Source organism: Pseudomonas bananamidigenes (assembly GCF_001679645.1).
Taxonomy (GTDB): Bacteria; Pseudomonadota; Gammaproteobacteria; order Pseudomonadales; family Pseudomonadaceae; genus Aquipseudomonas; species Aquipseudomonas bananamidigenes.
Genome location: NZ_LRUN01000008.1, coordinates 1 through 54050, shown reverse-complemented (window position 1 = coordinate 54050; position 54050 = coordinate 1). Strand labels below are relative to the sequence as shown.

The 54050-nt window shown below is 60.0% G+C and carries 60 protein-coding genes, 2 tRNA genes and 2 pseudogenes (1 of these 64 running past the window's edge); 37 read left to right on the top strand and 27 right to left on the bottom strand.

Features of this window, described 5'->3' with window-relative positions; translation table 11 throughout:
• A protein-coding gene (locus BBF94_RS03985; RefSeq protein ID WP_065257752.1) for a terminase large subunit domain-containing protein crosses the window boundary here: on the bottom strand, positions 1-983 show its 5' portion. It extends 1060 nt beyond the left edge of the window; the window shows 983 of its 2043 coding nt (coding positions 1-983); it begins with the start codon at positions 981-983; the stop codon falls past the left edge of the window.
• A gap of 162 nt (positions 984-1145) precedes the next feature.
• Here BBF94_RS03985 and BBF94_RS03980 point away from each other — a divergent pair, with 162 nt between their 5' ends.
• From BBF94_RS03980 to BBF94_RS03870, 24 genes and pseudogenes are all read left to right on the top strand, one after another.
• Positions 1146-2069 (top strand): GPO family capsid scaffolding protein, encoded by a 924-nt coding sequence (locus BBF94_RS03980; protein ID WP_065257751.1) that lies wholly within the window; start codon positions 1146-1148, stop codon positions 2067-2069.
• A gap of 2 nt (positions 2070-2071) precedes the next feature.
• A complete protein-coding gene (locus BBF94_RS03975; protein ID WP_065257750.1) occupies positions 2072-3094 on the top strand; it encodes a phage major capsid protein, P2 family in 1023 nt (340 codons plus the stop codon).
• Positions 3091-3810 carry a phage terminase small subunit gene (gene gpM, locus BBF94_RS03970; RefSeq protein WP_065257749.1) on the top strand — a complete coding sequence of 240 codons (720 nt, stop codon included), beginning with the start codon at positions 3091-3093 and terminating at the stop codon, positions 3808-3810. The genes BBF94_RS03975 and gpM overlap by 4 nt, the downstream gene beginning before the upstream one ends.
• A gap of 98 nt (positions 3811-3908) precedes the next feature.
• Positions 3909-4370 carry a head completion/stabilization protein gene (locus tag BBF94_RS03965; RefSeq protein ID WP_065257748.1) on the top strand — a complete coding sequence of 154 codons (462 nt, stop codon included), beginning with the start codon at positions 3909-3911 and terminating at the stop codon, positions 4368-4370.
• On the top strand, positions 4367-4819 hold the full coding sequence (locus BBF94_RS03960) for a phage tail protein (protein WP_065257747.1): 453 nt from the start codon (positions 4367-4369) through the stop codon (positions 4817-4819). The genes BBF94_RS03965 and BBF94_RS03960 overlap by 4 nt, the downstream gene beginning before the upstream one ends.
• Positions 4806-5489, top strand: coding sequence for a phage virion morphogenesis protein (locus tag BBF94_RS03955; protein ID WP_065257746.1), 684 nt, complete (start codon positions 4806-4808; stop codon positions 5487-5489). Before BBF94_RS03960 ends, BBF94_RS03955 begins: the two co-directional genes overlap by 14 nt.
• A gap of 11 nt (positions 5490-5500) precedes the next feature.
• Positions 5501-6616 carry a DUF2586 domain-containing protein gene (locus BBF94_RS03950; RefSeq protein WP_065257745.1) on the top strand — a complete coding sequence of 372 codons (1116 nt, stop codon included), beginning with the start codon at positions 5501-5503 and terminating at the stop codon, positions 6614-6616.
• A gap of 6 nt (positions 6617-6622) precedes the next feature.
• Positions 6623-7075 carry a phage protein gene (locus BBF94_RS03945; protein ID WP_065257744.1) on the top strand — a complete coding sequence of 151 codons (453 nt, stop codon included), beginning with the start codon at positions 6623-6625 and terminating at the stop codon, positions 7073-7075.
• Positions 7075-7287, top strand: a complete 213-nt coding sequence (locus BBF94_RS03940) for a TraR/DksA family transcriptional regulator (protein ID WP_065257743.1) — start codon at positions 7075-7077, stop codon at positions 7285-7287. Before BBF94_RS03945 ends, BBF94_RS03940 begins: the two co-directional genes overlap by 1 nt.
• Positions 7284-7580 carry a hypothetical protein gene (locus BBF94_RS03935; RefSeq protein WP_065257742.1) on the top strand — a complete coding sequence of 99 codons (297 nt, stop codon included), beginning with the start codon at positions 7284-7286 and terminating at the stop codon, positions 7578-7580. Before BBF94_RS03940 ends, BBF94_RS03935 begins: the two co-directional genes overlap by 4 nt.
• Positions 7577-8110 carry a lysozyme gene (locus BBF94_RS03930; protein ID WP_065257741.1) on the top strand — a complete coding sequence of 178 codons (534 nt, stop codon included), beginning with the start codon at positions 7577-7579 and terminating at the stop codon, positions 8108-8110. Before BBF94_RS03935 ends, BBF94_RS03930 begins: the two co-directional genes overlap by 4 nt.
• Positions 8110-8625 carry a lysis protein gene (locus tag BBF94_RS03925; protein ID WP_065257740.1) on the top strand — a complete coding sequence of 172 codons (516 nt, stop codon included), beginning with the start codon at positions 8110-8112 and terminating at the stop codon, positions 8623-8625. The genes BBF94_RS03930 and BBF94_RS03925 overlap by 1 nt, the downstream gene beginning before the upstream one ends.
• Entirely contained in the window at positions 8622-8912 is a 291-nt protein-coding gene (locus BBF94_RS03920; RefSeq protein ID WP_065257739.1) for a putative phage tail assembly chaperone, read from the top strand. The genes BBF94_RS03925 and BBF94_RS03920 overlap by 4 nt, the downstream gene beginning before the upstream one ends.
• A 23-nt stretch (positions 8913-8935) precedes the next feature.
• On the top strand, positions 8936-9076 hold the full coding sequence (locus tag BBF94_RS27885) for a DUF6890 family protein (protein WP_039013052.1): 141 nt from the start codon (positions 8936-8938) through the stop codon (positions 9074-9076).
• A 5-nt stretch (positions 9077-9081) separates the two neighbouring features.
• A complete protein-coding gene (locus BBF94_RS03915; RefSeq protein WP_065257738.1) occupies positions 9082-11067 on the top strand; it encodes a phage tail tape measure protein in 1986 nt (661 codons plus the stop codon).
• Positions 11064-11381, top strand: coding sequence for a DUF2590 family protein (locus BBF94_RS03910; protein ID WP_065257737.1), 318 nt, complete (start codon positions 11064-11066; stop codon positions 11379-11381). Before BBF94_RS03915 ends, BBF94_RS03910 begins: the two co-directional genes overlap by 4 nt.
• Positions 11378-12550, top strand: coding sequence for a baseplate J/gp47 family protein (locus BBF94_RS03905; protein ID WP_065257736.1), 1173 nt, complete (start codon positions 11378-11380; stop codon positions 12548-12550). The genes BBF94_RS03910 and BBF94_RS03905 overlap by 4 nt, the downstream gene beginning before the upstream one ends.
• Entirely contained in the window at positions 12547-13071 is a 525-nt protein-coding gene (locus tag BBF94_RS03900) for a phage tail protein (protein ID WP_065257735.1), read from the top strand. The genes BBF94_RS03905 and BBF94_RS03900 overlap by 4 nt, the downstream gene beginning before the upstream one ends.
• Positions 13072-13080: 9 nt before the next feature.
• Positions 13081-14760 (top strand): phage tail-collar fiber domain-containing protein, encoded by a 1680-nt coding sequence (locus tag BBF94_RS03895; RefSeq protein ID WP_065257734.1) that lies wholly within the window; start codon positions 13081-13083, stop codon positions 14758-14760.
• Positions 14761-14768: 8 nt separating this feature from the next.
• The gene (locus tag BBF94_RS03890; RefSeq protein WP_065257733.1) at positions 14769-15476 is read left to right on the top strand and encodes a DUF4376 domain-containing protein; all 708 of its coding nucleotides are present in this window, start codon (positions 14769-14771) and stop codon (positions 15474-15476) included.
• A pseudogene (locus tag BBF94_RS03885) lies at positions 15473-16395 on the top strand (hypothetical protein). Before BBF94_RS03890 ends, BBF94_RS03885 begins: the two are co-directional and overlap by 4 nt.
• Entirely contained in the window at positions 16392-16943 is a 552-nt protein-coding gene (locus BBF94_RS03880; protein ID WP_065257732.1) for a baseplate complex protein, read from the top strand. Before BBF94_RS03885 ends, BBF94_RS03880 begins: the two are co-directional and overlap by 4 nt.
• Positions 16940-17644 carry a hypothetical protein gene (locus BBF94_RS03875; RefSeq protein WP_065257731.1) on the top strand — a complete coding sequence of 235 codons (705 nt, stop codon included), beginning with the start codon at positions 16940-16942 and terminating at the stop codon, positions 17642-17644. Before BBF94_RS03880 ends, BBF94_RS03875 begins: the two co-directional genes overlap by 4 nt.
• Positions 17617-18588 carry a hypothetical protein gene (locus tag BBF94_RS03870; protein WP_065257730.1) on the top strand — a complete coding sequence of 324 codons (972 nt, stop codon included), beginning with the start codon at positions 17617-17619 and terminating at the stop codon, positions 18586-18588. The genes BBF94_RS03875 and BBF94_RS03870 overlap by 28 nt, the downstream gene beginning before the upstream one ends.
• A 4-nt stretch (positions 18589-18592) precedes the next feature.
• On the opposite strand, the gene BBF94_RS28105 is transcribed toward BBF94_RS03870, so the two are convergent.
• From BBF94_RS28105 to BBF94_RS03820, 11 genes are all read right to left on the bottom strand, one after another.
• The gene (locus BBF94_RS28105; protein ID WP_225875037.1) at positions 18593-19387 is read right to left on the bottom strand and encodes a hypothetical protein; all 795 of its coding nucleotides are present in this window, start codon (positions 19385-19387) and stop codon (positions 18593-18595) included.
• Between the two features lie 419 nt (positions 19388-19806).
• Entirely contained in the window at positions 19807-20838 is a 1032-nt protein-coding gene (locus BBF94_RS03865) for a hypothetical protein (RefSeq protein ID WP_065257729.1), read from the bottom strand.
• 761 nt (positions 20839-21599) lie between these two features.
• The gene (locus tag BBF94_RS03860; RefSeq protein WP_065257728.1) at positions 21600-22022 is read right to left on the bottom strand and encodes a response regulator; all 423 of its coding nucleotides are present in this window, start codon (positions 22020-22022) and stop codon (positions 21600-21602) included.
• 47 nt (positions 22023-22069) lie between these two features.
• Entirely contained in the window at positions 22070-22474 is a 405-nt protein-coding gene (locus tag BBF94_RS03855) for a hypothetical protein (RefSeq protein WP_065257727.1), read from the bottom strand.
• Positions 22475-23070: 596 nt separating this feature from the next.
• Positions 23071-23146: transfer RNA gene (locus BBF94_RS03850), tRNA-Thr, on the bottom strand.
• Between the two features lie 75 nt (positions 23147-23221).
• Complete coding sequence (locus BBF94_RS03845) at positions 23222-24037, bottom strand: FkbM family methyltransferase (RefSeq protein WP_065257726.1); 816 nt, start codon at positions 24035-24037, stop codon at positions 23222-23224.
• Between the two features lie 344 nt (positions 24038-24381).
• On the bottom strand, positions 24382-25617 hold the full coding sequence (locus BBF94_RS03840) for a methyltransferase (RefSeq protein ID WP_065257725.1): 1236 nt from the start codon (positions 25615-25617) through the stop codon (positions 24382-24384).
• Positions 25598-26287: an ABC transporter permease gene (locus BBF94_RS03835; protein WP_065257724.1), complete on the bottom strand. Its 690-nt coding sequence runs from the start codon at positions 26285-26287 to the stop codon at positions 25598-25600. The genes BBF94_RS03840 and BBF94_RS03835 overlap by 20 nt, the downstream gene beginning before the upstream one ends.
• On the bottom strand, positions 26284-26979 hold the full coding sequence (locus tag BBF94_RS03830) for an ABC transporter permease (RefSeq protein ID WP_065257723.1): 696 nt from the start codon (positions 26977-26979) through the stop codon (positions 26284-26286). The genes BBF94_RS03835 and BBF94_RS03830 overlap by 4 nt, the downstream gene beginning before the upstream one ends.
• 78 nt (positions 26980-27057) lie before the next feature.
• Complete coding sequence (locus BBF94_RS03825) at positions 27058-27807, bottom strand: ABC transporter substrate-binding protein (protein WP_065257722.1); 750 nt, start codon at positions 27805-27807, stop codon at positions 27058-27060.
• 13 nt (positions 27808-27820) lie between these two features.
• Positions 27821-28594, bottom strand: a complete 774-nt coding sequence (locus BBF94_RS03820; RefSeq protein WP_065257721.1) for an ABC transporter ATP-binding protein — start codon at positions 28592-28594, stop codon at positions 27821-27823.
• Positions 28595-29146: 552 nt separating this feature from the next.
• Between BBF94_RS03820 and gabP the strand changes: the two genes are divergently transcribed.
• Positions 29147-30538: a GABA permease gene (gene gabP / locus BBF94_RS03815; protein ID WP_065257720.1), complete on the top strand. Its 1392-nt coding sequence runs from the start codon at positions 29147-29149 to the stop codon at positions 30536-30538.
• A gap of 70 nt (positions 30539-30608) precedes the next feature.
• On the opposite strand, the gene BBF94_RS03810 is transcribed toward gabP, so the two are convergent.
• The 4 genes from BBF94_RS03810 to BBF94_RS03795 form a co-directional block, all read right to left on the bottom strand.
• Positions 30609-31061, bottom strand: coding sequence for a hypothetical protein (locus tag BBF94_RS03810; protein WP_065257719.1), 453 nt, complete (start codon positions 31059-31061; stop codon positions 30609-30611).
• Between the two features lie 6 nt (positions 31062-31067).
• Positions 31068-31481: a hypothetical protein gene (locus BBF94_RS03805; protein WP_065257718.1), complete on the bottom strand. Its 414-nt coding sequence runs from the start codon at positions 31479-31481 to the stop codon at positions 31068-31070.
• A gap of 31 nt (positions 31482-31512) precedes the next feature.
• Positions 31513-32487: an alpha/beta hydrolase family protein gene (locus BBF94_RS03800; RefSeq protein WP_065257717.1), complete on the bottom strand. Its 975-nt coding sequence runs from the start codon at positions 32485-32487 to the stop codon at positions 31513-31515.
• Positions 32488-32556: 69 nt separating this feature from the next.
• Positions 32557-33615, bottom strand: coding sequence for a PDDEXK nuclease domain-containing protein (locus BBF94_RS03795; protein ID WP_065257716.1), 1059 nt, complete (start codon positions 33613-33615; stop codon positions 32557-32559).
• 261 nt (positions 33616-33876) lie between these two features.
• Here BBF94_RS03795 and BBF94_RS03790 point away from each other — a divergent pair, with 261 nt between their 5' ends.
• Positions 33877-34326 (top strand): hypothetical protein, encoded by a 450-nt coding sequence (locus tag BBF94_RS03790; RefSeq protein ID WP_065257715.1) that lies wholly within the window; start codon positions 33877-33879, stop codon positions 34324-34326.
• Between the two features lie 37 nt (positions 34327-34363).
• Here the strand turns inward: BBF94_RS03790 and BBF94_RS03785 are convergent, their stop codons facing one another.
• From BBF94_RS03785 to BBF94_RS03765, 5 genes and pseudogenes are all read right to left on the bottom strand, one after another.
• Positions 34364-34681, bottom strand: coding sequence for a hypothetical protein (locus tag BBF94_RS03785; RefSeq protein WP_065257714.1), 318 nt, complete (start codon positions 34679-34681; stop codon positions 34364-34366).
• Between the two features lie 135 nt (positions 34682-34816).
• Positions 34817-34892, bottom strand: a tRNA-Phe gene (locus BBF94_RS03780).
• A 103-nt stretch (positions 34893-34995) separates the two neighbouring features.
• Positions 34996-35267: pseudogene (locus tag BBF94_RS03775) on the bottom strand (oxidative damage protection protein).
• On the bottom strand, positions 35264-36331 hold the full coding sequence (mutY, locus tag BBF94_RS03770; protein ID WP_065257713.1) for an A/G-specific adenine glycosylase: 1068 nt from the start codon (positions 36329-36331) through the stop codon (positions 35264-35266). Before mutY ends, BBF94_RS03775 begins: the two are co-directional and overlap by 4 nt.
• On the bottom strand, positions 36328-38559 hold the full coding sequence (locus BBF94_RS03765) for an AsmA family protein (RefSeq protein ID WP_065257712.1): 2232 nt from the start codon (positions 38557-38559) through the stop codon (positions 36328-36330). Before BBF94_RS03765 ends, mutY begins: the two co-directional genes overlap by 4 nt.
• Positions 38560-38911: 352 nt before the next feature.
• Here BBF94_RS03765 and BBF94_RS03760 point away from each other — a divergent pair, with 352 nt between their 5' ends.
• From BBF94_RS03760 to BBF94_RS03730, 7 genes are all read left to right on the top strand, one after another.
• On the top strand, positions 38912-40576 hold the full coding sequence (locus BBF94_RS03760; RefSeq protein WP_065257711.1) for an OFA family MFS transporter: 1665 nt from the start codon (positions 38912-38914) through the stop codon (positions 40574-40576).
• Positions 40577-40867: 291 nt separating this feature from the next.
• The gene (gene hisB, locus BBF94_RS03755) at positions 40868-41461 is read left to right on the top strand and encodes an imidazoleglycerol-phosphate dehydratase HisB (RefSeq protein WP_039764670.1); all 594 of its coding nucleotides are present in this window, start codon (positions 40868-40870) and stop codon (positions 41459-41461) included.
• Positions 41461-42099 (top strand): imidazole glycerol phosphate synthase subunit HisH, encoded by a 639-nt coding sequence (hisH, locus tag BBF94_RS03750; RefSeq protein ID WP_065257710.1) that lies wholly within the window; start codon positions 41461-41463, stop codon positions 42097-42099. Before hisB ends, hisH begins: the two co-directional genes overlap by 1 nt.
• Positions 42100-42357, top strand: a complete 258-nt coding sequence (locus BBF94_RS03745; RefSeq protein WP_065257709.1) for a DUF2164 domain-containing protein — start codon at positions 42100-42102, stop codon at positions 42355-42357.
• A 42-nt stretch (positions 42358-42399) separates the two neighbouring features.
• The gene (hisA, locus tag BBF94_RS03740) at positions 42400-43137 is read left to right on the top strand and encodes a 1-(5-phosphoribosyl)-5-[(5-phosphoribosylamino)methylideneamino]imidazole-4-carboxamide isomerase (RefSeq protein WP_065257708.1); all 738 of its coding nucleotides are present in this window, start codon (positions 42400-42402) and stop codon (positions 43135-43137) included.
• A 9-nt stretch (positions 43138-43146) separates the two neighbouring features.
• Positions 43147-43917 carry an imidazole glycerol phosphate synthase subunit HisF gene (hisF, locus tag BBF94_RS03735; protein ID WP_007897430.1) on the top strand — a complete coding sequence of 257 codons (771 nt, stop codon included), beginning with the start codon at positions 43147-43149 and terminating at the stop codon, positions 43915-43917.
• Positions 43918-43993: 76 nt separating this feature from the next.
• A complete protein-coding gene (locus tag BBF94_RS03730) occupies positions 43994-44749 on the top strand; it encodes a substrate-binding periplasmic protein (protein WP_065257707.1) in 756 nt (251 codons plus the stop codon).
• Here the strand turns inward: BBF94_RS03730 and BBF94_RS03725 are convergent.
• The 5 genes from BBF94_RS03725 to gpmI all read right to left on the bottom strand — a co-directional run bounded on the left by BBF94_RS03725 (position 44730) and on the right by gpmI (position 51431).
• On the bottom strand, positions 44730-46109 hold the full coding sequence (locus BBF94_RS03725; RefSeq protein WP_065257706.1) for a Vps62-related protein: 1380 nt from the start codon (positions 46107-46109) through the stop codon (positions 44730-44732). The two genes, BBF94_RS03730 and BBF94_RS03725, sit on opposite strands and share 20 nt — an antisense overlap.
• Positions 46110-46216: 107 nt before the next feature.
• Entirely contained in the window at positions 46217-46993 is a 777-nt protein-coding gene (locus BBF94_RS03720) for a divergent polysaccharide deacetylase family protein (protein ID WP_065257705.1), read from the bottom strand.
• 2 nt (positions 46994-46995) lie between these two features.
• Positions 46996-48315 carry a S41 family peptidase gene (locus tag BBF94_RS03715; RefSeq protein ID WP_065257704.1) on the bottom strand — a complete coding sequence of 440 codons (1320 nt, stop codon included), beginning with the start codon at positions 48313-48315 and terminating at the stop codon, positions 46996-46998.
• 33 nt (positions 48316-48348) lie between these two features.
• The gene (locus BBF94_RS03710; protein WP_065257703.1) at positions 48349-49653 is read right to left on the bottom strand and encodes a murein hydrolase activator EnvC family protein; all 1305 of its coding nucleotides are present in this window, start codon (positions 49651-49653) and stop codon (positions 48349-48351) included.
• Between the two features lie 251 nt (positions 49654-49904).
• Positions 49905-51431: a 2,3-bisphosphoglycerate-independent phosphoglycerate mutase gene (gene gpmI / locus BBF94_RS03705; protein WP_065257702.1), complete on the bottom strand. Its 1527-nt coding sequence runs from the start codon at positions 51429-51431 to the stop codon at positions 49905-49907.
• A 152-nt stretch (positions 51432-51583) separates the two neighbouring features.
• On the opposite strand from gpmI, the gene BBF94_RS03700 reads away from it, so the two are divergent.
• Genes BBF94_RS03700 through secB form a run of 3 tightly spaced genes read left to right on the top strand, consistent with a single transcriptional unit; the run spans position 51584 to position 52792 of the window.
• Positions 51584-51997 carry a rhodanese-like domain-containing protein gene (locus tag BBF94_RS03700; protein WP_065257701.1) on the top strand — a complete coding sequence of 138 codons (414 nt, stop codon included), beginning with the start codon at positions 51584-51586 and terminating at the stop codon, positions 51995-51997.
• A 1-nt stretch (position 51998) separates the two neighbouring features.
• The gene (grxC, locus tag BBF94_RS03695) at positions 51999-52253 is read left to right on the top strand and encodes a glutaredoxin 3 (RefSeq protein ID WP_065257700.1); all 255 of its coding nucleotides are present in this window, start codon (positions 51999-52001) and stop codon (positions 52251-52253) included.
• Positions 52254-52306: 53 nt separating this feature from the next.
• Complete coding sequence (secB, locus tag BBF94_RS03690) at positions 52307-52792, top strand: protein-export chaperone SecB (protein ID WP_065257699.1); 486 nt, start codon at positions 52307-52309, stop codon at positions 52790-52792.
• Positions 52793-52915: 123 nt separating this feature from the next.
• On the opposite strand, the gene BBF94_RS03685 is transcribed toward secB, so the two are convergent.
• Positions 52916-53371 carry a tRNA (cytidine(34)-2'-O)-methyltransferase gene (locus BBF94_RS03685; RefSeq protein WP_065257698.1) on the bottom strand — a complete coding sequence of 152 codons (456 nt, stop codon included), beginning with the start codon at positions 53369-53371 and terminating at the stop codon, positions 52916-52918.
• On the opposite strand from BBF94_RS03685, the gene BBF94_RS03680 reads away from it, so the two are divergent.
• A complete protein-coding gene (locus BBF94_RS03680; protein WP_065257697.1) occupies positions 53370-53810 on the top strand; it encodes a hypothetical protein in 441 nt (146 codons plus the stop codon). The genes BBF94_RS03685 and BBF94_RS03680 overlap by 2 nt on opposite strands.
• The last annotated feature ends 240 nt before the right edge of the window (positions 53811-54050 follow it).

The following is a 54050-nucleotide window of genomic DNA, read 5'->3' as shown; positions in this document are numbered from 1 at the left end:
GCTTCGCTCGGCCATTCGCCGCCGGCCTTTTTGCCGCGTTTGCTGTTGCGGAACTCTTCACCCGACCAGAACGGGTACGCCTGGTGCGACACGGCGCTGGGCGTCGAGAAATAGGTTTTGCGCCATTTCTTGTGGGTGCCCATGGCACTGGCGACGGTGCTGAGCTTTTCGAAGTCGCGAATCCAGAAGTATTCGTCCACGTAGACATGGCCGTGATACCCCTGGGCGGTGCTGCTGTTGGTGCTGAGAAAGCGCAGCTCGGCACCGTTGCTCAGGGTGATCGGATTGCCCGTAAGCTCAATGCCGAACCACTGCTGGGCGAACTGGATGATGTAGCTTCGGAAGATTTCCGACTGCGATCGGCTTGCCGATAGGAACACCTGGTTGTCACCGCTCAACACGGCGTCCATGAACGCTTCGCCGGCGAAGTAGTAGGTCAGGCCGACCTGACGGCTTTTGAGGATGTTCCGGACACGGCGGGTCAGTGGATTCTGTTTCGCCTCGAACAGCTCTTTCTGGTAGCCGTACATTTTCGAGATGAACTTATCCAGGAAGTCCACTTCGGTCAGGCCGCTGACGTCGTTCTTTACCTTCTTTTCGCGCTTCTTGCCGCCGCCCTCGCGCCGCTCACGGCGTTGGCTTGACTGGCGTTCGTCAGGCTCGTCAGGACGGTCAGCAGGCGCTGCCGGCGCAGGTTTTGCCGCAAGCTTTTTCAGGCGCTCCAGCAGGCTTGTCAGGCGCTCCAGCTCTTTCAGCTCGGCGTCCGTCAGCGGATCGATCTTTTCCAGAATCAGGGTGATCCGCCGGCTGACTGCGCTCAACGGTTCTTCATCCGTCAGCATCTCGTCCCAGGCGCCTTGGCGGATCCAGTAGTAGACGATACGGATGTTGGGCAGCTTCAAATGCGCCTGAATTTCCTTCACCGAACAGCGGCGTAGGTAGAGACGTTTTGCGGCTTCTTTGACTTCGGTCGGGTAGTTCATGGGCCGCAGTCTATGCGGCGAAAACGCTGGAAACGCGGGGTTAAATCCCGGCATTCGCCTATATCCGGAAAATAGGAGAACGCCGAAAACCAACCGTTTGTTTGGGGCAAATCGGCTCCCTATCGTGGCGGCTCATTCAACGATTGAGCGCAGTCACCCACCATGCCCCGTTCCCTTGTCTCCTACTGGAAACGTGTTGCCACCAGCGGCCCGACCGTCGATGGCCGCGAGATCCTGCCCCAGGAACTGCGCGACATCGCCGAGACCTACACGCCTGCCAAATACACGGCGGTGATCTGGTGCGACCACGAACGCTGGCCGGGTTCCCACGGCACCGTTTTTGCCGTGCGTTTGGTTGAAGAGGGCGAGGATCTGGAGCCTGGCCAGATCGCGCTGGAAGCTCAGCTGAAACCGAACGATCGCCTTCTGTACCTCAACGACCAAGGCCAGAAGCTGTTCAGCAGCATTGAAATCACCCCGAATTTCGCCGGCAGCGGCAAGGCCTATCTGACTGGCCTGGCGGTGACTGATTCGCCGGCGAGCCTCGGCACGCAAGAGCTGTATTTCTCCAATCGCACCAGTCGCGCCGCGTACTACGCCGCCTCACAAGAACTCGGCCCCCTGCGCGAAACCGAGCCCCAGGGCGAGTTCGGGCGCCTGGCCGCCATGTTCACCCGCCTGTTCAAGCGTTTCGGCATTGAAGACACGCCCACCGAAACCACTCCGCAAACCCCAACCGAGAGCAAACCCCCAATGGATGAAGCTACCGCAACGGCCTTGAAAGCCCTGCTGGCCCAGCTGCTGGTCGTCGCTGCCGGCATTCAGGCCGTGATCGAGCCTGCAGCCGAAGACGCACCGGAACCCGATCAAACCCCGATCGATGATGTCAGCGCTGCAGTAGACGAAATCGTCACCACTGCCGAGGAAGAACGAGAGTTCAAGCGCAACGGCGGCGGCAACAAGGCCGTGATGGCGGCACTGACCAGCCTGCAGAAACAGTTTACTGAACTGAAAAACACTCCTGCTGGCCGTCATCTGCCACGCAACGCCGGCCCGGCTGGCAAGACCAAAGCGCGGGTACTCTGACCATGGCTGCTCATTCCCTGAGCGCCTATGGCGCGAAAATGTATGCCGAGCTGCAGCTTGCCCTCGCTGACACCTACGGCGTCGACCTGGCCAGCAAACAGTTCAGTGTCGAACCGTCGGTAGCCCAAGAGCTTAACGACGCCATCACGGCCAAATCGGACTTCCTCTCGCGTATCAACGTCATCGGCGTGAGCGAAATCAAGGGGCAAAAGGTTTTCCTGGGCGTGTCCGGCCCGGTGACTGGCCGCACCAACACCAAGACCACCGACCGCGAAGCAAAAGATGCGTCCGCGCTCGATGACAGCACCTACGAGCTGTCGTCGACCGAATCGGACGTGGGCCTGCCCTACGCGAAGATCGATGCCTGGGCCAAATTCCCGGACTTCCATCAACGCTACTCCGCCGCTGTGCAGAAACAGATCGCCCTGGATCGCATCATGGTCGGTTTCCACGGCACCCACGCGGCAGCGCAGACCGACATCGGCGCCTATCCGATGTTGCAGGACGTGAACAAAGGCTGGCTGCAGCAACTGCGCGAGCAGGCACCGCAGCAGGTGCTCAAGGAAGGCAAAACACCTGGCAAGGTCACCATGGGGCCGAGCGGCGATTACGCAAATCTCGACGCCCTGGTGCACGACACCAAGCAAATGGTGGACGAACGCCTGCGCGACGGCGGCGACCTGGTGGCGATCATCGGTTCCGACCTGTTGGCCGCTGACAAAGCCAAGCTGTACGCCAAGCAGGGCGACACCCCGACCGAGAAAGAGCGCATCGAGGACGCCCAGGTGATCGCCACCTACGGCGGTCTGCCGAGCTTTAGCGTTCCGTTCTTCCCGGTCAACGGCGTGCTGGTCACCAGTTGGGACAACCTGTCGATTTACTTCCAGGACTCCAGCTGGCGCAAGCAAACCGTGGACAACGCGAAGCGTTCCCGCGTCGAGGATTACAACAGCCGCAACGAGGGCTACGTGATCGAGCAGCTGGAGAAAATCGCGCTGACCGAGAACGTGGAGCTGGTGAAGTGAGCCTGGCCCTTGCCCACAAGCGCCGCATTTTGGCTCAGGGAACCGCTGCAGTGATCGCTGCTGCCGCGGCACCGCTGGCGTATTCGCCGGCGGAAGCCCTGAGCAGTCCAGCCAACGCGAAAAAGCACCTTCTGCTGATGGAAGCCTCGCTGAATGAAGACCTGAAGCGCTTGAGCGATTTAAAGAACTTGGCGAGCAAGCAAACGCTTAAGCGAACTGAGTTGCTGCCCAAGTATCAGGACTTCATCCAGCGCTACATGGATTCGGGCCTGGTCATGCAGAACCCCGTCCTGGTGCAGGTGATGGTCTGGCTGTTCGACACCGAGCAGTTCGAAGACGGCCTGGAACTGGCGGATTTTGCGATCAAGCAGGGCCAGGAAATGCCGGAGCGCTTCAAGCGCAACGTGCAGACCTTCGTGGCGGACGCGGTGATCGAATGGGCTTTCCGTGAATACAACGCCCAGCGCAGCCCGGAGCCGTACCTGTCCGACCTGCTGCCGTGTGTCGACGGTGAATGGGATCTGCCCGAACAGATCCCGAGCAAGTACCACAAGTTGATCGGCATGCGCGCCATGGAGGCCGAGCAGTGGGAGACGGCGCTCAAGCACCTGGAGCGATCTACCGAGTTGCACGCCAAGGCCGGCAACGAGACACGCATTGCGAAGTGCCGTAAGGCAATCGCCAAACAAACACCCGCCGTCACCGGCACCCAATAACCGACTACCCCCCCAGCGGGGAACTGTGGACGTGTGTCTGCCATTTATGGCCAGCCCCACGGAAAACAGTCTCCCCGCCCTAATTCGAGCGGTCAGCCATGAGCTTTTCCGGGAAACCCACCACCATCGTGGAACAGGCGATCGAGAACGACGGCTTCTGGCCGAACCTCTCCGTGGCCGAATTCCAGAAGGGCTACCGCCTGCCGGCGGAGTTCCTGGGCGACCTGCTGACCGACGCCCTGTTTATCGCTATGGCCGAGGTCAATACCGACCTGGCCAAGCTCAAAACCAGTTGGCTGGCAGCCGGCATCGTTACCGTGGAAACAGCCGATCCGATGCTGCTGTCTGAACGTGCATTCAAAGCCAAGCTGTACAAGCGCGCCGTGTATTGCCGCGCCAAGGCCAGCGCCCTGCAGCAGTTCGCCACTGTGACCCGCCGCGAGAGCGCAGAGAACACCGGCAAGGAAGCGCCGGAGCGTGAAGACACGTTTCTGGCATTCAGTCAGCAGGCTGTGCGCGCCCTGCAGGGCCGTGGCCGCATCACGGCGGCGCTGCTATGACCAAGCTGCAGGCGTTGACCGCCTACCTGCTGGAACGCCGCCTGGTCGAGCCTGAACAGCTCGACAGCTGGACGGAGCAGGTCAAGCTGTCGCTGATCTGGAAACCCGACGTCGACGGCATGCACTTTGCCGACATGCACTATCGCGCCGTGATTGTCCTGGAGCGTTTCGCCGCCAATCCGGCCCGCATGATGGCCCTGGTGGGCAGTTGGCTGGAGACCCACGACGCCGATCGCGACCGCCACGAACTGCCAGCGCCGGAATTCGCCGTGGAGCCGCTGGACAACGATCTGTTCGACGTGGAAGTCACGCTGGAATTCGTCGAGCCGCAGTATCTGTCCGAAGACCCGGACGGCGAGATCGAGGCCTTTGGCAAGACCTGGGCGTTCATTCCGTTTGATCTGTGGATTGCTGAGCGCGGCGAGGTGGCCACCGATGGCCGGGCGTAGCACCTTCGAACTCGACGTGCGCGGACGCTTGGGCGTGCGCGAGCAACTGGCGTTGCTGAGCCTGCCGCCGCAGTTGCGCCGGCGTTTGCTGAACCAGGTGACCAAGCGCGTGCGGACGATGAGCCGCAAGCGTGTGCGCGACCAGCAGAACCTGGACGGCACGCCGTTCGCCCCGCGCCGGGGCGATGGCAAAGGCAAAAAGAAGATGGAAGCCGGCCTGGCCAAGTTGATGGTGGTCACCCGCGTGTCCGCTGATGAAGCGGAACTGGGCTGGAAAAACGCCCTGACCCGATGGGTCGCCGCCCAGCAGCACTTCGGCGTCAGCGAGCGCCGCACCGCCGCGCAGATGCGCCGCTGGAACAAAACCCCGCCCGGCCTGGCCGCGACCGAGAAACAAGCCAAGCGCTTGCGTCGGTTGGGTTTCCGCGTGCGCCTGGCCGGCAAAAAGAGCCTGACCAGGCCGTCCGTGGCGTGGATTCAAGAGCATGTGAATTACGCCAAGGCGGGTCTGTTGATCCGCATCCTGGACGACCAGCGCAAGGAATCCACAGGCGCGCAAAGCTGGGAAATCACGCTGCCCAAACGACAGTTCATCGGCGCTGAAACCGAACGCGACACCAACCTGCTGATTAACCAGGTGTTGCAACAAATCCTAAATTCACCCCGCTAACGAGGCACTGCATGGCACTCGGTCAAGTCACCGTCGACAATCTCAATCTGGGCCAAGGGCCTGTGAGCGAGATTGAGCGTTACTTTCTTTTCATCGGCCCCGCCGGCAAGAACGTCGGCCAGTTCCTGCCGCTGAACACGGACAGCGATCTGGATGCTGCCTTGGGCGTTCCGGCCAGCGACCTGAAAACCCAAATCACCGCTGCCCGTCTCAACGGTGGCCAGCGTTGGGCATGCGTTGCCGCTCCGATCGGCGCCGAGGGCAATTGGGTCGATGCATTGGAGAAGGCCCAGCAACAGGGCTACTCCGTCGAGTCCGTGGTGATTACCAAACCGGTGTCCGCGCCTGCGGAAATCTCGGCCATGCATGACGCTGCAATCTCATTGAGCAACACCTATGGACGCCGCGTGTTCGTCATGGCGTCCGCGCCTGGCGTCACTGCCGACCAGACCTGGGCGCAGTACATGGGCGAGCGAAAAGCGCTGTTGGCCAACTTGGCCGCACCCCGTGTTCTGGTCGTTCCGCAACTGCACGGCAATGACCTGGGCGTTCTCGCCGGTCGCCTGGCCAACGCTTCGGTGAGCATTGCGGATAGTCCGATGCGTGTCGCCACTGGCCCCGTGCTGGGCCTTGGCCCTGTGCCGATTGACGGCGAAAAAATCCCACTGCCGTCGGCTGTGCGCAGCGAGCTGGATCGAGCGCGCTACTCGGTGTCGCAGACCTATCCGGACTACCCGGGCGTGTATTGGGGTGACGGCAACATGCTGGACACCCCCGGCAGTGACTTTCAGGTCGTGGAGTACCTGCGTGTCACCGACAAGGCCGCTCGCCTGATCCGGGCGCTGCTGATCCGCCGCGTGGCCGATCGCCGCTTGAACAACACGCCCAACAGCATGGCCGTCAACACCAACCAGTTGATGGCGCCGCTGCGCGCCATGGCCAAGTCCATCACCTTTGCTGGCCAGGTATTCCCCGGCGATATCGAGCCGCCAAAGGACGGCGACCTGGTGCTGACCTGGCTGAGCAAAACCAAGGTGGTCGCCTACTTCAAGCTTAAACCCCTCAACTGCCCGAAAGACCTGACCGCGAACATCGCCCTGGATCTTTCCACCGACAAAACGGAGTAACGCCCCATGGCAAAGATTGGCGGCAAGAACTTTGACGTGAACCTGGGCGACATCGCGCTGCACGTTGAAAGCTGCACCCTGGACATCACCGACAACTCGGCAGTGGCCCAAACCCGTGGTGTGCCGGACGGCTACGTGGACGGCGACGTCGCCGCCGCCGGCGAACTGGAACTGGACAGCACCAATTTCAACTTGCTGGTGGATGCCGCCCGCTCGGCGGGCAGTTTCCGCGAGCTGAAACCCTTTGACGCGGTGTTCTTTGCCAAGGCCGGCGAGGATGAAGAAATGCGCGTTGAAGCATTCGGTTGCCGGGTGAAGGTCTCCAGCCTGCTGTCGATCGATCCCAAGGGCGGCGAGAAGAGCAAACACAAGGTGCCGTTCGACGTCACCAGCCCGGATTTCATCCGCATCAACGGCGTGCCGTACCTGGCCGCTGCTGAAACCGAGGGGCTGCGCTGATGGTGGACTGGTTCGACCGTGCCCAGGAGCTGGAGCAACGCCAACGTGACCAGGCGATCAAGGCTCAGTTGAGCAAGCCCGTGCCGGTTGGGCCAAGCCTGACGCATTGCCAGGACTGCGACAAAGAAATCCCGCCGGCGCGCCAGGCGCTGGGCGGTATGACGCGGTGCGTCCCGTGCCAGACGGGCCATGAAAAGAGTAAACGCCGATGACCACTGAATCCGGGCGCCTCGCCGCGCTGGAACAGCGATTTGCCGTCTTTGAACACCGGTTGGGTGATCTGGAAGACCGCCATGAAACCGTGCCTACGCGAGTTTCCAAGCTGGAACAGCAGTTTGAACACCTGGCGAGCCAGTTGGTTGAACTGAACAAGGGCCAACAGAAACTGACGATCGCCGTGAACGTGATCGGCTCCAAGGTCGGGCGCTTGCTGACCATCCTGACGCTGGTTGGCGCCGTGCTGCAGATGGTGGTGCCGGCACTGTTGCGAGTGTGGTTCCCATGAGTCTGCGCGGCAGGATCATGGCCGGTGCGATCGCGCTGGCCAGTACCCCGTTGGTGATCTTCCTGGGCACCTGGGAAGGCAACGGCCAGAACACCGTTTACGCGGACAAGCTCGCCGGCGGACTGCCCACGGTCTGCAAAGGCATCACCCGGTTTACCAGCCCGTACCCGGTCGTCGTCGGCGACTACTGGTCGCCCGCCAAGTGCGCCGAGGTGGAGCAACTGGTGATCCGCAAAACGCAGCTGCAGCTGGCCGAGTGCATCACCAACCCGAACGTGGGACAGAACTCGTTCGACGCACTGACCAGTCACGGCCACAACTTCGGCGTGACCAGCACCTGTGCCAGTCGTGCGGTCGCGCTTATCAACGCCGGACGCATTGCAGAGGGCTGCAAAGCCCTGGCATGGGCGCCGGACGGCAAGACGCCGGTGTGGGCCTTTGTGACGGATGCCAACGGCCAGAAACGCTTTGTGCCGGGCCTGCACAACCGCCGGCTGGCCGAATCCCGCCTGTGTGCGGAGGGGCTGTAATGCTGCGCGAAGTTTTGTTCCTAGTCGTGTTGTGCCTGGTTGCCTGGATCGGTTTCGACACGCTCAAAGGCCAGCGCGACGAAGCCAGGCGCGAGCGCGACAGCGTGAAATGGGAGGCCAGCGGCCTGCGCGAAGCGGCACGCATCAGCGGCGAAATGCTCGCCGAGCGGGACGCGATCGACCAACGAAACACCAAGGAATTGATTGATGCACGCACTGAGAACGAACGCCTGCGCCGCGCTGTTGACGATGGCCGTCAGCGGCTGCGCGTCCGCGCCACCTGTCCCGCCTCCGGATCTGTGTCCGCCGACGCCGGCACCGCCCGCGTGGCTGATGCAGGAAGCGCCGAACTCGCTGCAGACGCTCGACCGGATTATTTCACCCTCCGAGATCAACTCACCCAAAGCCGGCAAATGATCGTCGGACTGCAGCAATACGTCCGTGGCGTGTGCCAGCGAGCGCCCGCGCACCAGGACACCAACTTTCCCAACCTCAACGAGAGAACCACCCCATGAGCCAGCAAAACACCGAAATCACCCTGGAAGTCGGCGAAAACGAATTTACCTTCAACCTGACGCCGGCGGATGTGACCAAGTATTTCAACGCGCTGACCCAAACCAACAAGGTCGCCCCGGGCAACAACCTGCTGATGAACACCGTGCTGCAGGATCAAAAAGCCGTGCTGAAACCGTTGCTGGCCAATCCGGTGATGGTGATGCAGCTCGCCGGTGCGCTGCTGGAGGAATACGCGCCCAACGTTGAGGTGATCGTAAAAAAGCGCTCGAGCACGCTGAGCGCCTGAGCGAAAACGGACTGGGCCAGCTGATGGCCCTGACGAACCGCTGGCTACCTGGTGCCGAACCCACGCCCGAGGCGATGGGCACGGCCAAGTGGCTGGAGGACGAACACTGGAGACGCATGGAATTTGCCGTGGCTAACGGCATTGCCCTTGCGCTGAACGGGTAACGACTTTGGCAGACCGTAGCGCCAGCCTGGCTTTCATTCTGAGCCTGACCGATAAGGTCACCGCGCCCCTGGGCAAGGTGAAAATGGGCTTTGCCGAGCTTTCCGATCAAAGCGAGAAGCACATTAAGACGATCGGCCTGGGCTTGGGCGGTCTGACTGCAGGCGTGGTCGCCATCCGCGAATCCATGGAACCGGCGCTGGAAGTCAATCGCGCCCTGGGCGACGTTCGCTCGCTGGGCGTGGCCGAAGACGCGCTGGCGGCGCTGAACAGCAAATCGCTGGAGTTCGCGGTGAACTACGGCGAGAACGCCAAGGACTTTGTGGCGTCCGCGTACCTCATTGAAGGCGCCATCAAGGGCCTTGCCGGCAACCAGCTGGCGACGTTTACCAACACCAGCAACCTGCTGGCCAAGGCCACCAAGACCGACGCCGAAACCATGGGCGAATACGTCGGCACGCTCTACAACCTGCAGAAGTCCCAAGCCGATGCGATGGGGAAGGGCGCGTGGGTGGAAAAACTCGGCGGCCAGACGGCGCTGGCGGTGCAGCTGTTCCGCACCAGCGGCGCGGCCATGAAAGACGCCTTCAAGGAGGCCGGGGCGATCGCCACGACATCCGGCGTCGATCTGGCTGAACAGATGGCGGTGATCGGAACGCTGAGCAGCACCATGGAGGGCGGCGACGCCGGCGGACGCTACAAGGCGTTTTTCGAGAACATCGGCGCCGCCTCGGAAAAGCTCGGGATGAAGTTCACCGACCAGCAGGGCAAGGTGCTGCCGATGATGTCCATCCTGGACAAGCTCCAGGGCAAGTTCGGCGACCTGACCAGCGCCTCCGCCGGCGCCAAGCTGATGGAGGCCTTCGGCGGCGAAGGCGCCCAGGTGATCGGCGCGCTGGCCAAGGACACCGATCGGCTGCGCAACGGCATCGAGCAACTGGGCAAAGTGCGCGGGCTGGAAAACGCCGAGCAGATGGCCCGGGCGATGGTTGATCCCTGGCAGCAATGGGCGTCCCTGGTCGAGGTCATGCGAACCGTGTTTGGCCAGGTGCTGATCCCGGTGCTGTCGCCGTTCATGACCAAGATGGTGGACATCGGTAAAACCCTGGTGCGCTGGTCGCAGCTGTTTCCGAACATCACCCGCGTGGTCGGCATCACTGCGCTGTCGATCATGGGCATCGTCGCCGCGATGTCGGCCCTGACCATGGTGGTGGGCATTGCCCGCATGACCTGGCTGGGGATGCTGACCGTCTGGAAAGTCTTCCAACTGATGGGCCTGCGCACCGTCGCGGTGTTCATCCTGCAGAAGCTGGCCATCCTGGCTTACGTCGCAGTGATCTACACGCTGAGCGCCGGCCTGGCGCTGATTCGCGGCGCCATGATGCTGTGGCAGGGCGCGATCTGGTTGGTCAACGCGGCGCTGATGGCCAACCCGGTGGTGTGGATCGTGGTCGGCATCGTTGCCCTGGTCGCCGCGATCGCTGCAGCCGTCTACTACTGGGACGAATGGACGACGGCCCTGATGAATACCGCCGCGTTCCAAGCCGTTGCCGAGACGTTCCAGAAGCTGTCCGACTGGTTCAACTCAATGGGCGGATGGTCAGGCATGGCCAAGGCCGCGTGGGACAGCATCGTCGGTATTTTCACCAAGGCCGTTAACGGCGTGATCGAGCTGCTGAACAGCATCCCCGGCGTGAACATCGAAGCGCGCTTCGGCGGTTTGCCCGAGGTGCCAGGCGTCGACGCCGCTGCCAGCGCTTCCGACACCGCCAACGCTGCGCAGAAAGCCCAACAGACCATCAACGCGGCAATCCCCAACCTGTCGCCGGCGCGTCCGTCTGCAGTGCCGCCGGGTGGTCTGTTGACCAGCATTCAGAACAACAACAGCAGCCAGAACAAAGGCACGCATGTGGAAAACGTGACCATCAACACCAGCAAGCAGATGACGCCGCTGGAGATGGAAAACATGGTCGCCATGGCGGTGGGCGGATGAGCGAGTACGTGGATCTGCTGATCGTTGGCAACGACCTGGCACTGGATCCGTCGCACCAGCCGCTGCTGGTCGACGACCGCGCCTGCATTGCCCAGGACATCGCCCACATGATCCGCGACAGCGGGCTGCTGGTGACGCTGGTGGCCGAGCGCGATCGCCTGCGCCAACGCGACTGCATTCAGCAGATGGAGCTGCTGGTGGAGGACGACGTGCGTCTGGTGCCGGGGACGGCACGCATCACGGAGCAGGCGCCGGGCGTGTACCTGGTCACTGCCAAAACCATCAAATTCGGATCGATTGAGGTCAGCCTGTGAGCATCGATTTTAAGAAGGTGATCGCCGATGCCGGCATCCCGACCACTGAGGCGGCATTGAAGGCCGAGTGGGAAAAGGAGGTTGAAGCCCAGGGCGCGAAGGTGGCCAACACCAGCAGCTATTCGCCGTTCTGGCGGGTGATGACTGCGCTGGTGACCAAGCCGGTTCTGTGGCTGCTGGATTTCCTGTGCCTGACCGTGCTGCCCAACTTCTTTGTGAAAACAGCGGTCGACGCCTGGCTGGATACGCTGGCATGGGCGGTCAACGTCGAGCGTAAAGGCGCGACCAAGGCCCAGGGGAAACTGCTGTTCACCCGGGCCGTTCCGGACGGCGTGCTGCATCTGGAAAAGGGCATTGTGGTGCAGTCTGCCGCGATCAACGGCAACGTTTATCAACTGGTCACCACGGCGCCGGCGACGTTCCAGCAGGGCCAGCTCCAGCTGGACGTTCCGGTCGAGGCGATCGAGGCGGGCAGCGGTTTTAACCTGGCCCCGGGTTACTACGCGATCCTGCCGGTGCCGATCCCTGGCATTGTCCAGGTGGTGAACAAAGACGGTTGGCTGGCTTCACCAGGTGCAGATCCGGAACCCAACGACCAGTTGCGCCTGCGCGTGCGTAACCAGTTCTCGGCGGTTAACCAGTGGCACACCGACGCGGTGTATCGCGCCATGATTTCCGCCTTCCCGGGCGTGCGTCCGGATGGCGTGTACTTCGAACATGGCGCACCCCGTGGGCCGGGCAGCGCCAATGCCTACATTCTGTTTGATGCCGGCGTGCCGGCGGCGACATACCTGGAGCAAATCAACGCGCACATTCGCGACCAGGGCAATCACGGCCATGGTGACGATCTGCTGGCTATGGTCATGCCCGAAGTCCCGGCGACCGTGACGCTGTGGCTGTGGCCCAAGCCCAACTTGAGCGCGGAGCGAATCAGCGCCCTGGTGAAAGAGGTCGAGCTGTTCGTGCGGGCGGCGTTCCGGGAAAGCACAGCGACCGACTACCAGCCGACGCTGACTTATCCACAGTCGCGATTCAGCTATAGCCGCCTGAGTGAAGAACTCCACCAGCAGTTCGCCGATATCGCTTCCCTGCGCTTTCTGCCGGGTCAGGACATCATCAGCGGTCTGAACATTCCGCGCCTGGGTCAGTTGAAGGTGACGGCGCAATGACCAAGCTCAAATTGCCTTTCTGGCTGGGCGGCACCGAGCTGGCCAAGTTGTTGGCCGCTGCACAGTCCTGGTGGGAAACCGTCTCCGGGTGGCTGCGCTGGCCCTATTCACAGATCGATCCCGATACGTGCCACCTGAGCATCCTTGAGCTTTGGGCCTGGCAGCGTGACGTAACACGCTTCGCCGGCGAGCCGGAAAGCCTGTTCCGGTTGCGCGTGAAATACGCCTTCATCAACTCGATCGACGCCGGCAGCACCGCCGGCATGAAACGCATTTTCGAGCGCCTGGGCGTCGGTTACGTGGAGATCGAGGAACGCCAGCCCGACCGGGACTGGGACGTCGTGTTGTTGAAGTTCAGCAACGCGCAACTGTCGCTGAACCCGGAGCTGCTGCGCGTGTTGATCCAGCAATACGGTCGGACGTGTCGGCGCTATGACTTCGTGACCATCACCCCTGTGGGCCTGCAAGTGGGCCTGATCGACTTCAACGACGACCAGCAAACGCTGGTCGCCAGCCTGTAGGAGCGCATTGTGAGCGCCAGTATTACGTTGGCCGGAGAAGGCCAAATTGCCCTGAAACAAAGCCAGAAAAAGCCCCTGGTCATTACGAAATTCATTTTCGCCAACGTGCCCGGTCTGGCCACCGAAGCGCCCGTGGATCGCGCTGCCGGCAAACCTCCGGTGGGACAGATCGTCCACGTTCACGACATCCCCAAGGAAAACGCGGGGTTCGTGAATCCCAACCAGGTCGTGTACAGCGCCCAAATCGGTTCGGATATTGGCGACTGGGATTTCAACTGGATCGGCCTTGAGGACGCGGACGGCCTGCTGTTCGCGGTTTCCTATGTGCCGTTGCAGCAGAAACGCAAAAACATCCCGCCGCTGCAGATCGGCAACAACGTCACCCGCAACTTTCTGGTGGCCTTCGACGGTGCCCAGGCGCTGACTGGCGTAAAGATCGATGCCAGCACCTGGCAGCATGACTTCACTGTGCGCCTGGCGGGCATCGACGAACGTCAGCGACAGATCAATGGTGATGTCTATGGCCGGGCGTGCTTCTTTGGCGCCGGCTTCAAAATTGATTGGGTTAACGACTCGTTCCAGATGAACCCAGGCGGCGCCTATATCGCGGGGATTCGTGTCGTGCGGTCAACCCCGTTGAAGATCGAACCGCCGAGCTACCCCACAGTGGCCTGGCTTGATGTCGCACTGAAGCGTGAACTCAACGACGTTGTGGCCAGCTACACCATCGTGTTCGGAGCCGATCGTACCGATTACACCGACAGCGCCGGCGTTGGCCACTACTGCGTTCCCCTCGCCGAGATACCCAACGCTTCCATTGCGCTGGACAGGCGCGTGGCCGAGCCAATCGACGCTTCGCTGATTACCTACCTTGCGGCCAGAAACGGCGACTACCCGCGCCTGCGCGCCCGAGGCACAAAGAAAGAAGATGTCGGACTGAGCAACGTCCCTAACGCAATCAGCGACGACCCGACCACCAACAGCAGCCAAATCATTGCCTCGACCGCCGCGCTGAACAAGCTGCAGCAACAAGTCGGCGACTCGATGACGGGGATGGTCGCCGCGTTCGATATGACCAGCGCGCCACCGGGTTGGCTGAAGTGCAACGGCGCTGCTATTTCCCGAACGACCTACGCGAAGCTCTTCGCCGTGATCGGCACCCGCTACGGCGCCGGCGACGGCGTCAACACCTTCAACGTGCGCGATATGCGCGGCAAGTTCATTCGAGCCTGGAGCGACGGCGGCACTGTGGACGCTGGCCGGGCGTTGGGCAGTGAACAAGCCAACCAGAACCGCTCGCACACTCACGCGGCGTCCACTGCCGGAGCCGGTGCACACGGTCACGGCGGACATATCGATGCCGCCGGTTGGCACGGGCACTCGGCCTGGACGGCAGGCGCGGGCGAGGGAAACACCCAAATTCTGATGGGCAACCAAGGCATCAACGTCGGCGGCAACCAAGCCGGGTCGGTGATGGGTTCCAGCTCCGGGGGAGCCTTCTGGCGAGAGTTCGGAAGCTCCCACGCTGCGCACACCCACGCCGTCGGCATCAATGGTGACGGTGTCCACACCCACGGCCTGAACATCTATGCCGCCGGCGACCACGTCCACGGTGTCACGGTCGGCGCAGACGGGGGCAATGAATCCCGTCCGGACAACGTCGCATTTCTCGTCTGCATCAAATACTGAGCGCTCATATGAACCGAAAAATCGTCTATCAAACCAACTCTTTCGGTCGTTATGTCGGCACGACCGAGGCCGAGGCCTGCCAACTGGAACCCGACGTTTTTCTGATCCCTGCAGGCTGTGTGGAAATCCCGCCGCCGGAAGAACCGGAGCACAAGGCCGCGTGCTGGGTCGATGGAAAGTGGCAGCTGCTGGATTTTTTCCAGGGCGTGACCGCGTACAACATCAAGACCGGGGAACCGTTGATGCTCGATGGCTTCGCGCCAATGCCCAGCGGTTACACGCTCAAGCAGCCAAAGCCGCTTCAAGTCTGGAAAAACGACCACTGGGTCGACGACACCGCCGCGATACTGGCCGCGCTACATGAGCAGAAAAAGCAGGAAATTCACCAGGCCTGCGCCCTGTATACCGAATCGGGCTTCGTTTCTCAGGCGTTGGGCTGGCCGTTTCATTACGACAGCACACTGGTCGATCAGATCAATTTGACCGGTTCCATTCTCTCGGGTCTGCCCGCCGATATCGCCTGCACCGACATGGAGCAGCACAAGGCTTTCAGAACCCACACCACCGAACAATTGCGCGATGTTGGCCAAGACCTTTTCCGTTTCAAACAGGCGGCGCAATTGCACGCAGAAAACTTGCGCCAAACGCTGGCCAAAGCGTTCAACGAGCAAGACAGCAAAGCGATGGACGCCATCAAATGGACGCCGCCAGCATGACCTGGTCACCGGTGACGATGCGCTGGCCGGAGCAGGCCACGCAGTGGATGGGCGGGCTGTCCGCCGCCAAGGATCTGGCCACTGGCGAGCTGGCCAGCACCGCGCAACGGCTGGCCGGTTTGAGCGGCTTGGCCAACACCAATCCGGGGCCGGTCGGTGATGCCGCGAAAGGCGCCATTGAAGCCGGACGCACTGCGCTGGCAGAACAGTTGGGCCAGGTACCGTCGTGCCTGGTGGTCACGCCGTTCCAGAGCGGCATTGGCCAGGGCAAGGGCTATCAGCGCTACCTGTCGGCGCCGAACGTGCTGGAACATCTGGCCAAAAAACTGGAGGACGCCACCGACGCGGGCCGTCCGGTCGGGCCGCAATATGCCCTGTCGATTCTGTTCCTGGGGACGCGCCTGGAGCAGCTGGCCAGCGGCCTGTCGCGCTTCAACGCATTGTTGCCGATCGGCGACCTGGTGCGAACCGAGCGGCGCGCCCAGCACCTGATGAACCTAGAGACTGAAAAGTGGGAGATCCCCGGCGCCGTGCGTTGCCGCGCTGGCAAGGACTGCCCCTGGAGCGCTGCACGGTGGTCAAGGCTGCCAAGCAATCGATGGCCGGCCAATTGGCCGTGCTGGAGGGCTACGCCGCCGACAGTTCGCCGCTGGGCGATCTGGCGGCGCTGGCCGCTCGCAAGGCGGCACAGCAGCAGGGGCGGGATCAGCAATTGGCTGAACTGAAAAGCCTGCTGGCCGGGGGCAACCCCGACGTCAGCATACGGGCGCGCCTGATTGGCCCCGGCAACTCCAGCGAGCTGCGCCAGGAACTGCTGAGCGGCGATGCCCCTGGGCATGAGTGGGTGCAATGCGCCGGCCTGCTGCTGGTGGGCGCGCAAGAGGGGTTGAGTTTTGTACGGGAACTGGTGGGCCTATGACGCTGTTGCTCGATGGACAAAAAGTCCAGGGAAAGAACCTCAAAGTCACCGGCAATCTACGCATCGAAAGCGGCGACATGTCGGGGCAGACCAGCAACACCGACAAGGCGCACAAGGGTTTTAAGCCCAAAACGTTGGCCGTCTCGCTGATGATCCCGTTTGCTGATCGGGTGCAGTTGACTGACTTGATGCGTCTGGCCGAAGCCACGGCGAGCGGCGGCGAACTGCATCTTTATCGCGTCGTGAACGACACCGCCGAGGCGTTCGGCGTGCGCCAGGTGGAGTTTTCCGAAGGCGTCAGCGCTCGGGAAGCCGACAACCTGAAAGCCTGGCTGGTGCAGTTCACGCTGAGCGAGCGCGAGTCGAACCCGGAAAAGGTCGAGGGTCGCCGGGCCGGCAACAAAGTCGACGCCCAGGGCGCGCCGGGTAGCTCCGTGGGCGATGCCGGTACCGGCGGCGACCCAACCAGCGACAACCCCGCGCTTAGCGGCTTTGAAAAGGTGCTGGGCCGTGTGGACAAGTGGCTGGGCGGGAGTGAGCAGAAGTGAAGCTGCACAAGGTTCTGTCGATCAATGGCGCGCCTGTTCGCCTGGTCAAGGAAGACGTTCGGCTGGACGCCACCAGTCCAGGTCGGGCGAACTTCACCGTGCAGTCTGCCGAGCCGCTGAAAGGGTTGGTGACGCTGGATATCGGTTACAACGACCGCACGCTGCAGCGCCACTTCATCGGCTACGTCGAGCGTTGCACCGCCGCCAATGCCAAAGAGCAGGTGCTGTTCTGCCGTGAACTGGCTGCTGTGCTGGCCAACCCGCTGCCGCTGAACCTGCGTCACGTCGATCTGCGCGCCGTGCTGGCTGCCATCAGCGAGCAGACGGGCCTACGCTTTCGCGTTCCCGATCGGCCTTACGCCGGCGTGAAGGCACCGTACTTCTACAGCCTTGCTGCCGGATACCAGGCCATGGACAGCCTGGCCCGCGTGTTCAGTATTCCCGACTTCACCTGGCACCAGCTGGGCAACGGCGAAGTGTTCGCCGGCAGCTGGGCCGACAGTTTTTTCGGCGCCCGGGCGGCGCTGCAGATCCCCACGGAGCTGTTCGACGGCTACCAGGGCAACCAGAGCGCAATGGTCGCGGCCCTTCCTGGCCTTCGACCGGGTGCAACGATCAACGCCGGCGAACGTGTCACCAGTGTGGCACTCGCCAATGACCAGATGGCCATCCGATGGAAGACGCAATCCGCCGCGCAGTAGAGCGCCAATTTCCCGAACTCACCGGCGGCTATCACCTGCCGCGCTTCGCGCGGGTCACTGCCGTGGCCGACGCCCCGGCGGATGCCGGGATCTGCGACGACTTCCGCCCGCGCTACGCGGTCGACATTGAAGTCCTGGGCGCCGACGACGAGCCAGATCCGGCAATGCCGCCGCTGACCGGCGTCCCGCTGCCACTGCCCACCGGTGGCGAGGACATGGGCATTTACGCCTTTCCGGAGGAAGGCACCCGCGTCGTGGTGTGTTTTGCCTACGGCCTGCCGAACAAGCCCTACATTCAGTCGATCTTGCCCCACGGTCTGAGCATGCCGAAGGTGCCGAAAGGCGACCAGGTGTGGCAGCACAGTGGCACAGCGCAGCAGCGTGTCGACGCGGACGGCAACTGGCTACGCCAAACCGATGGCAAGATCCGGGATCACGCGATCGAGCGTGAGGTTGAAGCCCTGGACAACCGCGAGCAGTTCCAGAGCCACACGCGGGCGGTCGATGACCACTCAACCGAGTCTGTGGGCGGTGTGAAGACGATCGAGGCGCTGGGCGCGCTCAAGCTGCTGTCAGGTGGTTCCGCGAGCCTGGCGGCGGTGGACGATCTGCACCAGGCGACCGGGCGGGATCTGAATTTGGTTGTAGGGCAAAAGCTCAACGCTACTGTGGGTGGGGATATGCAGGAAAACATCCAAGGGTTACGCAAAAGCTTGGCCGGAGTGAATCAGCGTCTGCAGGCTCCCAAAACTTGGTTGGGGTCGGAAACCGTCAACGTGTTGAAGGTTTTGGGTGACACCCTTGATTTGCTTGAACAGTTGGCCAGCGAAGTCGCCAGTCATGTCCATGGTGCCAGCCCACCACCGACCACAGCAGCGATATTCGCCGCGGATGCTGTGAAGGTGGCCACCCTTTCTTCTTTAATAAAATCCCTAACTCTATAAGGACTTACCACAGGTAATAGGCAAGTAGCGCGCCAACTATCGCGGCATAAAAAATTGAACGTCCAATCCATGGATGAGTCAGCATGTTTATAGTATTTGTTAGTTTCGGTTTTTTCTGATCCCAAGCCGATTCTACAATATCGCCATTAGCAATAAAGGGTTTCCAGTATTGTGCGACATGATTGTTTTGTGGCTCAAAAAAATCGCTATGCCCATAATCAAAGTATCTGTCTTTTACAAGTGGTACTTGAAATCCTTTTCTGCCAGAGCTTCCATAGCCAAAGCTGGAGAAAGTGGCAAGAACTGGATAGAAGTCACGAGTTCCTACGTCGTTGATTATAGAGCGCTTTTCCATCTCTTTAGTATATAGGCCCCAAGGATAAGAGGTAGGAACAATGCAGCCGCAAAGTATTATTCTTTTAAAGCTGATATCGGTTTGCGTGGCTAAGATGCGGCTTAGTATATAGCTGCCGAAGCTGTGCGCAATAACCATGAACTGGGCATTAGGCTCTAAAGACTTTGCTTCGCGAATAGATTGGGCTATTTTCTGTATGGGTGTGCTGCGAACCGGGGATGCTAATTGAAGTCCGGAAACGAAATTGTAGCCGAGCCCTTCAACGTTGGTGTGTGGTAATGAGCTTAGTTCTTTTTCAACGAGATTATGCCAAGCACCATCCGTCTGTATTCCGTGAATAAGGAATACGACAGTGGCTTGAGGGTTATCTTGTATTCCTGATAGCTTTGCATCCAACATGCTATCTACCAACTCCCAATGCTCCTTTGGAAGTTGTTCCTTCATTAATTGTATTTGCCTGAGTCTCGCGTGAGGCAGAGTGTCGTTCCAAGTCGAATTAAACCGCTCAAATACTTCAGCCGGCCTCATTGGTCACCAAAATATAAGATGGTTCGACATTTTCTTCTGTAACCTGAACTTCGATGTCTTGCACAGGGTCTCGAACAACAGGGGGAAGCTCTGAATAGGAAGCGAACGTTAAGCCTGATCCCGAGGGGAACCGCACCAAGACCTGACGACGGAAGACTTTTCCTTCTATTAGGATGGTAATTATCCTCGATAACCGAGAGGTACTTCCAGCCTGTAATATATCGAACATGCGTGACGGATTAAGTCGCATTCTCGGCAAGTCTTCAGCTCTCCGATCTTCGAAGTCGCACAAGAATTTCTCCATCCTACGTAGAGCTTCCGCATCCTGCGGAAAACTACGTATTAAGGGAGATAACTTTTCCGCGTACATAAGAATAGTCTCCTGCGGAGCATGCACCTGGGACTGCGAACTCGTTGATATCACCACCCAACAACAAGTGAATCTCACGCTGCGGGTCCGTACCTGGTATTTTAGCGTAAACGTTCGCTCCCGTCACATGACCATCACCGGCTAAAAAGCTATCAATAGCTGCCATCGAGCCGTTATCAGACGAAAGGTTATCGTCTTGAGAGGAAGACGAAATCTGCAGCACCGCGCCTAAATCATTTACAGCTGTGGAGTTGCTGTAACGAAACTCTTGGGCTAGGGCAACTCTATCTTTTAGTATTTTATCCTTCGCTGCACCTAGAGAAGTTGTTCCAAATCCATCGATAGGGATGAATTTGCGTATTCTCATCAACATGTCTCTTACCAAGTTTGTGTACTTGGTTGAGTTGTCTTGTGAAGCGATGCGAAGCTCTAAAAGCCCTTCATGGTTCAATGTTGCAATATTAACTGCACGTTTTTCAGTGAAGTTGTATTTTTTTGTAATTATCCCGGCCGCGTGGTCTATTACTTCGGAGTCGAAAACTTTAGTGATGCGTTTTTCGATGATTTTAATAGTTAGACTAACCGGGATTAAATTTGGGTCGGGTTGAAAAATTCGGATATCAACTATTGTTGGGTTATCCGGAAAGTCGATATCGAGCGGAGTATCCAGAAGAGCTTCCAGATTTTCTTCGCGCGCAATTGCCCGTACCCTTGCTGGGTTGATCAACCCTTGCGCGCGTTCAGGTGCACATTGGTATAAAAATGTGTGCTGACGGCCATACTCCTCGACCGTCTGCAAGAGCGCCCTAAGATCAGTAATAGTGAAAATATTCTGTCTGAGGGCTGGCAAAATGCGTTTTTCGTACAGCTCGTCCCAGTTTCCAGACGTGGCAACGCCCTTTCCCTTAAGGAACTCTTTGACGACTTGCTGGTTTGTTGCCTTTTTGATCAGTTCAAAAATGACAACCGAAAGCCTGCTATCTGCATCGCTCAGCACCCAGTCTCTCCTGCCTATTTGAAGCTCAACGCTCACTTGAGTTACGCGACGCGTCCGGCACTGGTTGAAGGCTTTTAACCTTACTGGATACCAAAGGCGGTCCATCGCTCGTGTGGGGCATTCTGGCTCAACCCGACCAGTCGACACAACACGAATCAACACGCTTTTGCACGATTCTGTAGGGACTTGAGCGGAATGGCATATGTGAAAGAGGCACGCCGATTGTTTAATCCTTCCAACTGTTCTCAGGAAGGCAAAAGATCGCGTCTACCTAAAAAGCTTCGGGAAAAAGCACTTATCCCCCTCCCGCCGACGGGCCTTGCGTCATTTTTTTGTGCAAAACCTGAAGCGGTGCAAACGAGCCTGCAGGACAAGCCGGCTGGGGGCTGTGGGGGCGGGTGTTGTTTGCACGCGATGCAAACTTTTGAAAAAAAATGAAGCTGAGTTGCAAACCCTGGCGAGGTGAGCGGGATGGGTAGGCGATCCTGAAGACCCCGGACTGTAAGGGGGACGGTCAGAAAAATAGCCGCTTGAGCAATTTTCAAATTCTTTACGCATTGAATTTGAAGGGTGTGCGAACTCAGTGTTCGACGGTGAGAATCAGGCGTCAGTCCAAGGGCGCTAAGGGTTTAAGACCAAGTCGGGTTTTTCACAACCTTTCAGCTACCAATACCACGACATAATCCAAGCGACTAATGCGACCCACGTGATGGTCATCGCGATGGCAAGGGCAACGATCTGATAGTTACTCACGGTTGAACCTACGATTCCGCGGTCGTGCATGTCGATCCATGACCAGGCTGCAGTAGGGCACTTACGGAGTTCACAAAGTCGTCCATCGACCATGGCTTGTGAAGATAAATAGTCCCCAATGGCACGGTTGCTGGTTCGATCAAATATCCCGACGTCAGGATTGTGGCGATCGCGGGCCAACGGGTCTTGGCTAGCTCGATAAACTCCGCGCCTTGAATTTGCCCAGGCAACCCGTGATCAACTATTGCGAGGGAGCATTCCCCTCGGTGCTCGAGTAGGTAGGTCAGCGCGTCGTCCGCTGTCCCAAACTCTATAACGTTGGTGGCGATATCGGCCAAGATGTCTGCCATAAGCCCGCGAAGGGTAGGGTCATCTTCAACAACGATGACCAGCCCCTCGATCGGCAGCAAACCCTCCCAATTCACATTCACCAGGCGCTTCCTTAATCGTCAGAATTTCACTGTTTCGAAAGGACAGTTTAGGACGTTTGTCGTTCGCGGGTCATACCGATTTTTTGATCTGTACCGCCTTCCATTTTGCCCCCGCTCATCATGTACTCGACTTCCGCTGCATTCAGCAGGCGACGGTGTTCTGCTTTGACGTGCGAGTGCAGCAAGTCTGTGAGTAACTTGCTCAGGTGCTGAGCCGTTTCTTCGCTCAATTTCTTGACTGTCCCTGCGCGAGCTGAGGGGCGGCAGATTCCACCTGCTGAAACTCCTACTGAGTCAAGCAGGCCGCAAACGTACCCGTCTAGAAACTCTCTTTTGGTGAGTAACACCTTGCTTTCGGGTGCTTCCTGATAATCCCAGTCAAGCCGCCAGTAACGGCCTTCCTTCACTACATCGATCTTTGGTAGGGCTGGCTCTTTGGTGAGGCGATTCATATGGAATTCCCGGCATTTTGAGATAGCAAGACGCGAGTCTAAACGGCGCACAGGAGTACGTCTGTAGATGAGATTTGCTCTCAGGAATGGGGAGGGCTGTTCAAAAAGAGTAATAAAGGTAATACGGCGGGAAAAACGCGCTGGACGCCCCGGTTTTACTGGGGTTCCGATATCACATGGAAAAGTAATATGAAGTGATATGAAAAGTGATATATCGGCCAAACCCCCGGCTTCATTGGGTTTGGTGATTTTGAAATATCACCTTATAAAAGAGTAATACGATTACTTCTGTATCACTTAAATATCACCTTTTTAGAAAACCGCTGAGAGCCTTACAGGACGTGGCTTGCAGCGAATTTTCGGAAGGCATATCACTTTTATTACTCTTTTTTTGCGGGGTCACACATTTTAGGCGCGACCTTCAGAAACGGCCGGGCACTGGACTCGCTGAATGTGTGAGGCGAAGACCCTCTGTATGCCTGGCTGCGCGCACTCGAAAGATCCGCGTAGGGAATCGATCAGGACGCTTGTTACGTGGCTTGTTACGTGCAGCGCAAAAACAAAGGGCCTGCATCGCTGCAAGCCCTTGTTTTGTATGGTGCCGGCACCAGGAATCGAACCCGGGACCTACTGATTACAAGTCAGTTGCTCTACCATCTGAGCTATACCGGCGTGTGGGCGACGATTATAGCGACTGGGCTGGTTCTGTAAACCCCTGAATTCTGACTATTTTTGTGCGGGCGTCGATCAGGCTCGGCGCAGGACGTTGCGCAGCTTTTGCACAGCTCGCCAGGCTCGGCTGTTTTGCATGGCGCGCAGTCGGGCTTCGGCTTCTTCGGCGCGTTGCAGGGCGGCCTCCAGTTCAGACTCTACCGGGTGCGCGAGGTTGTGACCTTTGCACAGCTGGAAGTTGTCGAGGTTGCACGGTGGCAGGTCAAATGCGGCTTTGAGATCCATGTGCTCGCTGGCGAGGAAGAAGCTGTTGAGGCCGTCGAACAGAACGTTGGTGTAGCCGGCGTCGGTCACCAGGTGTTCCCAGGTGTGGTCACGCTGCCAAGGGGTTTCGATGAGGATGATCCATGGGCGGAAGCGGCTGAAGTCCATACCGCGCAGCACGGTTTCTTCGTGACCTTCAACGTCGATTTTCAAGAAGTGGATGGGGCGGTCGCCGGCGTGCTCCTCGCAGATCGAGGTCAGCGTGCGAGCGCTGACGGTTAGGCTTCTTACGTCCATGCCGAGCTCTTTGCGTTCCCGAGCGACGACCGGGTCGGCGGTCGAAAGGCCTGTACCGGGGATGCCATAGAACGTCATTTCGCCCGGACGGTCGCTGGCCACGCATTGCAGAGTCGTGTCGCGGGGACGTTGCTGGCGCAGGGCGTCGTGGTAGTTCTGCATCGGCTCGACGTTGATGCCGCTCCAGCCGTGATCGTAGAACGCCTTGGTGACCGAATCGTGTGTCGGGTCGTTGGCGCCGACGTCGATGTAGAAGCCGTTCTCAAAGCACTTGAGGGCGCGCCACAGGCGGATATCTTCGAAATTCTGTGCATAAGAGATGAACGTCACGGTCGCTCCCTGTCGATCGGTTTCTTTTTGTTATTCCGTGCCCCGCCGGCACGGTGTGAGCCTGTATAGCAAGGGTGGAAGGCTGGTGCAATTTTCCGTTCCCTGCGTCCGCGATTCGGCGGTTATGTCCTTTTGCTTGGAGGCTTATGCACAACGGGCTCGTAAGCAGGCCGGCTAAGGCTGGATTTTGTGGACGGGTTCTCATTTGAATCGCAAATCCCTGTTTTACCGGTTCTTTATTTATGTGAACAAAAAATGACCAGCGCAGCTGATGGCTTGAAACTGCCGTGGATATTGGATCCATGAGAAATCCATCAACAGAGTTATCCACAGGCTGTAAAGAATCAAGCGCGTTCGGCCAGCAGCAGGAAATTACGCGGTGTGAGCGGTGCCTCGCAGAAGGTGCCGAGGCGTACGACGTATCCCTGCTCGGTGAGAAAAAGTGCCCGATCAAGATTCAGCCAAAGCTCCAGTGGTCGTCGGAACAATCCGCGCAGCAATTCCAGGTTGCGAACTTCGGCCAATCTATTCCAACCGGCGATTTCCAGCGCTGACCAATCCTGCTCGCCGATTGTGGATAACTCTTTCAGCGCCGCCAGGTCGCGGCAGAAGTCGGCGAACGGTTTTTCCAGCCATGCACTCGGCAGGGAAGGTGTCGGCAGGTATTCGTCGATGCCGCGCACTTGCCGTTGCAACAGATCGAAAGCCAGCCGGCGGGCCATTGAAGTGTCACGCTGGCGTCGGACGCGGGCACCGGCGGTGACGGTTTCGCTCATCGGCAGCGATAGATCTTCCAGCGCAAGCTGCAGGGTTGATCGCGAACCGGCGCAGGACAACGGCTGATATTCCGTGCGACTGATCCGGTTATAGCAACAGGGTGCGATGGCCAATTGTTTGCAGCCGGCGGCGCTGGCCAGTTGCATCAGCCGCACATGCAAGTCACCGCAAGCGTGCAAGGCGATGGGCGTGTGTTCGCTGTTCAGTACTAAAGCCGTGTCCGCCGCAAGCACATCCTGCTCGACATGCCGCGCCTGCAGGCGATGACGCTGACTCAGCGCCTGCCCGCTGGCGACCAGCGCCGGGTCATATTCCAGACAAGTGAGTTGCTGGCCGGCGCCGAGCAGTCGTCGCCCCAGATGGCCTTTGCCCGAACACCAATCCAGCCAGTGCTTCGGTTGCGAGGCAAACGACAGGCGGCTGGCGAAAGCCTCGATCTGCTGCCATTTGCGCCCCGGTACATCGACATTCAGGCGATGGCCGGCGGCTTCCAGTGAATGTGCGGGCAACTCACCCACCGCACTCAGTTCAAGCGACAACGCCGCCAGTGAAGCAAACGGCTCCGGCGCACTCAAGAGTCCGGCAGGGTTGTTGTGGGCGTTTTCCGCATCCTCCAGCGAGCGTCCACGTAGCCACGAAGCCAGCTCCGGACAGGACGTTTCCCAAGGCAAATGCAGATGAGTGAACGGACGGGGTTTCCACAGCGCCTGATGCGCTGTGAGAAATGTATCCAGTGCCGTGAAGCGGGTGAGTAAGGCCTCACCCGTCAGCACGTAAGAAGCGTCAGCGTCCCTGGCATGCATCGACGCGCAGCCAGCGTTCCAGCAGTTTGAAAGCGCGAACCAGCACGTAGGACATCACCAGGTAGAACAAGCCGGCCGCGAAGAAGATCTCCACCGGCAGGTAAGTGCGGGCAATGATCGTGCGGGCCATGCCGGTCAGCTCCAGCAGCGTCACCGTGCTGGCCAGGGCGCTGGCCTTGAGCATCAGGATTACTTCGTTGCTGTAGGCCGGCAGGCCGATGCGCGCAGCTCTCGGCAGGATGATGTAGAACAGCGCTTTCGGTCGGGACATGCCCAACGCTCGCGCCGCTTCGATTTCACCCGGCGGAATCGCCTGGATCGCGCCACGCAGGATCTCGGCAATATAGGCGGCGGTGTGCAGGGTCATGGTCGCGGTCGCGCACCAGAACGGATCGCGCAGGTACGGCCACAACGAGCTGTTACGCACCGCGTCGAACTGTGCCAGGCCGTAATAGACCAGGAACAGCTGAACCAGCAGCGGCGTACCACGGAAAAAGAAGATGTAGGCATAGGGCAACGCACGCACATACCACAGCTTCGAAGAACGAGCGATGCCCAGCGGGATAGCCAGCAGCAGACCGGCGATGACGGCGATGGCCACCAGTTCCAGGGTCAGGGTCGCGCCTTGAGCCAGCTTGGGCAGCCACTTGATGATCACTTCCCAGTTCATTGAGCGCTCCTCGCGAAACCACGTGCGGCGCGTTTTTCCAGCAAGTGCATGCCGGTCATCGCCAGCACCGTCAGGCACAGGTACATGAGGGCGGCGACCATGTAAAAAGTGAACGGCTGTTTGGAGACGGTCACGCCGATCTGCGCGTGACGCATGATTTCTTCCAGGCCGATGACCGACACCAGCGCGGTGTCCTTCATCAGGATCATGAACAGGTTACCCAGACCGGGCAGGGCGATGCGCCACATCTGCGGCATGATCAGCCTGGTGAAGATCCGCCATTTCGACAGGCCCAGGGCCACGCCGGCCTCACGATGCCCCTTGGGAATGGCGAGGATCGCGCCACGGAACACTTCCGTGGCATAGGCGCCGAAGCACAGGCCCAGCGCGATGACGCCGGCGGCGAAGGCGCTGAGTTCCAGTTCGGGGTTGCCGAAGAACTCTCCGAGCGCGCGCATGGCATTGACCGTACCGAAGTAGATCAACAGTACCCAGAGCAATTCCGGGACGCCGCGTACCAGGGTCGAATACGTGCCGCCAAGCCATTGCAGCGGCTTGTACGGGGAAGTCTTGGCCAGGGCGCCGAGCAGGCCGAGCACCAGCCCGAGGCATAGAGCCGTGAGTGCCAGTTTGACGGTCATCAGCGCGCCGGCGGCGAGCGCCGGGCCGAATCCGTAGAGGTCGATAATCATGGATTTCTTTTCAAATCGCGGCAGGCAAGGCCGGGAGCCCGCGCCGTCGGATCACGGCGCAGGTCCCGCACGTCAGGATCAGTAGATGCTGAACGGGAAATACTTGTCGTTGATTTTCTTGTAGGTACCGTCGGCGACGATTTCCTTCAATGCGGCATTCAGCTTCTCGCGCAGCGGGTCACCCTTGCGTACGGCGATGCCGATCTTGTCGCTTTCCACGACCGGGTCGCCCTTGAACTCGTAGTTCTTGCCGGCGTCGGTTTTCAGCCAGTCATAGTTGGCGTACTTGTCGGCGAGGATGGCATCGACGCGACCGGAGGTCAGGTCCAGGTAGGCGTTTTCCTGGGTGTCATACAGTTTGACTTCGATATCGCTACCGTAAGTGTCTTCAAGCCAGGTGCCGGCCAGGGTCGCGCGTTGCGTACCGATGATCTTGCCCTTGAGGGCATCCTTGTCGGTCTTGAAGTCGACGTTTTTCGGCGCGATGAACTGCAGTTTGTTCGAGTAGTACGGGTCGGTGAAGTCCACCGCGCCCTTGCGCTCGTCGGTGATCGACAGCGAGGAAATCAGGAAGTCGAACTTCTTGGCGTTCAGGGCCGGGATGATGCCGTCCCAATCGGAGGTCACGACACTGCATTCGACTTTCATCTTGGCGCACAGGGCGTCGCCGATGTCTTTGTCGAACCCGACAACCTGGCCGCTGGCATCTTTATTGTTGAACGGCGGGTACGCCGCCTCGATGCCCATCTTCAGGGTCTCGGCCATGGCACCGGCGCTGAACGCCAGGGAGACGGCGGCGGCCAGGAAGACCTTTTTGTAGTTCTGCATGCGGGTAGCTCCGTTAGCGGTTGCTGGACATGAATTGTTTGCAGCGCGCCGAAAGCGGGTTTTCGAACACCTGCTGTGGCGATCCTTGCTCTTCGACCAGGCCCTGGTGGAGGAACACCACTTCACTGGATACCTGACGGGCAAACCCCATTTCGTGGGTCACGAGCAGCATGGTGCGGCCTTCTTCGGCCAATGCGCGGATGACATTAAGTACTTCCTGGACCATTTCCGGGTCAAGGGCGGAGGTGGGCTCGTCGAACAGGATCACCTTGGGCTGCATCGCCAGTGTGCGGGCAATCGCCGCACGCTGTTGCTGGCCGCCCGACAGCTCGGCCGGATAGGCGTGGCGCTTGTCGGCGATGCCGACCTTGGCCAGCAGGGCCTCGGCGACTTCGATGGCTTCGGCCTTGCTCTGGCCCAGCACGCGGCGTGGGGCTTCGATGATGTTGTCGAGCACGCTCATGTGCGGCCACAGATTAAAGTTTTGAAACACAAAACCAATCTCGGAGCGCAGGCGGTTGATCTGCTTGCCATCGGCGGCAACCAGTTCGCCGTTCTTGGCGGCCTTGAGCTTGAGTTCTTCGCCGGCGACCAGAATCTGGCCCTGATGCGGGTTTTCCAAGAGGTTGATGCAGCGCAGGAACGTGGACTTGCCGGAACCGGAGGAACCGAGGATCGAGATCACATCGCCGTCGCGGGCGGTCAGCGAGATGCCTTTGAGCACCTCCAGCTGTCCATAGCGTTTATGCAGGTTGCGGATTTCAAGCGCGGGCGTGGCCTCAGCCATGTACGTTCCTCATATATGTTGCGCTCCAGCTGTCGGGTGGCCTTCCTGGCGAGGCGGCCAAGCTAGCATAGCGTTTCAATGGCAGCCAACAGCGCTACGGGCGGTAAACGGATGGCGTGTGGCAGGTTGTCGCATCGGCGCAGCAGACTGTCGCCCCGTCAACAACCGAACGGGTGTTTGAACGTTGATACCCGTGGGTGTCGCGTAAAAAAAGGCGCGATGTTGCCACCTTTGGCGGGGTCTTGGAAGCGCTATCCGGCCGAACGTTCCTTATTCGCCCTTTTATTGTGCGTCGCGTACTTTTTCAGTGTGTTTCTGGTGCGCTCATTCGTCTGAAAAGTGGGTCGCAGGGTAACGCTTTGGCGAAAAGCCAGTATTCTCAAGGAGTTGCGATGACTGTCCGGTCGCGCTGAAAACCGCAGGCCAGAAGAGTTTGAAACATTTTGGCGCAATTATTGCGTGCAGAATCCGGAACGCCCCGTTGGATTCTTTTTACGAGAAGGAACGCCAGACGGGCCGGACGCAATCGCTTTCCTTGCAAAGGTAGTTTCAATGAGCAGTACCCCAAGCTCCAATGGCCTCGAACAGGGCCTCAAATCGCGTCATGTGACCATGCTGTCGATCGCCGGGGTGATCGGTGCAGGTCTGTTCGTCGGCTCCGGCCACGCCATCGCTGCCGCCGGCCCGGCCGTGCTTCTGGCCTATGCCGCTGCAGGCATGCTGGTTGTGCTGGTCATGCGCATGCTCGGCGAAATGGCTGTCGCTTCGCCGGATACCGGCTCCTTCTCGACTTACGCCGACCGCGCCATCGGCCATTGGGCCGGCTTCACCATCGGCTGGTTGTACTGGTGGTTCTGGGTGCTGGTGATCCCGCTGGAGGCCAACGCCGCCGCGACCATCCTGCACGCCTGGTTCCCGGGTGTGGAAATCTGGGCCTTCGCTTTGGTGATCACCCTGCTGCTGACGGTGACCAACCTGTTCAGCGTGAAAAACTACGGTGAGTTCGAATTCTGGTTCGCCCTGCTCAAGGTCGTGGCGATCATCGGCTTCATCATCCTCGGCATCGCGGCCATTTTCGGTTTCCTGCCGAACAGCCAGGTCAGCGGTGTTTCGCACATCTTCGACACTCAGGGGTTCCTGCCAAACGGCCTGGGCGCCGTGCTGGGCGCGATCCTGACCACCATGTTCTCCTTCATGGGTACCGAGATCGTGACCATTGCGGCTGCGGAATCGAAAAACCCCGGCAAGCAGATTTCCAAGGCCACCAACTCGGTGATCTGGCGGATCGGTCTGTTCTACCTCGTGTCGATTTTCATCGTCGTGGCCCTGGTGCCCTGGAACGATCCTGCACTGGCCAACCTCGGTTCCTACCAGACCGTGCTGGAGCGCATGGGCATCCCTAATGCCAAGATGATCGTCGATATCGTGGTTCTTGTAGCGGTGACCAGCTGCCTGAACTCGGCGCTCTACACCTCTTCGCGCATGCTGTTCTCCCTCGGCAAGCGTGGCGATGCGCCGGCCATGTCGACCCGCACCAACAAGAGCGGCACCCCTTACTGGGCGGTGATGCTGTCCACCGGCGCGGCGTTCCTGTGCACCTTCGCCAACTACGTGGCTCCGGCTGCGGTGTTCGAGTTCCTGCTGGCCAGCTCCGGCGCCATCGCGCTGCTGGTGTACCTGGTGATCGCGATTTCGCAACTGCGCATGCGTAAGCAACGCATGGCTCGCGGCGAGAAAATCGTCTTCAGCATGTGGCTGTTCCCGGGCCTGACCTACGCGGTGATCGTGTTCATCGTGGCCGCCCTGACCATCATGCTGTTCCAGGAAGCCCACCGCGTGGAAATCCTCGCGACCGGCCTGCTGAGCCTGTTGGTTGTCGCGACCGGCCTGCTCGTGGCGCGTCGTCGAAAGGCTGAAAACCGTGGTGCGGTGGTGCTGAACTGATCCGTATCGCGTCATGCAAAACGGCCGCTGTCAGCGATGACAAGCGGCCGTTTTTGTTGGCGGGCGAGGTTTATTCGCTCTTTTCTTCCTGTTCTTCACGGGACTGGCCATAGGTGTCCAGAGCATTGCCGAAATCAGCGATGAACTGCGGCTCGCTCAGCCAGGCCTGGGCGGTTTCGCGATCCATGCCGTCGGCCCACATGCGGTAATCGATCAGCATGTCGGCAGCCAGGTGAGTGGCGGCCATGCCTTCGTCTTCGGCGTTTTCCATGTCCAGCAGTTCAGGGTGATCAACGATGATGAACGCCAGCTCCCGCAGCAGCGTCAGCAGCATGTCGTTGCGGCTGACGGCTTCGGTGTCGCGCATCTTGCTGAACATCGCCAGGGTGTATTCGGGAATCGGTTCGGCCAGATGACCGAGATCGTCGTCCTGGGGCAGCGGTCTGCGGCCGGCGATGCGGATGTGCTTGGCCTTGGCCTTGGCGCGTTTGGCGCGTTTCTGTTGCTTGTTCAGGGATGCCATGGGAACTCAGTCTTTGTGTTGGGTTTGTGCAGCGATCGCATCGGACGCGGCCACATAGTCTTTCTGGAAGTCAGGTGATTCGATCCACGCCAGGGCGCCGGCTTCGTCGGTTTCGGTGGACCACTGGCGGTACTCGATCAGGGCCGCGAGGATGAAATCCATGGCGCCTTCCTCACCTTCCTGTTCGAAGACCAGCTCCAGCAGCGGGTCTTCGAGGAACGCCGTGCACATGGCCTGCTGGCTGATCTTTGCGGCGTCGATCATTTTCTTGAACAGTTCGGTCAGGTCCACCGCCTCGAAATCGATGCGCTCGTCGTTCGGATCCAGCTCGACCGGTGCCTCGGCGCGTTTGGTGCGGTTCTGTTTGGCCTTGGTCTTGGCCCTTGCGGCGCGTTTTTGTTGCTTGTTGGCAGAAGCCATGGTGTGTGTTCCGTGATGCGTTGGAGGGGACTCAGCTGCGCGGTATCTGCCGCCCGGGTGTGTCGCAGGTCAGTGCGCCGGTCTGCAGCCAGGTCAGCGCGATGGGCCATAGTGTGGCTTGGTATGCGCTGCGAAAAAAGGCGAAATGTCCGACTTCCTGTTCGCCGATGTCCCGTGGTTCGAGTCGCAGATGGGTCTTTGGTGCGTTGTGGAAGTAATCGAGCAGGCGTTCGGTCGCCGCAATGGTCCCGTAAGGATCGTCACTGATGCTGATCGCCAGGGTGTCTGCACGAACGTTGGCGAAGGGCAGGTGGCCATTTTTCACCAGCAGCGCCCGACCGCTCGGACGTTGCTCATAACTTGCGGCAGGCGTGCTCCAGTCGCGTACGACGCCGGCAGGGGTGTCCTCCAGCCAGCCGAGTCGCTTGCCGGGAAAGTAACCGCAGAACAGTGTCAGCAGCGGCATCAGCAGGTGCCATTTGCCGAACATCCGCCAACGGTGTTCCGGGGCGTAATCGCGCCAGTAAGCGAACTGTGCACCGACAGTTACCAGTCGTCGGATTGCCTGCCCGGAAGCCCCCAGTCCTGCCGCGCAACCGCCGAAACTGTGGCCGATTACATCGATCGGCCGACCGGGGAACTCACGCTGTGCGCGTTTGAGCATCGCCTCGAAATCCAGCGCGCCCCAATCCGTCCATGACGCCTGCAGCCGCTTCATCGACTTGGGGCGCGACTCGCCGATGCCCCGGTAGTCATAAATCATCACGTCGAAGCCATTGGCGAACAGGTACGCCGCAAAACGTGAATAGTGACGGCAGCGCACCGAGGTAGCGGCGTTAATGATGACCACCGAACGAAGCGGGTCGGGCAATGCATGGCGCCAGCTGAAGCCGCCAAGGGGATAACCATCGGCGGCGGGCTCGTGGAAGGGTTTGTCCTGAACGTCGCTTGTGAGGGCGACTCTGTTCTGAGCATTTACCAGTGCGTGCGTCTCTTGAAAACCCATGGCTCTCGACCTTCGCGAAATAGCTGCCAACGATAGTCTCGGCAGCTCTGGTGAACAATCCGTCAGTGTTTATTCACTCGACTGATTACACAGGCGCTCTTCGAGTCGAAGCTGTTCACGATTCAATTCCGCTCGCAATTCATCTTCGCTCGGCAGCACCAGTTTGTAGCTGCTGGCGAACAGTTGTTCATTGCCCTTGAGCATCGAGTAGTGCGCAACCGACTCGTTCTGTTGCGCGCAGAGAATGATTCCGACTGTAGGCCCGTCGCCTTCGCTGCGCTTTAGGTTGTCGTACATGCGTATGTACATGTCCATCTGTCCGACGTCCCGAGCACTGAGTTTGCCGCGCTTGAGGTCAATGATGACGAAACATTTGAGCAGATAGTTGTAGAACACCAGGTCGATGTAGAAATCATCGTCGCCGGCGCTGATGCGTTGCTGACGGCCGACAAAGGCGAAGCCCTTGCCCAGTTCGAGAAGAAATCCCTGGAGCTGATCGATCAAGGCCTGTTCCAGTTCGGATTCCTGAAGCTTGCCCGGTGAGGGCAGGCCGAGGAATTCCAGAAGGACCGGGTCGCGGATGAATTCCCGGGGATTGGTCTTCATCGCGGCGATGTTGCTCGCTGCCTCTTCAAAAACTTCAGTCTTGTCTCGACTCAGCAGCAGCCGCTCGTAGTAGAGCGTGTTGATCTGCCGATCCAGAGCGCGGCTGGACCAGTTTTGCGAGGCGGATTCGTTCATGTACCACTGCCGGGCTGATTCGCTTTCGACCTGTATCAAGCGGCGGTAGTGGGTCCAGCTCAATTCGTGACGCAGTGCGTCACGAATTGGAAATGCTTGATAAAACAAGCGCATATAACGGAGGTTTGATGCATCGAAGCCCTTCCCGAAATCCTCGGTCAGTCGCTTGGCAAGCGTAGCCAGCAAATGCTTTCCATAACCCGCGCGCCGGGCCCCCTGTTGTTCAAACTCGACAATATGTCGCCCGATCTGCCAGCAGGTCTGGACCTGAATCGTATCGACGGTTCGTAACACTTTCTTTCGCGCTTCACGTATCAGGCCACCCAAGTCATTCAGTAATGAATCGAGTTTCGGATCTTGCGCTTCAGCATGTTCAAGTTGGCTCATCAGGTCTTCCGGCTCTGGAGAAACAGAAGCGAGAGCATGCCAATGACCCACGGCTTGGCGATGCCGGCCGCGTCTGGTTCTACTGAAGGAAGGGTGAACGGGTTTTGCGGGATCTGACCGAAGACGGCAATGATTGGGGAATACAACGCGTAGTCCTTTTCGCATTCAAGACAACTCCCAAACAATCTAAAACCTGCCCCGCATCGCAAAATCTAAACAGGAGTAACGATTGGGTTCTGCGAGAACCCGGGAGTACTCATCATGAAACGCGTCACTTCATTCATGTTGCCCGTCGCCGCTGTGGCGATTCTGATGTTCCCGCTCATGGCGCAGGCCAACAGTGTCGAGCCGATCGACAGTGCCGGTGTGCAAGTCCAGCAACAACAGCAAAACGGTATCAATTACCTCTCCGGCGGGATCGGCCTGGACGAGTCGCGGGCCATTCAGCAGTCCGCCGGTTACAACTTGCACATGACCTTCGCTGTCGGTGCGCAAAATCTGTACACCTCGGACGTCGATCTGGTTGTCCAGAAGGCGACGGGACAACCGGTGCTGAACCTGAGCCAGATCGGGCCTCTGGTTTATGCACAGTTGCCACCGGGCAAGTACACCGTGGTCGCTACCCGCAACGGCGAGGTGCGCCGGGACGTTGCCAATGTCGGCAGCGGCGGGGCCAGCAATCTGGTGTTTCACTGGGACTGGCATCAATAGCGTCGGCAAGGGCGGGATTCGCCCTGAGTCCCGTCCTTCACGATGACTTGCGTACCTTCAGGTAAACCCGTAATCCGAACAGCGAAACCGCCAACAGGAACAAAGTACCGAGGCTTTGCCATATCACTTCGAACCAGTATTTGTGCGGTTGCAGGTCACGCAGCCAGGTTTTGCGCGGGCCTCGATTGTTCGTCGTGATCGAGCCTGTGATCAGGCTGTCGATGATCAGGTAGAGGGATGCGCCAATGGCGAACGTCAGCAACAGGCCGACGAGAACAGTCAGCCAGAATGAAATCCGGCTCTGCCGATAAGGTGGCGGATGGGGCAGGGGGACGCGGGTTCGTTTTTGGTTCATCGACGTGATGACCCTCTTCCGTAAGGGCCGGGCAAGGTATCGCGAATGGCGGCCTGCGCAAAGCACGGCATCCGGCCGTGATCAAATCGCAGGCATAAAAAAACCCTGAATCTTGCGATTCAGGGTTTCGGTATTTGGTGCCCAGAGACGGAATCGAACCGCCGACACGGGGATTTTCAATCCCCTGCTCTACCGACTGAGCTATCTGGGCAACGGGGCGCATTAAAAGGGTTTTTCGGATTTACGTCAACGACTTTTTTAAAATTTCTTAAATTAATTCCGTCGCTTACGATCAGACCCCCGATTTCCGCTGATTATTCCGCTGGCGGAACGTAGCCTTCGGCCTGGGCGTATTCCTCGCCGGAGAAGTACTTGTCCATTTCGCCCTGCAGATATTTGCGGTCTTCGGCGTTCATCATGTTCAGGCGTTTTTCGTTGATCAGCAGGGTCTGGTGTTTCTGCCAGTCGCCCAGGCCTTGGCCGAGACGTGTTCGAAGATGTCCTGGCCCTTGGCGCCCGGGTACGGTGGGCGCTCCAGACCTTCGAGTTGTTCTTTGTACTTGCGGCACATTACGGTGCGGGTCATGTCGACTCTCCTGCATTCAAGACGGCGGCCGCGCGTTCGAGCAAGGTCTTGACCGGGGCGGCGAGGCCCAGGCGCGGCGGGGTGGCGAGGTTATACCAGAGCCAGTCGGCCTCGGCCACGTGACTGCCGGCCTCCTGTACCTGAACCAGCCAGGGTTCGATGGACAGCTGAAAGTGGCTGAAGGTGTGGACAAGGCTCGGCAGCGCCTGCTGCTCGCCCAGTTCCAGCGAGTGCTGCGCGGCGAGGTGCTGCAGGTCGTCGAGGTCGTCGAGTTCCGGCAGGCTCCACAAACCGCCCCACAATCCGCTGGACGGGCGGCGATAAAGCAGAATCGCGCCATCGTCGTTGGCCAGCAGCGGCATCAGCGTGCGCTTCTGCGGGATGGCCTTGCGCGGCTTGGGGATCGGATAGCGGGTCTCAAGGCCGAGCAGGTGTGCTTCGCAGCTCTTTTGCAGCGGACACAGCAGGCAGCTTGGCTTGCTGCGGGTGCAGAGCGTGGCGCCAAGATCCATCATCGCCTGGGTGTAGGCGTTGACCCGATCCTGCGGTGTGAAACGTTCTGCAGTGGCCCACAGTCGTTTGGCGACCTTCGGCTCACCGGGATAGCCCTCCTGTGCGGTAAACCGCGCCAGCACCCGTTTGACGTTGCCGTCGAGGATCGGCGCCCGCAGGCCCATGCTGATGCTGGCAATCGCGCCGGCGGTGGAAAGGCCGATGCCCGGCAAGTCCGTGAGCTTCTCGACATCGCGGGGAAACTCGCCGCCGTACTGGCTGACGATGATCTTCGCAGTCTTCTGCAAATTGCGCGCGCGGGTGTAATAACCCAGGCCCGTCCACAGATGCAGCACTTCGTCCTCGGGCGCTGCGGCCAGGGCCTCGACCGTCGGCAACGCGGCCATGAAGCGGTCGAAGTAATTGAGCACGGTGCTGACCTGAGTCTGCTGCAACATGATCTCGGACACCCACACCCGATACGGGTTGATGTTCTGTTGCCAGGGCAAATCATGGCGGCCGTGGCGGTCGAACCATTCCAGCACCGCCGTGGAAAACTGCTCCGCTCTCATCGCTTGAACAGCCCCTTCAATGCGTTTTTCAGTTCCGGGCTGACTTTGTCGCCCAGTTTCTCGTCGATTTTTTCGCTGAGCTTGTCGCCGGCCATTTTGGTCGCGACCTGGCCCAGGCGCTCGTTGTCCACGCGGCAGGCCTTGGCGCCCAGTTCCAGCGGGCCACGGCAGCGCAGCGGCCATTCGATGCCGACGAATTTCTCGCCGACCTGACAGGCCGGGTCCGGCATGGCGCTGGTGTCACCTTCGACGATGATGCCGACGCGGTAGTCCATGCCCAGCACTTTCAGGTCGATGTCGCCGTCGCCGTTGACGGTCATGCCCGGGATGCGCACCTTCAGGTCCGGGTTGTTGGCCACACCGTTGTGAAACGTCAGGTTGCCCTTGAGCTCCTGGAACGGCGTGTCCTTGCCCCGCGGCTCGCCGCTCAAGGATTTGCGGTTGAGAGTGGCGATGCCCTTGCACAACTGCTGTTCGAGGTTGGCATTGAGCAACACGCCGTTGTTGATCACGAAACTGGCGTTGCCGTTGAGGGTGTCGATCAGTGCCTGCTGGCTGTTGCCGCTACCGGTGACGGTGCTGGTGAGGTTCACCAGGCCTTTGACCGGCGGATTCTTGCCCTGGCTTTCGAGGATTTTTTCCACTGGCACGCGGTTGATCCGGGTTTGCAGATTCAACAGCGGTGCACTCGGGCGCACATCAAGGGTGCCCTTGGCTTCGAAGTCGCCGTTGTAGAGTTCGCCGCGCAGGTTCTCCAGGGTCAGCAGTCCGCCCTGGCCGGTGGCTTTCAGTGCGGCGTTCTGGATCGGCAGTTTGTCGAGGGTCAACTGGCCGAATGTCAGGTCGGCGTTCACGTCCAGTTTGCTCAGGCGCTCCACCGGGAACAGGCGTTCGGTGCTCCAGGCGCTTTTGCTCGGCTTGTCCGGCAGCGGGGTGCTGCCGGCGCCGGCCATGGCATCGGCTTCGGTGCTGGCGACTTCGGTCTGACGCGCCTGGGTGGCGCTGGCGGCTTTTTCCGATTTCGGCGGCAGGTAGCGGTCGACGTTGAAGGTGTCGGCCTTGAGGATCGCCCGCAATGATTGTTTGGCGAAGTCTTCGACGGCGATGCGGCCGCTGAAGCTGCTGTCGTCGAGTTTCAGGTTGATGTTGTCCAGCGCCAGGCTGGTCGGTGTGGCAGCGACACGGCTGACCAGCTCGACTTTGCTCAAGCTGCCTTCGGCCATGGCCGGCAGGGTCTGGCCGATGCTGTCGACAAACTTCGCCAGATCGAACTGGGCGATGGAAATCGCGCCAGTGATTTGCGGAGTCTTGTCCAGATCGTTGGCCTTCAGCTCACCCAGAGCGCGCAACTGGTTCGCGGAGATTTTGATCCCGGTCCATTCGGCGACATTGGCGGCCTTGTCGAGCAACATCTGCCCCTGGGCGGAGAACGTCATGGCTTTGCCTTGCAGCGGATCGCCGGTCAGTTCGCCGGACAGCTTCAGGTCTTCGAACTTGTAGCGTTGCAGGGCGCGCTCGATGCGCAGCTCGCCGTTCAGCTCGGTGCGCACTCGCAGCACGGGCTGATTGGTGCTGAGGAACGCCGTGGCTTTCAGAGGAATGTTGGTCGAATCGTGGACCGCACCGGTACTCAACTGGATGCTTTCGGCGCTGAACTGCTTGCCGGTCTGCTCGTCGTTGTATTCAACCCGGGCGTTGTTGACGGTCAGGCTGTCGATGTCGAGGCGGATCGGCTGTGGCGGTTTTTCCGGCTGGGCGGGTGTTTCGACGACCGGTTCGCCGGCGGCGCCTGGCGGGGTGCTGCCCGGTGCAGGGGCGGCAGTCGGCAGCTTGCCGATGTCTTCCCAGTTGCCGTGGCCGTTCTTGTCGCGGTTCAGACGCAGGTTCAGGCCTTCGACGCGCACGTCGCTCATCTGCACTTCGCGGCGCAGCAGCGGCAGCACGCGTACCGACAGACCGAGCATCTGCAGATCGGCATACGGTTCATCAGGCTTGATCAGGGTGGCTACGCTGGCTTCGTGCAATTCCAGGCCGAGCCACGGGAACAGGCTCCAGCCGATATCGCCATTGAGCGTCAGCTCGATGTGGGCCTTGTCGCGGGCTATCTGACGGATCTCGTTTTTGTAGTCGTTGGGATCGAAGAAGTGGGTCAGGGCGAAGCCCGCCGCCACAATGATCAGCAACAGCCCGAGAATTACCAGACCCAGGATTTTGCCGAACGCTTTCATGGGCGAGTCCTTGTAGTTAGTCGAATTCGTAATTTAGCCGGGGAGTATAGCGCTGCCTGACCCCGTACTGGTGGTATCCCGAGGAGTCCGGCGAGCCGTGGCCTGCAGCGCTTCGACAACGGTCGACAGGAGGGTTCCCCGGCCGGATGAGATCAGATGACTCGAAAAAGGTGATATCAGTTTGGTTTTTCTGTCACCTGCAGATGGTAACCTTCGCCCGTTCGTCCGTCCCTCTGCGACTTTTGGTCGCGCTTCAAGGAGCTCCACCCACCAACACGGTCATGCCTGCGTGCATAAAGGCCGGGGGTGAGCAGTGGCTGACGAACGCATACTAATAATTGGGGGATACACAATGAGCACGAGCATCACGGCGGACGGCCTCAGCGCCGCCCAGCCTGCGTTCCTGTCCAAGGAACGCATCATCGCCAGGCCCGGTTTCAACCGCTGGCTGGTACCACCGGCCGCTCTGGCCATTCACCTGTGCATCGGCATGGCCTATGGCTTTTCGGTGTTCTGGCTGCCGCTGTCCAAGGCGCTGGGCGTTACTGCACCGGTGGCTTGCGCGCCGGACATGAGCTTCATCGCACAGGTTTTCTCGTCGCAATGTGATTGGCCGATCTCCATGCTCGGCTGGATCTACACCCTGTTCTTCATCTTCCTTGGCTGCTCGGCAGCGATCTGGGGTGGCTGGCTCGAACACGCCGGGCCACGCAAGGCCGGTGTGGTATCGGCTCTGTGCTGGTGCGGCGGTCTGCTGATTTCTGCGCTGGGTATCTATACCCACCAGATCTGGCTGATGTGGATCGGCTCCGGCGTGATCGGCGGTATCGGTCTCGGTCTGGGCTATATCTCGCCGGTATCGACCCTGATCAAGTGGTTCCCGGACAAGCGCGGCATGGCCACCGGCATGGCGATCATGGGCTTCGGTGGTGGCGCGATGGTCGGCGCTCCACTGGCGACCGCGCTGATGAGCCATTTCGCTTCGCCAACCGGTGTCGGCGTATGGCAGAGCTTCGTGGCCATGGCGGCGATCTACTTCGTGTTCATGATCGGTGGTGCGCTGGCTTATCGCGTGCCGCCGACCGGCTGGAAGCCTGAAGGCTGGACCGCGCCGGCGAAGAAAGCCTCGAATGCGATGATCACTCATCGTCATGTTCACGTGAATGTGGCGTGGAAAACCCCGCAATTCCGTCTGGTGTGGCTGGTGCTGTGCCTGAACGTGTCCGCCGGTATCGGCATCCTCGGCATGGCTTCGCCGCTGTTGCAGGAAGTGTTCGGCGGCAAGCTGTTGGGCAATGATCTGCCGTTCGGTCAACTGGATGCCGGTCAACTGGCTTCGATCGCTGCAATTGCGGCGGGCTTCACGGGTCTGTTGAGCCTGTTCAACATCGGCGGTCGTTTCTTCTGGGCGTCGTTCTCGGACTACCTGGGTCGCAAGAACACTTACTTCGTGTTCTTTGCGCTGGGCTTTGCCCTGTACGCGCTGATCCCGAACCTCGGTCATCTGGGCAACGTGGCGCTGTTCGTGGCGGCGTTCTGCATCATCCTGTCGATGTACGGCGGTGGTTTTGCAACCGTTCCGGCCTATCTGGCCGACCTGTTCGGCACGCAAATGGTCGGCGCGATCCACGGTCGTCTGCTGACCGCCTGGGCTGCCGCTGGCGTGCTGGGTCCGGTGCTGGTGAACTACCTGCGTGAGTATCAGCTGAGCATCGGTGTCGAACGCGCCGCCGCTTACGATATCACCCTGTACATCCTCGCCGGCCTGCTGGTGCTGGGCTTCCTGTGCAACCTGCTGGTGCGTCCGGTGGCGGACAAGTACTTCATGACCGACGCTGAACTGGCCGCCGAGCAGGCGCTGGGTCACGACAAGGGTGCCGACAGCAGCACCGTGCTCGAGTGGAAAGCCGCGCCGGGCAGCAAGCCGTTGGCGATCGCTGCGTGGCTGGTGGTAGGGATTCCGTTGGCGTGGGGTGTGTGGGTGACCCTGCAGAAGACGGCGGTTCTGTTTCACTAAGCAGCCAGGCACTGGCCTGATAATCTTCAGGTCAGCGCCAGATCCTGTGGGAGCGAGCCTGCTCGCGATAGCGGTCTGACAGTCGACAGTGATGTTGAATGTGCGGCCCTCATCGCGAGCAAGCTCGCTCCCACAGTTGTTTCGGGCTGTCCGGAATGTCTTGTATGGACATGTCTATCCCCGACAGTACGGGCTTCTATCCGTCTGCCATATCACGTCTCGTGTTTCTGTTTGCGCCCCGCGCCCCTATAATGGCTGCCTTTTTCGCCCAATGATTTTGCGGAGCTGGTGATGGCCGAACGTAAGGCGTCTGTCGAGCGCGACACTCTGGAAACCCAGATCAAAGCCTCGATCAACCTTGATGGCACCGGAAAGGCCCGATTCGATATCGGTGTTCCTTTTCTTGAGCACATGCTGGATCAGATCGCCCGTCACGGGTTGATCGACCTGGATATCCAATGCAAGGGCGATCTGCATATCGACGACCACCATACCGTGGAAGACGTCGGTATCACCCTCGGCCAGGCCTTCGCGCAAGCCATCGGCGACAAGAAAGGCATCCGCCGCTACGGCCACGCCTACGTGCCGCTCGATGAAGCGCTGTCGCGTGTAGTCATCGACTTCTCCGGCCGTCCGGGCCTGCAGATGCACGTGCCATACACCCGCGCCACCGTTGGCGGTTTCGACGTGGACCTGTTCCAGGAGTTCTTCCAGGGCTTCGTCAACCACGCGCTGGTCAGCCTGCACATCGACAACCTGCGCGGTACCAACACTCACCACCAGATCGAAACCGTGTTCAAGGCTTTCGGCCGCGCGCTGCGCATGGCCGTCGAACTGGATGAGCGCATGGCCGGCCAGATGCCTTCGACCAAGGGCGTGCTGTGATGCAGACGGTAGCAGTCATCGATTACGGCATGGGCAACCTGCACTCGGTGGCCAAGGCCCTCGAGCACGTTGGCGCCGGCAAGGTGCTGATCACCAGCGATGCGGACGTGATCCGCGAAGCCGACCGCGTGGTTTTCCCCGGTGTCGGCGCGATTCGCGATTGCATGGCGGAGATCCGTCGTCTGGGCTTCGACTCGCTGGTACGTGAAGTCAGCCAGGATCGCCCGTTCCTCGGCATCTGTGTCGGCATGCAAGCCTTGCTCGACACCAGCGAAGAAAACGACGGTGTCGACTGCATCGGCCTGTTCCCGGGCGCGGTGAAGTTCTTCGGCAATGACCTGCATGAAGATGGCGAGCACCTGAAAGTCCCGCACATGGGCTGGAACGAAGTGAAGCAGTCGGTGGATCACCCGCTGTGGCACAACATTCCGGACCTGGCGCGTTTCTACTTCGTGCACAGCTACTACATCGCCGCCGGTAACCCGCGCCAAGTGGTCGGCAGCGGTCATTACGGCGTCGATTTCGCTGCGGCGCTGGCTGAAGGTTCGCGTTTCGCCGTGCAGTTCCACCCGGAGAAGAGCCATACCCATGGCCTGCAATTGCTGCAGAACTTCGCAGCGTGGGACGGTCGCTGGTAAATGGCCGCCAGAAAGAAACCGCCGATCCTGACCCTCACGCCGGAGCAGGAAAGCGATGCCAACCGCAAGATCCAGCGGTTCATGGCGGATCGATTCGAACTGGATCTGGGTTCGTTCGAGGCGGCGGAAGTTCTTGAACTGTTTACCCGCGAAATTGCTCCGCACTATTACAACAGGGCGATTTTCGATGTGCAGGCCCAGCTCAAGGAGCGGTTTGAAAGCATCGAAAGCGACCTGTGGGCGCTCGAGAAAAACTGATTTCCGAGCCAAGCTGAACATTCAAATTTGAAGGTTTGCCAGATGCTGATTATTCCCGCTATCGATCTCAAAGACGGTGCCTGCGTACGTCTGCGCCAGGGCCGCATGGAAGATTCCACAGTGTTCTCCGATGACCCGGTGAGCATGGCTGCCAAGTGGGTGGAGGGCGGTTGCCGTCGTCTGCATCTGGTCGATCTGAATGGCGCTTTCGAAGGTCAGCCGGTCAACGGCGAAGTGGTGACTGCGATCGCCAGGCGCTACCCGACCCTGCCGATCCAGATCGGCGGCGGCATCCGTTCGCTGGAAACCATCGAGCACTACGTCAAGGCGGGCGTGAGCTACGTGATCATCGGTACCAAGGCTGTCAAAGAGCCTGCGTTCGTTGCTGAAGCCTGCCGTGCATTCCCGGGCAAGATCATCGTCGGCCTCGATGCCAAAGACGGTTTTGTCGCCACCGACGGCTGGGCCGAGATCAGCCAGGTGCAGGTCATCGACCTGGCCAAACAGTTCGAAGCCGACGGCGTGTCCTCGATCGTTTATACCGACATCGCCAAAGACGGCATGATGCAGGGCTGCAACGTACCGTTCACCGCTGCGCTGGCTGCTGCCACCAGGATCCCGGTGATCGCCTCCGGCGGCATTCACAACCTGGGTGACATCAAGTCGCTGCTCGACGCCAAGGCGCCGGGCATCATCGGCGCCATCACAGGCCGGGCGATCTACGAAGGCACTCTCGACGTCGCCGAAGCGCAAGCTTTCTGCGACTCGTACCAAGGCTGAGGACTGACCATGGCACTGGCCAAACGCATCATCCCTTGCCTGGACGTGGACAACGGCCGGGTCGTCAAGGGCGTGAAGTTCGAAAACATCCGTGACGCCGGCGACCCGGTGGAAATCGCCCGTCGCTACGACGAGCAGGGTGCCGACGAGATTACCTTTCTCGATATCACCGCCAGTGTCGATGGCCGTGACACCACACTGCACACCGTCGAGCGCATGGCCAGCCAGGTGTTCATTCCACTGACTGTCGGCGGTGGCGTGCGCACCGTGCAGGACATCCGCAACCTGCTCAATGCCGGTGCGGACAAGGTGTCGATCAACACCGCTGCCGTGTTCAACCCCGAGTTCGTCGGCGAGGCGGCGCAGCATTTCGGCTCGCAGTGCATCGTCGTCGCCATCGACGCGAAGAAAGTGTCCGGCCCGGGCGAAACCCCGCGCTGGGAAATCTTTACCCATGGCGGCCGCAAGCCGACCGGTCTCGACGCGGTCGAGTGGGCGAAAAAAATGGAAGGCCTGGGGGCCGGTGAAATTCTCCTGACCAGCATGGATCAGGACGGCATGAAAAACGGCTTCGACCTTGGCGTGACCCGCGCCATCAGTGATGCGCTGGGCATTCCGGTGATCGCTTCCGGCGGCGTTGGCAACCTGCAGCATCTGGCCGATGGCATTCTCGAAGGCCACGCCAGCGCCGTACTAGCGGCGAGTATTTTCCACTTTGGCGAATACACGGTTCAGGAAGCCAAAGCCTACATGGCTCACCGCGGTATCGTAATGCGTTAAACATCCATACAGGCCAGTGGACAGCATGGCGTACCCGAGGCACTCTTGGGCACGCCATGGATTTCGGTAGCCCGACATGATCAAACGCCTGCTTCTCGCCCTCGTCAGTGCCTCCGTGTTGTTGATCGACACTGGCCATGCCGCAGAAAGTCCCGACACCGATCTGGTGCTCCTCACCGAAAACTTCCCGCCGTACAACATGGCGAAGAACGGCAAGAATTTCGCCCAGGACGAAAACATCAACGGCATCGCCACGGACATCGTGCGCGAAATGTTCAAGCGTGCGGGTATCACTTACAGCCTGACCCTGCGTTTCCCCTGGGAACGGGTCTACAAGCTGGCGCTGGAAAACCCCGGTTACGGTGCCTTTGTGATGGCGCGCCTGCCGGATCGCGAGGCCTTGTTCAAGTGGGTCGGCCCGATCGGCCCGGACGACTGGGTCATGCTGGCCAAGGCCGACAGCAAGATCACCCTCGAAACCCTCAATGACGCGCGCAAGTACAAGATCGGCGCTTACAAGGGCGATGCGATTGCCGAGACACTGACCCGGCAGGGCCTGAAGCCGGTGGTGGTACTGCGCGATCAGGACAACGCGAAAAAGCTCGTCAGCGGCCAGATCGATCTGTGGGCCACCGGCGATCCTGCCGGGCGTTATCTTGCCCGGCAGGACGGCGTGACGGGGCTCAAGACCGTACTTCGCTTCAACAGCGCCGAACTGTATCTGGCGCTGAACAAGCAGGTGTCGGATGAGGCGGTTGTCAGGCTTCAGGCAGCGCTCGACCAGATGCGCAAGGATGGCGTGGTCGACGAGATCATGGGGCGGTATCTGTAGTCTCCATCACTGGTCCCGTCTCCGGGACGGGGATTTCATCGTGCCCGATAGAGGCTTCGCCCTGTTCATGATCGGATGCCATCGGCGAGGGGCAGGTGATCACGGCGTCTTTTTCGGACGGGTGCTGGCTTAGATAGAGGCTTTCGTCATCGCTGTACTTGATGCCGAATGTCACTGGCGTATTGTCCGCACGCAACAGCCGGTATTCGCTTTGCAATTGATACACCGCAACCATCGTGTTTTTCGCTACCAAAGCGACAACCTCCAAAGGATAGAATTTTCCCCATCCGCCAGACGATGTTTCGGTGTGAGCGAAGATTTTGGTCAGGTTGGCCGAAAATCGTATCGCCCAGTTATCGCCGGATGTCCTGATCGGCCAGGCCTTGTCGAACTCAATGGCTGTCAGACGATTGAACACTTGCAGCAAAGACGCATTTTGAGCCCGCTCTGCCGTCCATTTGACGGATCGATATTGGTCCCCCGCGTTATGCTCGTAACCGACCAACATGTACCGATCCGCTCTTTCCAGGCGGTAGTACGGCGATGATCGCAGTTGTTCGGGCGGGTGCATATCGTCTCTGACTGCGAACCAGGGAAGTCGGGCGACCTGAGTAACCGTAGCCGGCTCGATGGGGGAGGGTGGGCCGAACCCCGACAGTATCGGGGCTGCCGGCGCAGGGTTCGACTGCACCGTGAGCGGTACCCGCAGCGCGTAGGAAGCCAGGTATGACGAAGGTCTGGAGTGGCTTTGTACGCCCGTGAATGTGCCGGGCAAAAAGCAGATTTCCCCTGCTTGCGCAATGGGTGGCTCGATACTCCAGGCGCTGAAGTTCTGCTTTGCGCCGCTCCCCTTGTCACTCCAGATCAACGGGCCGGCAGTGGCAGGCGTTACCAGATCCATACGTACGCAACGTACCGAATTGACCGATGGTTTTTCATGGTCACTGGCGCAGACCAGGCCAAGAGCGACATAGCCTTCAGGAGGGATCGGGCGCCAGATCGAAACGTAGGTTTTTGCGCCCGTTCCTGAATCCTTCCAGACTTGTTCGAAGTTGTCGGGCCGGCTGAGTGCTTTGCCCTTGGTGCTGTCGATGCTCGGGGAGTCCGCCTCCCGTACGACGGCCGCAACATTCGTACCGTTGATGTTTGCAAATCCCGGAATCGCAAGATCGCCCAGCGGGAAATAACCCGGCAACACATCGGGGGGCGGGGCGGGGCGCCAGAAACCGGCCGGGCTCGAGCGAAGGTTCTTGGTGTCCCACACCCGCTGAAACTCTGTGGTGAAGCTGATCAGCAGGTTGTCGAGTTTGATGGGTTCCATTGGCCGCGAGGGGTCGGCGGTGGTGTCATTGTTCGTCATGGTCAGTCCTGATAGTGAAAGGCGACTCGACCGAGCCGCTACCGGTTGCAGGTTTCACTATCCGGAAGTGGGCGAGAGGGCTGGCGGTAATTATGTAGGGGGCAGCATTACCGATAGACACCGTCTTTGCCATGAGCGGCCGTAGCGCGATTGCTGCGCACACTGATCATCTGCCTGATGTCGATCCACTCGATGCCCTGGGCTTTCAGCTTCGGCAGCTCCCGCTCAAGCACGGCCAGCGTCTGTGGATAAGGATGGCCGATCATCACCGCCGAACCCTGTTTGCGCGCCAGGTTTATCGCGGTCTGCAACTGGGTGTAGATCGCCGCTTCGGTGCGTTCGTCATCGAGAAACACATCCCTTGAAACGCTTGCCAGATCGATTTTCTGCGCCTGCTGCGCCGCGACAGTCTGCGCGCTGGTGCGGCTGTCGACGAAGAACTTGTGGCGACGTTGCAGTTCGCCCATCAACCATGCCATTGCCACCGGTTGTGCCGTCATGCGGCTGCCCATGTGGTTGTTGATGCCGGCGGTGTAGGGGACCATTTTGAACGCCGCGTTCAGCCGTTTTTCGAGTTCTTCGACAGGCAGTTCGGGGTGCCAGGCGAACGGGCCGGTGGCCGGGTCCATCGGCATGTGCAGGATCACGATCTTGCCGGCGCGGTGGGCTTCGCGGGCGAATTCAGTGGCGTGCGGGGTGTCGGGCATGATCGCCGTGGTCACTGGCCCGGGCAGGGCCAGCACACGACGGTCCCGGGGCAGGTTCTGCCCCAGGTCATCGATGATCAGTGTCAGATAGGCTTTTTGAGGTGCCGGTCTGGCGGATTCTGCGTAAGCAGCACCCGCCAGACAGCACAGCAGGGCAAGAACAAAACGCAAGGACATCCTCAACGGCCGGATGTGATGCTCAGGCCTTTGAGCAGACTCAGAGCCTGGGCCAGTTGGTAATCGTCATCCTGTGGCATCGCCTTGGCCTTGCCGCTCGAACCGCTCGGACGATCCGCGCCGCCGTTGCCGTTGCCGAGGTGACCCTGCAGGTCGGCTTCCTTGAAGTAGTCGCCGTCCGCTTCGTTGGTGATCTTGGCCTTGCGTACCTCGATGTCGGGGACGATGCCCTGGGCCTGGATCGAGCGGCCGTTCGGTGTGAAGTACAGCGCCGTGGTGATCTTCAGCGCACGATCGTTGTTCAGCGGCAGCACGGTCTGCACCGAGCCCTTGCCGAAACTGGTGGTGCCCATGACCACGGCGCGTTTCTGGTCTTGCAGGGCGCCGGCGACGATTTCCGAGGCCGATGCACTGCCACCGTTGATCAGCACAACCATCGGCACGGCTTCGCTTTCGTCCTTGCCGGTGGCGGAGAAGCGCAGCTCGGAGTTGGCGATCCGGCCCTTGGTGTAGACGATCAGGCCTTTGGTGATGAAATGGTCGACCACTTCTACCGCCGCCTGCAGTACGCCGCCCGGGTTGTTGCGCAGGTCGAGGATGATGCCGTTGAGCTTCTTGCCGTTGTCCTTGCGCAGTTTGGCCAGGGCCTTGGAGACTTCCTCGCCGGTCTTGACCTGGAACTGGGTGATGCGGATCAGGCCGTAACCCGATTCCAGCAATTGCGCCTTGACGCTCTTCACCTGGATCACGGCGCGGGCCAGGGTCACGTCGAACGGTGTACCGCCGTCACGCACCAGGGTCAGGGTGATTTTCTGACCGATCTTGCCGCGCATTTTGTCCACGGCTTCGGTCATGGTCTGGCCGCGAGTCGGCTGACCGTTGATCTTGACGATGAAGTCACCGGCCTGGATGCCGGCCTTCGAGGCAGGCGTATCGTCGATTGGCGACACGACCTTGATGAAGCCGTCTTCCGAGCCGACTTCGATGCCCAGGCCGCCGAACTCGCCGCTGGTGCTTTCCTGCAGTTCGGTGAAGTCTTCCGGACCGAGGTAGGCGGAGTGCGGATCGAGGTTGCTGAGCATGCCCTTGATGGCGTTTTCAAGCAGGGTCTTGTCGTCCACCGGTTCGACATAGGCCGCCTTGATCCGGTCCATCACCTCGGCAAAGGTGCGCAGCTCTTCCAGCGGCAACGGGGCCTTGGAAGTCGCGGCAGTGCCTGCCGGGGCGACAGCCGGAGCCGGTTGCGCGGCGAACGCCAGAGGCGCGCCGATCACCAGGGCGATCGTCAGGGCCAGCGAGGTAAGGCGGGACAAATGCAGCATGTCGAACGAACTCCTAATTTAGGTTGCCCGCGCTTATCCTTGCGCGCGGCACCATTGTGCCGGATCACTCGGGTGACCCTGCTGACGAATTGCGAAATACAGCGCTGGCGTGTCCTGCCCGCCACTGTTACCGACAGTGGAGATGGACTCACCGGCTTTGACCACGTCACCAGCCGACTTCAGCAGCGTCTGGTTATGACCGTAAAGGCTCAGGAAACCGTTGCCATGATCGAGGATCACCAGCAGTCCGGCACCGCGCAACCAGTCGGCAAACACCACGCGCCCGCCGTGTACGGCGTGAACCTGGCTGCCGGCGGAGGCGCTGATCATCACGCCGTCCCATTTGGTGCGGGCGTCGTCGCCACGGGTTTCACCGAAACGTGCCAGCAGTCGACCATCAACCGGCCATGGAAGTTTTCCCCGAGTGGCGGCAAACGGGCCGCCGAATGTCTCGCCGCCGCTGGATACCAGCGCGCCAGGCGTGGGTCTGGCCGGTTTGCGCGGGGCGTCGCTGGTGTCCGAGTCCGCATCGGCGCGGGCCTGGGCCTCACGTAAACGCTTTTTTTCGGCTTCCTGCTGGGCGATCAGCGCTTTCTGCCGCGCTTCTTCTGCCTCACGGGCCTGGCGGGCCAGGGTCTCTTCGATGGTTTTAAGGACTTTAGACAGGTCTGCCTGATCCTGCTCGCGGGCTGCCAGTTTCTGATCGCGGGCCTTCACGTCGTCATTGAGCCTGGCCAGTACCTGCTGGCGTTCCTTGCGAACCTTGTCGAGGGCGTCACGCTGGGTGTCGAGGTCGGTTTTCTGTGCCAGCAACTGGGCTTGTTGCGCGGAAATGTCCTTTTCGACATTGGCCAGCTGGCGCAGGGTTTCGTTGAAATTCTTCAGCTGCTCCAGGCGGGCCTGGCTCAGGTAGTCGTAATAGGTGAGGGTGCGGGCGAATTTCTCGGGATTCTGCTGATTGAGCAGCAGCTTGAGGTATTCCTGCCGGCCATTCTGATAGGCCGCGCGTGCCTGGATGGCGATCAGTCGCTGCTGTTCAGTGCGCGCGCTCTGGAGTTTTTTTTTCTCCGCATCGAGCCTTTGCAGCTCGGATTCGCTCTTCTTCAGCTCCTTTTGCAAGGCATCGACCTGCTTTTCGAGCTTGCCCATCTCGGTTTCGGTGCCCTTGAGCTCTTTCTGTACGCCGGATTTTTCTTCCTGGAGCTTGCCCAGCAGTTTTTTCAGCTCGGCGATATCCTGGCGCGTGGCGTCCAGTTGCTGTTGGGTTTGCGCGCGCTCATCCGCGAAGGCCGGTTGGAGCAGGCATGTCAGAGCGAGAGCGATCAGGACGCGGAGCATAAGGGCGGGCGGTACCAGGGTAAGGGACGGCCTAGTATGCCCGGCCCACGCGGCAAAAAAAACGCCCAATTGGGGCTGTGTGATAACTGGGGCAAGCAATAGGCCCGATTCCATTTCGAAAACTCCATAAACCACTGTGGAGCTGGCTTGCCAGCGATGGCGCCTGCACATTCAACATAGATGTTGGCTGTCAGATTGCTATCGCTGGCGAGCCAGCTCCCACAGGGTTTTTCAGTGTTTTGGACGGGCGATTACACCAGAATCGAAGTGCCAGTCATTTCTGCCGGTTTTTCCAGGCCAAGCAGCTTGAGCATGGTCGGCGCTACGTCTGCCAGCACGCCTCCCTCACGGACCTTGAGATCACGTTTGCCGACATAGATGAATGGCACCGGCTCGGTAGTGTGTGCGGTGTGCGCCTGGCCGGTGGCTTCGTCGGCCATTTGCTCGACGTTGCCGTGGTCGGCAGTGATCAGCGCTTCGCCACCGACCTTTTCCAGGGCGTCGACGATACGGCCGACGCAGGTGTCCAGGCATTCCACGGCTTTCACGGCAGCTTCGAACACGCCGCTGTGGCCGACCATGTCGCCGTTGGCGTAGTTGACCACGATCACGTCGTAACGCTGGTGCTCGATGGCGTCGACGATACGGTCGGTGACTTCCGGTGCGCTCATTTCCGGCTGCAGGTCATAGGTGGCGACTTTCGGCGACGGGATCAGGATGCGCTCTTCGCCCGGAAACGGTTCTTCACGACCGCCCGAGAAGAAGAAGGTCACGTGGGCGTATTTTTCGGTCTCGGCAATGCGCAGCTGGGTCTTGCCGTTTTTCGCCAGGTAGTCGCCGAGCACGTTTTCCAGGCTGCCCGGCGCAAAGGCTGCGGGGGCCGGGATGCTGGCGGCGTATTGGGTCAGGCCGACGTACTGCACTTTTGGCTGGCGTGCGCGCTCGAATTCCTTGAAACCGTCTTCGACAAACACGCGGCTCAGCTCGCGGGCACGGTCGGCGCGGAAGTTCATGAACACCACGGCGTCGCCGTCTTCTACTTTCACCGGCTCACCGATGCGGGTGGCCTTGACGAATTCGTCGCTTTCGCCACGGGCGTACGCGGCTTCAAGGCCTTCCTGGGCGGTGGCAGCGCTGAATTCGGCTTTGCCGTCGACGATCAGGTTGTAGGCCTGCGCCACGCGGTCCCAACGGTTGTCGCGATCCATGGCGTAGTAGCGGCCGATGAGGCTGGCGATGCGGCCCTTGCCCAGGGCCTGGAAGGTCGCGTCGAGCAGTTCGATCGACGAGGCGGCGCTTTTCGGCGGGGTGTCGCGGCCGTCGAGGAAGGCGTGCAGGTAGATTTTTTCGGCGCCACGCTTGAAGGCCAGTTCGGCCATGGCGATCAGGTGATCCTGATGGCTGTGCACGCCGCCGTCCGACAGCAGGCCCATGAAATGCACGGCCTTGCCGGCGGCCACGGCTTTGTCCACGGCGGCGCAGATGGTCGGGTTCTCGAAGAACTCGCCGTCGCGGATCGCCTTGGTCACCCGAGTGAAGTCCTGATACACCACGCGACCGGCGCCCAGGTTCATGTGACCGACTTCGGAGTTGCCCATCTGGCCGTCCGGCAGGCCGACGTCCATGCCGCTGCCCGAGATCAGGCCGTTCGGCACAGTGGCCCACAGGCGATCCAGCACAGGCTTTTTGGCTGCGAAGACGGCATTGGATTCGGGGCTGTCGCTGTGACCGAAGCCGTCGAGAATCATCAGGACCAAAGGTTTAGGCGTGGTAGTCATGGAATCCACTCGTGGCTAATAAGAAGAGGGCGATGGAAAAGGGAGTGGCAGTTTAAAGCTAAGTTCCTGCGGCGTCACCGCCGGACGGGGTTTGGCCCACCATAGTGGCTGTGTATACTGGCCGACATTTTAACGCCCTGGATCCTCCTTCGATGGTTGCTCACCTGATTGAATTTGCCACTAACCACTACATTCTTGTCGGTATCTTCGTCGTACTGCTGGCCTTGCTGCTGGCGCACACGGTGCAGGGTGGCGGTAAAAGCCTGAGCACGGGCGAGCTGACCGCACTGGTCAACAAGGAAGCCGGCCTGGTGGTGGACATCCGTCCGAGCAAGGAATACGCCGCCGGTCATATCGTCGGTGCGTTGAACATTCCCCAGGACAAACTGGCCGCCCGTATCGGCGAGCTGGAAAAGCACAAGGCCAAGACCATCATTCTGGTCGACGCCTTGGGTCAGACTGCCGGCACCCATGCCCGCGAGCTGATGAAGTCCGGCTTTACCGCCGCCAAGCTGTCCGGCGGGATCTCCAGCTGGAAAGGCGACAACCTGCCACTGGTGAAGTGATATGAGTAACGTCATCGTCTACTCCAGCGATTACTGCCCCTACTGCTCGCGCGCCAAGCACCTGCTCGCGAACAAAGGCGTGGCCTTCGAAGAGATCAAGGTCGATGGCAAGCCGCAGGTGCGCGCCGCCATGGCCCAGAAGGCCGGACGCACGTCCGTGCCGCAGATCTGGATCGGCGACACCCACGTCGGCGGATGTGACGATTTGTATGCCCTGGAGCGCGCCGGCAAGCTCGACGCGCTGCTCAAGGCCTGAACTGCTGCACCTCACCAAGAACCCAAAAGACCCAAGATCAGAAAGGATCTGAGATGACTGACCAACAGAACACTGCAGCCAGCGAAGAAGAAACCGCACCGCAATTCTCCCTGCAGCGCATCTATGTACGCGACCTGTCCTTCGAAGCTCCGAAAAGCCCGGCGATCTTCCGCCAGCAGTGGGATCCGAGCGTCGGTCTGGATCTGAACACCCGCCAGAAGGCGCTGGAAGGCGATTTCTACGAAGTCGTGCTGACCCTGTCCGTGACCGTGAAAAACGGTGAAGAAGTCGCCTTCATCGCTGAAGTTCAGCAGGCCGGTATCTTCCTGATCAAGAACCTGGACGCGGCTTCGATGAGCCACACGCTGGGTGCGTTCTGCCCGAACATCCTGTTCCCGTACGCTCGCGAAACCCTGGACAGCCTGGTGACCCGTGGTTCGTTCCCGGCCCTGATGCTGGCGCCGGTGAACTTCGACGCCCTCTATGCGCAAGAGCTGCAGCGCATGCAGGAAGCTGGCGAGACGCCGACCGTTCAGTAAACGGTTTTGCAACACCCCATGTGGGAGCGAGCTTGCTCGCGATTACGGAGGGTCAGGTGACATCGATGTCGTCTGACATACCGTTATCGCGAGCAAGCTCGCTCCCACAGTTGTTTTTGGGTGTTACTTGAAGCCGTTCTGCCGCCATGCTTCGTACACGGCCACTGCCACGGTGTTGGACAGGTTCAGGCTGCGGCAGCCTTCGCGCATCGGCAGGCGCAGGCGTTGTTCGCCGGGCAGGGCATCCAGCACTTCCGGCGGCAGGCCACGGCTTTCCGGGCCGAAAATAAAGGCATCGCCCGGCACGAACGCGGCATCGTGAAACGGGCGTGAACCTTTGGTGGTGAAGGCGAACAGCCTTGGATGGCCAAGGCTTTCCAGGCAACTGGCGAGGTCGGCATGGCGTTGCAGCGTGGCGTACTCGTGGTAGTCGAGGCCGGCACGACGCAGGCGCTTGTCGTCCATCTCGAAGCCCAGCGGTTCGATCAAATGCAGGTGGCAGCCGCTGTTGGCGCACAGCCTGATAACGTTACCGGTGTTCGGTGGAATTTCCGGTTGAAAAAGGATGACGTGAAACATGCACGGCTCCGCAGGTAAAGATGACGCGCATTCTACGCCGCCAGCCGACCCGCGTTCGAAACTATTCCCGCGGGTCATGGGTTCGCTGGCGATTTTCGGCCTGATGGTCGGATTGATGATCGGCCGCTTGACCAACCCTGACCCCAGCGTATTGCAGCAGGTCGAGGTGATCGATGGTGGCCTGGCGGTCTGGTTCAACAACGAACCGAAGCTGCACGGCGAGATAGTCGACGGCACCGTCGCATTGCTGTTTCAGGCCGAGGGGCCGGCTCGCAAAGGCCAGTTGAAGCTCAACGGCAAGGATGTGATCTGGCGGACTCGCCCGAGTGATGGCGGGTTGTTGCTGACGGTATTGGCAGCGCGGCCGCTGCAAGGGGAGTGGGCCGGCCAGGCGGTCGATGACCGCTGGCGGCTGGAGATCCATCTCCGGGAGCAATAAAAGAGGGAATCCCCGGCCTGCCTGTACCAAGGTTCCCGAAACGGGCGGGCTCATCGCATGGCGTGCTGAGCCGGTGTAAAGAGGGAACCCCTGACCTGCCTGTATCAAGGGCCCCAAAAGGGTGGGCTCATCACGTTTGTGGTGTGAGCCGGCGTAAAGAGGGGAATCCCCGGCCTGCCTGTACCAAGGCCCCCGAAAGGGTGGGTGAATCGAATCACCTGAAAGAGATATTGCAGGGGG

Coding starts and splice junctions, on each gene's coding strand:
- BBF94_RS03790 (WP_065257715.1), top strand. CDS start 33,877: ATGAAACGCGTCACTTCATTCATGTTGCCCGTCGCCGCTGTGGCGATT.
- BBF94_RS03725 (WP_065257706.1), bottom strand. CDS start 46,109: ATGACGAACAATGACACCACCGCCGACCCCTCGCGGCCAATGGAACCC.
- BBF94_RS03940 (WP_065257743.1), top strand. CDS start 7,075: ATGGTGGACTGGTTCGACCGTGCCCAGGAGCTGGAGCAACGCCAACGT.
- BBF94_RS03980 (WP_065257751.1), top strand. CDS start 1,146: ATGCCCCGTTCCCTTGTCTCCTACTGGAAACGTGTTGCCACCAGCGGC.
- BBF94_RS03950 (WP_065257745.1), top strand. CDS start 5,501: ATGGCACTCGGTCAAGTCACCGTCGACAATCTCAATCTGGGCCAAGGG.
- hisA (WP_065257708.1), top strand. CDS start 42,400: ATGCTGATTATTCCCGCTATCGATCTCAAAGACGGTGCCTGCGTACGT.
- hisF (WP_007897430.1), top strand. CDS start 43,147: ATGGCACTGGCCAAACGCATCATCCCTTGCCTGGACGTGGACAACGGC.
- grxC (WP_065257700.1), top strand. CDS start 51,999: ATGAGTAACGTCATCGTCTACTCCAGCGATTACTGCCCCTACTGCTCG.
- BBF94_RS03965 (WP_065257748.1), top strand. CDS start 3,909: ATGAGCTTTTCCGGGAAACCCACCACCATCGTGGAACAGGCGATCGAG.
- BBF94_RS03720 (WP_065257705.1), bottom strand. CDS start 46,993: ATGTCCTTGCGTTTTGTTCTTGCCCTGCTGTGCTGTCTGGCGGGTGCT.
- BBF94_RS03825 (WP_065257722.1), bottom strand. CDS start 27,807: ATGCAGAACTACAAAAAGGTCTTCCTGGCCGCCGCCGTCTCCCTGGCG.
- BBF94_RS03700 (WP_065257701.1), top strand. CDS start 51,584: ATGGTTGCTCACCTGATTGAATTTGCCACTAACCACTACATTCTTGTC.
- BBF94_RS03710 (WP_065257703.1), bottom strand. CDS start 49,653: ATGCTCCGCGTCCTGATCGCTCTCGCTCTGACATGCCTGCTCCAACCG.
- BBF94_RS03930 (WP_065257741.1), top strand. CDS start 7,577: ATGAGTCTGCGCGGCAGGATCATGGCCGGTGCGATCGCGCTGGCCAGT.
- BBF94_RS03800 (WP_065257717.1), bottom strand. CDS start 32,487: ATGGGTTTTCAAGAGACGCACGCACTGGTAAATGCTCAGAACAGAGTC.
- gabP (WP_065257720.1), top strand. CDS start 29,147: ATGAGCAGTACCCCAAGCTCCAATGGCCTCGAACAGGGCCTCAAATCG.
- BBF94_RS03890 (WP_065257733.1), top strand. CDS start 14,769: ATGAACCGAAAAATCGTCTATCAAACCAACTCTTTCGGTCGTTATGTC.
- BBF94_RS03810 (WP_065257719.1), bottom strand. CDS start 31,061: ATGGCATCCCTGAACAAGCAACAGAAACGCGCCAAACGCGCCAAGGCC.
- BBF94_RS03680 (WP_065257697.1), top strand. CDS start 53,370: ATGCACGGCTCCGCAGGTAAAGATGACGCGCATTCTACGCCGCCAGCC.
- BBF94_RS03795 (WP_065257716.1), bottom strand. CDS start 33,615: ATGAGCCAACTTGAACATGCTGAAGCGCAAGATCCGAAACTCGATTCA.
- BBF94_RS28105 (WP_225875037.1), bottom strand. CDS start 19,387: ATGAAGGAACAACTTCCAAAGGAGCATTGGGAGTTGGTAGATAGCATG.
- BBF94_RS03745 (WP_065257709.1), top strand. CDS start 42,100: ATGGCCGCCAGAAAGAAACCGCCGATCCTGACCCTCACGCCGGAGCAG.
- BBF94_RS03830 (WP_065257723.1), bottom strand. CDS start 26,979: ATGATTATCGACCTCTACGGATTCGGCCCGGCGCTCGCCGCCGGCGCG.
- BBF94_RS03945 (WP_065257744.1), top strand. CDS start 6,623: ATGGCAAAGATTGGCGGCAAGAACTTTGACGTGAACCTGGGCGACATC.
- BBF94_RS27885 (WP_039013052.1), top strand. CDS start 8,936: ATGGCCCTGACGAACCGCTGGCTACCTGGTGCCGAACCCACGCCCGAG.
- hisH (WP_065257710.1), top strand. CDS start 41,461: ATGCAGACGGTAGCAGTCATCGATTACGGCATGGGCAACCTGCACTCG.
- BBF94_RS03685 (WP_065257698.1), bottom strand. CDS start 53,371: ATGTTTCACGTCATCCTTTTTCAACCGGAAATTCCACCGAACACCGGT.
- BBF94_RS03900 (WP_065257735.1), top strand. CDS start 12,547: ATGACCAAGCTCAAATTGCCTTTCTGGCTGGGCGGCACCGAGCTGGCC.
- BBF94_RS03935 (WP_065257742.1), top strand. CDS start 7,284: ATGACCACTGAATCCGGGCGCCTCGCCGCGCTGGAACAGCGATTTGCC.
- BBF94_RS03960 (WP_065257747.1), top strand. CDS start 4,367: ATGACCAAGCTGCAGGCGTTGACCGCCTACCTGCTGGAACGCCGCCTG.
- BBF94_RS03715 (WP_065257704.1), bottom strand. CDS start 48,315: ATGCTGCATTTGTCCCGCCTTACCTCGCTGGCCCTGACGATCGCCCTG.
- BBF94_RS03840 (WP_065257725.1), bottom strand. CDS start 25,617: ATGCATGCCAGGGACGCTGACGCTTCTTACGTGCTGACGGGTGAGGCC.
- gpmI (WP_065257702.1), bottom strand. CDS start 51,431: ATGACTACCACGCCTAAACCTTTGGTCCTGATGATTCTCGACGGCTTC.
- BBF94_RS03835 (WP_065257724.1), bottom strand. CDS start 26,287: ATGAACTGGGAAGTGATCATCAAGTGGCTGCCCAAGCTGGCTCAAGGC.
- hisB (WP_039764670.1), top strand. CDS start 40,868: ATGGCCGAACGTAAGGCGTCTGTCGAGCGCGACACTCTGGAAACCCAG.
- BBF94_RS03925 (WP_065257740.1), top strand. CDS start 8,110: ATGCTGCGCGAAGTTTTGTTCCTAGTCGTGTTGTGCCTGGTTGCCTGG.
- BBF94_RS03910 (WP_065257737.1), top strand. CDS start 11,064: ATGAGCGAGTACGTGGATCTGCTGATCGTTGGCAACGACCTGGCACTG.
- mutY (WP_065257713.1), bottom strand. CDS start 36,331: ATGAGAGCGGAGCAGTTTTCCACGGCGGTGCTGGAATGGTTCGACCGC.
- secB (WP_065257699.1), top strand. CDS start 52,307: ATGACTGACCAACAGAACACTGCAGCCAGCGAAGAAGAAACCGCACCG.
- BBF94_RS03855 (WP_065257727.1), bottom strand. CDS start 22,474: ATGAATCGCCTCACCAAAGAGCCAGCCCTACCAAAGATCGATGTAGTG.
- BBF94_RS03880 (WP_065257732.1), top strand. CDS start 16,392: ATGACGCTGTTGCTCGATGGACAAAAAGTCCAGGGAAAGAACCTCAAA.
- BBF94_RS03975 (WP_065257750.1), top strand. CDS start 2,072: ATGGCTGCTCATTCCCTGAGCGCCTATGGCGCGAAAATGTATGCCGAG.
- BBF94_RS03760 (WP_065257711.1), top strand. CDS start 38,912: ATGAGCACGAGCATCACGGCGGACGGCCTCAGCGCCGCCCAGCCTGCG.
- BBF94_RS03920 (WP_065257739.1), top strand. CDS start 8,622: ATGAGCCAGCAAAACACCGAAATCACCCTGGAAGTCGGCGAAAACGAA.
- BBF94_RS03955 (WP_065257746.1), top strand. CDS start 4,806: ATGGCCGGGCGTAGCACCTTCGAACTCGACGTGCGCGGACGCTTGGGC.
- BBF94_RS03765 (WP_065257712.1), bottom strand. CDS start 38,559: ATGAAAGCGTTCGGCAAAATCCTGGGTCTGGTAATTCTCGGGCTGTTG.
- BBF94_RS03805 (WP_065257718.1), bottom strand. CDS start 31,481: ATGGCTTCTGCCAACAAGCAACAAAAACGCGCCGCAAGGGCCAAGACC.
- BBF94_RS03820 (WP_065257721.1), bottom strand. CDS start 28,594: ATGGCTGAGGCCACGCCCGCGCTTGAAATCCGCAACCTGCATAAACGC.
- BBF94_RS03730 (WP_065257707.1), top strand. CDS start 43,994: ATGATCAAACGCCTGCTTCTCGCCCTCGTCAGTGCCTCCGTGTTGTTG.
- BBF94_RS03785 (WP_065257714.1), bottom strand. CDS start 34,681: ATGAACCAAAAACGAACCCGCGTCCCCCTGCCCCATCCGCCACCTTAT.
- BBF94_RS03870 (WP_065257730.1), top strand. CDS start 17,617: ATGGAAGACGCAATCCGCCGCGCAGTAGAGCGCCAATTTCCCGAACTC.